The organism is Micromonospora sp. NPDC005553 (assembly GCF_042871765.1).
Lineage (GTDB): Bacteria > Actinomycetota > Actinomycetes > Mycobacteriales > Micromonosporaceae > Micromonospora.
This window is the reverse complement of sequence record NZ_JBIAJD010000007.1, coordinates 172,072-228,106: the sequence shown is the minus strand read 5'-3', so window position 1 is coordinate 228,106 and position 56,035 is coordinate 172,072. Positions and strand designations below refer to the sequence as shown.

Below are 56,035 nucleotides of genomic sequence, written 5' to 3'. Positions count from 1 at the left end.
ACGCCGAGGCGCCGGGCAACCTGACCGCCGAGGCGAAGCGGCTGGGCCTGGTCGACGCCGGGGAGCCGGGCTACATCCGGCTGCCGGACGGCAAGACGATCGGTGTGCCGCAGCCGGCGAACGGCCAGCCGTCGGTGACGAGCCAGGGTGCGGGAGGCTGACCGGTGTCACCAAGGTCGGACGAGCCGCGCCGGGACCCTACGGGGTCCCGGCGCGGTTCTGCACGTGACGCCAGGGCCGCCGACGGCGAGCCACGCACCGGCGAGCCGGGCATCGGGGGCATCTCCGGCGCCCGGGCGTACACCCCGAGGGGCCGGACCGTCCGCGAGGAGCGCGGCACGCCGGCACGCGGTCAGGGCGCCGAGCAGCGGCGTACGCCCCGCAGCACCCGGTCCGGTGACCCGTTCCGGCCTGCGTTGCAGGTGCTCGACGGCGGTCGGGCCGCCGCCCGGGCCGGCCGGCGCGACGCTCCGGCCGCCGGACGCGGCGGGGTGGTGCGCACCGTCGTGCCGCGTACCCCCCGTGGCCCGGGTGGCGACGAGCCGCCGCCGCGTCGCCGGACCACACCACGCGCGCCGCGGCGCACCGACCGACCGGCGGCCCGGCGGCCCGCGCGCAAACCACGACGCCCGCCGAAGCTGGCCGACTCGCGGCTGCGGCTGCGGCTGGGCACAGTGCTCGCCCTGACGCTCTTCGCCACCATCGGGATCCGGCTGATCTTCCTCCAGACGGTCGACGCTCCGGCGTACGCCGGGGGCGGCATCAGCGACCGGCTCCGCACCGTCGAGCTGCCGGCGCCGCGGGGCGCGATCTACGACAGCACCGGCGCGCCGCTGGCCCGCAGTGTCGAGGCACGGTACGTGTACGCCGACCCGACCGAGGTGGAGGATTCGGCCGCCGTCGCCAAGGCGCTCTCCCCGCTGCTCGGCATCGCGGTGTCGAAGCTCGTCGAGCAGATGAAGCCCCGCAAGCTGGAGGACGGCAAGCCGTCCCGATTCGTGTACCTGGCGCGGGGAGTGGAGATCTCCACCGCCAAGCGGGTGCAGGCGCTGGAACTGTCCGGCATCGGGGTGCACCGCGACGAGCGCCGTGAGGTGCCCGGTGGTGACCTGGCGGCCAACCTGATCGGCTTCACCAGTCAGGACATGGTCGGGTTGGAGGGGCTGGAGGCCCGCTACGACGACGTGCTCGCCGGTCAGGACGGCAAACGGGTGTACGAGGCCGGCCTCGGCGACCTCGCCGCGCCGATTCCCGGTGGCTACAGCCGGACCACTCAGGCCAAGCCGGGCAGCTCGCTCGCTCTCACCCTCAACCGCGACCTTCAGTTCCGAACCCAGCAGATCCTCAGCGCGGGCATGGCCAAGGCGCCGGGCGGCACCGGCGCGGCAGTGGTCATGGAGATTCCCTCCGGCGCGGTGCTGGCCCAGGCCAGCAACCCGACGTACAACGCGGCGAAGCCGACGCCCAGCGACCCGGTGGCCCGGGAGGACGCCGCGACCAGCTTCGTGGTCGACCCCGGCTCGGTGCACAAGGCCATCACCTACGGCGCGGCGTTGCAGGAGGGCGTGATCACGCCGGACACCACGTTGCCGATCGCCAACAACATCAAGATGGGCGACACCTGGTTCTCCGACACCCATCCGGCCAACGGCAGGCGGATGAGCGTGCCGGGGATGCTCGCCTACTCGTCGAACGTCGGCACCATCACGATCGCCGAGAAGCTCGGCCGGGACCGGCTGATCGACTACCAGAAGCGGTTCGGGCTGGGCAAGCCCACCGGCGAGGGGATGCCCGGGGAGGCCAGCGGCCGACTGCTGCCGGCCGACGAGTGGAGCGGATCGTCGCGTGGGTCGGTGCCCATCGGGCACAGCGTCGACGCCACGCCGTTGCAGATGGCCGCCGCGTACGCCGCGATCGCCAACAACGGCACGTACGTGCAGCCGCACCTGGTCAAGGAGGTGATCGGCCCGGACGGCAAGCGCACCCCCGCGCCGGCCCCGGTCACCCGGTCGGTGCTCAGCCCGCAGAACGCGGCGGCCCTGCGCACCATGCTGGAGGCGGTCACCACCGTCGACGGCGCCACCGGAGTCACCGCGGCCGTCCCCGGCTACCGGGTCGCCGGCAAGACCGGCACCGGATCGCGGCTGGTCAACGGCAAGATAGAGCCCGACAAGGTGTCCTCCTTCATCGGCATGGCCCCCGCCGAGAACCCCCGCTACGTGATCGCGGTCTTCGTGTACGCGCCCAACGGCGGGGGTGCGGCGATCGCCAATCCAGCGTTCCGCGACATGATGCAGTTCACTCTGCGTCACTACCGCGTGCCACCCTCGACCGGCGGATCCGCGCCCAAGTTCGTGGTCTATCCGCGCTGAGCAGCGGTGGCGGGACATCATCGGTGAGTGCCGACGAACCACCGGGGCGGCTGTGCGGCCGGAACCGGACGACCGGGTAGGGTCTGACGCCGTGCCCGGCAATCCACGTCCACGTACCGTGACCGGAGTCCGGCTCGGTGATCTCGCCGTCCGGCTCGCCGTCGACCTTCCGGCGGACGCCGCCGCGGTGGTCGTCTCCGGGGTCACCCACGCCAGCCAGGAGGTTCGCCCCGGCGACCTGTACGCGGCGCTGCCCGGTGCCCGTCGGCACGGGGCGGAGTTCGCCGCCGGTGCCGTCGAGGCGGGTGCCGTGGCGCTGCTGACCGACCCGGCCGGTGCGGAGTTGGCGGCGGGAACCGGCCTGCCCGCCCTGGTGGTGCCCGACCCGCGCGCCGTGCTCGGCGAGCTGGCCTCGGCCGTGTACGGCGACCCGACCGCCGACCTCACAGTGATCGGGGTGACCGGCACCGCGGGCAAGACGTCCACCGCGTACCTGATCGAGTCGGGGCTGCGGGCCGCCGGGCACACCACCGGGCTGGTCGGGACTGTGGAGACCCGCCTCGGTGATCTGGTGATCGACAGTGTGCGCACCACCCCCGAGGCGACCGACCTGCACGCCATGCTGGCCACCGCCCGCGAGCGTGGGGTCACCGCCGTGGTCATGGAGGTCTCCAGCCACGCGCTGGCCATGGGCCGGGTGGGCGGGGTCCGGTTCGCCGTCGGTGGCTACACAAACTTCGGCTCCGACCACCTGGACTTCCACGCCGACAGCGACGACTACTTCGCCGCGAAGGCCCAGCTCTTCGACGGGCGCTGCGCGGTCGAGGTGCTCAACCACGACGACCCGGCGTTGAAACCGCTGCTCAAGCCGACCACCGTCACCTACTCGGCGGCCGGTGACCAGGGCGCTACCTGGTGGGCCGACGGTGTGGGCGGCGAGGGGTACGCGCAGCGGTTCACCGCGCACGGCCCGGACGGCGTGGCGGTGTCCGCCGGTGTCGCGCTGCCCGGCCGGCACAACGTGGCCAACGCGCTGCTGGCCATTGCCGCACTCGTCGGCGCCGGGGTGGACCCGGTGACCGCTGCGACCGGTGTGGCTGCCTGCGGGGGCGTCCCGGGCCGGCTGGAGCTGGTCGACGTCGCCGCGCCGGTGCGCGGGGTGGTCGACTACGCCCACAAGTCGGACGCGATAGTGGCCGCGCTTGCCGCACTGCGTGAGTTGAGCGCCGGCCGACTGATCTGTGTGATCGGCGCCGGTGGGGACCGGGACCGGGGCAAGCGGCCGGTGATGGGCGCCGCCGCGGCGGAGGGAGCCGACGTGGTGCTGGTGACCGACGACAACCCGCGCACCGAGGATCCGGGGGAGATTCGCGCCGAGGTGCTGGCCGGGGCGTACCGGGCCGGCACGGCCGCCCGGATCATCGAGGTGGCGGGCCGCCGCGCCGCGATCGACGAGGCGGTACGGCTGGCGGAGCCCGGCGACGTGATCGCGCTGCTCGGCAAGGGCCACGAGCGCGGCCAGGAGGTGGCGGGTCAGGTGCTTCCGTTCGACGACAGCATCGAGTTGGCCGAGGCGCTGCGGGCCCGCTTCGGGGACCTGGCGGGTCAGCGGTGATCACGCTGAGCCTGGCCGAGGTGGCCGCGGCGGTCGACGGGCGGCTGGTGGCCGCCGACCCGGCCGCCACAGTGACCGGTTCGGTGGAGTTCGACTCGCGCAAGGTGGGGCCCGGCTCGCTCTTCGTGGCCTTCCCGGGGGAGAAGGTCGACGGACACGACTACGCGGCGACCGCGATCCAGGCCGGCGCGGTGGCGGTCCTCGGCAGCCGAGAGGTGCCCGGGGTGCCGATGGTGCTTGTCGACGACGCCCTGGCCGCGATGGGCCGACTGGCCCGCGCGGCGGTGGACCGGCTGACCGGGCTGACCGGGCTGACCGTGATCGGCGTGACCGGCTCGTCCGGCAAGACCACCACGAAGGACCTGATCGGGCAGCTCACCTCCCGGCTCGGGGCCACTGTGGCGCCACCCGGCTCGTTCAACAACGAGCTGGGGCACCCGTACACCGCCCTGCGGGCCGACCCGGACACCCGTTATCTGGTGATGGAGAAGGGCGCGCGCGGGATCGGGCACGTCCGTTACCTGTGCGAGCTGGTGCCGCCCCGGATCTCCGTGGTGCTCAACGTCGGCACGTCGCACATCGGCGAGTTCGGCTCGCAGGACGCCATCGCCGTGGCCAAGGGCGAGCTGGTCGAGGCGCTGCCGCCGGACGGGCTGGCCGTGCTGAACGCCGACGACCCACTGGTGGACGCGATGGCGGGCCGCACTCAGGCCCGGGTGGTCCGCTACGGCGAGGCGCCCGACGCCGACGTGCGTGCCGAGGACGTCACGCTCGACGAGCGGGGTCACCCGTCGTACACCCTTGTCACCCCGGAGGGGCGCGCGCCGGTGCGGCTCCGACTGGCCGGCCGCCACCAGGTCTGGAACACCCTCGCGGCGGCGGCGGTCGCCCGGGAGCTGGGCATGCCGCTGGCCGAGCTGGCCACGGCCCTCGGCGAGCTGGGGCTGGTCTCGACCCGACGGATGGACGTCTTCGACCGCCCCGACGGGGTGACCGTGATCGACGACTCGTACAACGCGAACCCGGCCTCGATGGCGGTGGCGGTGCGGGCGCTGGCGAGCATGGGCCAGGGGCGGCGTACCGTCGCGGTGCTTGGTTACATGGCCGAGCTGGGCCCGTTCGAGTACGACGGCCACGCCGAGGTCGGCCAACTCGCGGCCGAGCTGGGTGTCGACCGGCTGCTCGTGGTGGGTGAGCCGGCCGCGCCGATCCACGAAGGCGCGACAGCGGTAGCAAACTGGGGAGGAGAGTCGGTGCTGCTCACCGATCAGGCGGCGGCCGTCGAGGTGCTGCGCAGCGAGCTACGACCGGGTGACGTCGTCCTGGTCAAGGGCTCCCGGTACCGGACCTGGGAGGTGGCCGACGCACTGCGCGCCGACGCCGGTGGGGAGCCGACCCGATGAGGGCGGTCATCGTCGCCGTCGGGGTGGCCTTCCTCGTCTCGCTGTTCGGCACCCCGATCGCGATCAAGTTGTTCACCCGGCTCAAGGCCGGTCAGCCGATCCGGTCGGACGGCCCCGCGATGCACCAGGGCAAGAAGGGCACGCCCACGATGGGTGGCGTGGTCTTCATCCTGGCCACTGTGATCGCGTACGTGGCCGGGCACCTCGCCCTGACCAGCCTGCCGGACCAGCAGATCGCCCAGGTGGAGCCAACCATCACCGCGCTGGTGCTGCTGGGGCTGATGGTCTTCTCCGGCGCTGTGGGTTTCCTCGACGACTTCCTCAAGGTGCGCAAGCGCAACAGCGCCGGGCTGAACAAGCGCGGGAAGTTGCTCGGGCAGATCCTGGTCGGTGCGGTCTTCGGGGTGATCGCGCTGTGGTTCCCGAGCACGATGACAAACGGTTCGGGCCTGGCGACAAACACCGAGACGGTGGGCAGCACCACGCTGAGCTTCATCCGGGACATCGACTTCCTGGAGGTCAGCAAGGTCGGCGCGGTGATCATCTTCATCTTCGTGGTGATGGCCGCGACGAACGGCGTCAACCTCACCGACGGCCTGGACGGCCTGGCCACCGGCGCGTCGGTGATGGTGCTCGCCGCGTACGCGCTGATCGCGTTCTGGCAGTACCGGCACTGGTGCGCCGACCCGAACTACACCCAGCCGTACTGCTACGAGGTCCGCGACCCGTTGGAGATCGCGTTGATCGCCGGGGCGGCGGCGGGAGCCTGTGTGGGCTTCCTCTGGTGGAACACCTCCCCGGCGCGGATCTTCATGGGCGACACCGGGGCGCTGGGGCTGGGCGGTCTGATCGCCGGCATGGCGATGTCCACCCGCACCATCCTGCTGCTGCCGATCATCGGCGGGCTCTTCGTGATCATCACGATGTCCGTGGTGATCCAGATCATCTCCTTCAAGACCACCGGTAAACGGGTGTTCCGAATGTCCCCGCTCCAGCACCACTTCGAGTTGGCCGGCTGGAGCGAGGTCAACATCGTGGTGCGCTTCTGGATCATCGCCGGCATCGGTGTGGCCATCGCCCTGGGCCTGTTCTACAGCGAGTTCCTCGCCAACATGACCTGACCCGCAGGACCGGCGCCCCGCGCCCCACCCCCTCATCCCGTCGATCTTGCACTTTCGGCTGGCGGAACGTCCTCTTATGGGCGTTTTGCCGGTGCACAAAGTGCAAGATCGACTCAGGAAGGCGGCGTCGGGGCGGGTTCGACACGCCCGGTGAGGCGTTGTGGGGCGGTGGGGCGTGTTCAGCGGTGATGATGTCGGGGTGGGGGAGGAAATCGGCACCGAGGATGAGACTGTCGGACGACCGCGACGGTCGCCGAGCGCGGCGCGTACACCGGTGGCTGCCGGGGCGCGCGGTTCGGAGCGCGGCGCGGCAGCCCGCGAACCCGGGGCACGGGAGCCCGGGGCGGCGGGACGCGGGCCGGAGGCCGTAGCGCCGACACCGCCGCGCGGCTTCGACGCGGCCGGCGGGCTCGCCGCGCTGCGCGGCCTGCTGGACCGGCCGCTGACCTCCTACTACCTGCTGCTGTCCTGCGCCGGCCTGCTGCTGCTGATCGGGCTGACCATGGTCTTCTCGGCGACCAGCGTGAAGGACTACGCCGAGGACGGCAACGCCTCGGCCTCGGTGACCAAGCAGGCCATCTTCGCGGTGATCGGCATCGGCGCGTTCTGGGTCTGCCAGCGCCTGCCGGCCAGCACCTACCGCTCGCTGGGGCGGCCGCTGCTGTTCGCCTCGGTCGCCCTCCTGGTGGTGCTCAACCTGCTGGTCGCGATCGCCCGCCTGACCAAGCAGGAGTCGGCCAGCTTCGGGCCGGTCGAGGCCCGGCTGAACTGGCTGTTCGTCGGCGGGATCCAGCTACAGCCCTCCGAGTTGGCCAAGTTCGCGATGGTGCTCTGGGGTGCGCACCTCGTCGCCCGCAAGGGCGCCGCGCTCGGGTGGTGGCGCGAACTGGCCACCCCGCTCTTCCCGGTGGTCGGCCTGCTCTTCGTCCTGGTCGGCTACAACGACACGGGCACGATGCTCTGCCTGCTGGCCCTGGTCGTGGGCCTGCTCTGGGCCGCCGGGGTGCGGATGCGGGTCTTCGGGGCCCTGGCCGCGGCCGGGCTGGTCGGGATCGGCCTGCTCGTGGCGGTGGCCTCACTGGGCGCCGGCTCCGGCGAGCGCGGCGCTGACAACTACCGCCTCGCCCGACTGGACATGTTCTTCAATCCACCGGACCCGGAGACCTGCAAACTCAACGACTGCCTCCAGTTCTACCAGGGGCGGCTGGCCATCGAGCACGGTGGCTGGTTCGGTGTCGGGCTGGGCAAGGGCAGCCTGAAGTGGGACTGGCTCCCCGAGGCGCACAACGACTTCATCTTCGCGATCATCGCCGAGGAGCTGGGCGTGATCGGGTGCGTCGTGGTGCTCACCCTCTTCGCGGTCCTCGCGTACACCGGTTTCCGGATCGCCCGGCGGGTCGACGACCCGTTCCGCCGGCTCGCCGCCACCGCCGTGACCACCTGGCTGGTCAGCCAGGCTGTGATCAACATCGGTGGGGTGGTGGGGCTGCTGCCGATCACCGGTCTGCCGTTGCCGTTCATCTCCGACGGTGGAAGTGCCCTGGTGGTGACGTTGGCCGGCATCGGCATGCTGGCGTCCTTCGCCCGCGCCGAACCCGATGCGGCCAGAGCACTGCATGCCCGTCCGCCGGCCCGGTGGGTCCGACTACTCTGGGCCCCGTTGCCGCCGCTTCCCGGCCGGCGTCGCCGACCGGCGACGCCGCCCGCTGGCCGAGGGTCCGTACCCCGGTCCCGCGAGCGGCGCCATGACGATCAGGCCGCGCCGCGCGGGGTCCGACAGGACCGAAGCCGCGGTGGTACGGCGAGCGAGAGGAGACGCTGATGGGTCCGCTGCGTTCGGTGGTGCTCGCGGGAGGTGGCACCGGGGGGCACGTCTACCCGCTGCTCGCCTTCGCCGACTGCCTGCGCCGACACGACCCGGGCGTCCGGATCACCTGCCTCGGCACACCACGGGGCATGGAGAACGATCTGATCCCGCCGCAGGGCTACGACCTGCGGCAGATTCCGGCGTACCAGCTGCCCCGGTCGGTCAACATGAACCTGGTCCGCACCCCGGGTCGGATGTGGACCGCGGCGCGCGCCGCGGGCAAGGTGATCGACGAGGTGCGCGCCGACGTTGTCGTCGGCTTCGGCGGGTACGTCTCGGTGCCGGCCTACCTGGCCGCGTGGCGCCGCGAGCTGCCCATGGTGATCCACGAGGTGAACGTGCCGCCGGGCGTGGCCAACAAGCTGGGCATGAAGTTCACCAAGAACGTGGCCGTCGGCTTCCCCAACCAGCCGAGCCAGGCCGAGTCGCTGCGGGACGCCACAGTCGTCGGTGTGCCGCTGCGCCGCGCCATCGCCGGTCTGGACCGGTACGCGCTGCGTAACGCCGCCCGCGCCCACTTCGGGCTCCGTCCGGACCTGCCGGTGCTCTTCGTGTCCGGCGGCTCGTCCGGCGCCCGCTCCATCAACCTGGCGGTCTCCGGGGCGGCCAAGGAGTTGGCCCGCAACGGCGTGCAGGTGCTGCACGTGATGGGCGCCCGCAATGAGCCGGTGCCGATCCCCACCGACCTGCCGGTGCCGTACGTGACGCTGCCGTACCTGTCCGAGATGGAGCTGGGCTACGCCGCCGCCGACCTGATGCTGGCCCGGGGCGGGGCGATGACCGTCGCCGAGGTGGCCGCGATCGGGCTGCCCACGATCTACGTGCCGTACCCGCACAGCAACCAGGAGCAGCGGCGCAACGCGCTGCCCGTGGTGGAGGCCGGCGGTGGGCTGCTGGTCGACGACGCGGAGCTCACCCCGGACTGGCTGGAGCGGACCGTCATCCCCCTCATCCGTGATCCACAGCGGCTGTACAACATGGGTGCCGCGGCCGGGTCCTACGGCCGGCGCGACGGCGACGAGGCGCTGCGTTCCTTCGTGCTGGCGGCGGTGGCCCGATGACCGCGCAGTTCACCCCGGCCGGCACGCTTACCGCCGAGGACCTGGGCGCCGTCCACCTGATCGGAGTGGGTGGGGTGGGCATGCTCGGCGTGGCCCGGCTGCTGCTCACCCGCGGTATCCGGGTCTCCGGCAGCGACCTGCGGGAGTGGCCCTCGCTGGCCGGCCTGCGGGCGCTCGGCGGCACCATCCACCTCAGTCACGAGGTGAGCAACCTCGACGGCGTGGACACGGTCGTCTACTCGTCGGCCATCCCCCAGGACCACCTGGAGCTGGTCGAGGCGCGTCGGCGCGGCCTGCGGGTGCTGCACCGCTCGGAGGCGCTCGCCGCGGCGATGACCGGCCGTCGCGCGGTGGCTGTCGCCGGCACGCACGGCAAGACCACCACCACCTCGATGGTGACGATGGTGCTCCAGCAGGCCGGTGTGGACCCGTCCTTCGTGATCGGCGGGGAGATCTCCGAGGTCGGTTCGGGCGCCCACCACGGCACCGGCGAGCACTTCGTGGTCGAGGCGGACGAGAGCGACCGCTCGTTCCTCATCTACCGCCCGTACGTCTCGATCATCACGAACGTCGAGGCGGACCACCTGAACACCTACGGCGACTACGCGACGCTGGAGGCGGCGTTCGTGGAGTTCGCCCGCCTCACCGACCCGGACGGGTTCATCATCACCTGCGTCGACGACCCGGGCGGTCGGCGGTTGGCCGAGAGCCTGCGGTCCGAGGGACGACAGGTGTTCACCTACGGCGAGGCCGCCGACGCCGACCTGCGGTTGACCGAGATGGTCTCCTCCGCGCGTGGAGTGCGCTACCTGGCCGCGATCGACGGGCGGTCGCTGGGCGAGTTCCGGCTGCCGGTGCCGGGCCGGCACATGGGGCTGAACAGCGCCGCCGCGGTGCTGGCCGCGTACCTGCTGGAACTGCCGCTGGAGGCGGCGGAGGCCGCGCTGGCGGTCTTTCCCGGGGTGCGGCGGCGCTTCGAGCGCAAGGGTGTCGCGGACGGCGTGCTGGTCTACGACGAGTACGCCTACCACCCGACCTCGATGACGTTGGCGAACCAGACGTTGCGCGAGGTCGCCGGGGACGGCCGGCTGATCGTCGTCTTCCAGCCGTACCGGCTGTACCGCACCCGCGACAACCAGGCGGAGATCGCCGAGGCGCTGGCCATCGCCGACGAGGTGGTGCTCCTGGAGGTCTTCGGGCCGGGTGAGTTGCGTCAGCCCGGCGAGGGCTCGGCGGCACTGATCGCGGCGGTGGATCTGCCCGCCGACCGCAAGGTCTTCGTGGAGTCGTGGGAGCAGGCCCCGATCGAGGTGGCCCGTCGCGCCCGCGCCGGGGACGTGGTGGTCACCATGGGCGCCCCGCCGATCTCGCTGATGGGCGACGAACTGCTGGCCGCCCTGGGTGAGCGTGCGGCCGGCTCGGCACCGACAGCGACCGTCGACCCGGTGGCCACCACCCCGGCGATCGGTGATCCGGTGCCGGGTGGGGCGACGTCCGGCGGCGACGGCGCGGCTCTCGGTGGCACTGCCGTGCCCGGCGGCTCGGCGCCCACGGCCGGATGAGTCCCGGCCCGGCCCGAGGGCGGACCAGCGCCGCCGACGGTGGCGCTCCGCGCCGCGGTCCGGCCCGGCGGTGGCAGTTGGTCCGGGCGGGCCGCGACGCGGTGCCGCCCTCGACCCGCCGGTTCATGGCCCGTGCCCGGCAGCGCCGCATGCGTGCGGCGCTGCCGTGGGCGGTGGCCGCCGGCGTGCTCGCCCTGGCCGGGCTGGTCGCCTGGACGGTGCTCGGCACCGGGCTGTTCGGTGTGCGGGAGGTGCGCGTGGAGGGTGCCGACCTGGTCACCCCGGTGCAGGTGCACGACGCGGCAGGGGTGCCGGACGGCGTGCCGCTGGCCCGGGTGGACCTGGACGCCGTCGCCCGTCGGGTCGGTGCGCTGCCGGCGGTGGAGCGGGCCGCGGTCTCCCGGGACTGGCCCGGCGCGCTGGTGGTGCGGGTGACCGAGCGGACAGCGGTGGCGGTGGTGCCGCAGGGCGAGGTGTTCGCCCTGATCGACCGGAGCGGGGTGGCGTTCCGGACGGTGGAGCGACGCCCGGGCGACCTGCCTCAGGTGACTGTGGCCCGCCCGGCCGCCGACGACCCGGGCACCCGGGCCGCGCTGGAGGTGCTCGTCGCGCTGACGCCGCAGCTGCGCGCGGAGCTGGTGGACGTGAACGTTGCGGGGCTGGCCCGGATCAGCCTGCGGTTGCGCGGCGACCGGACGGTGGTCTGGGGCGACGCGACCCGGGGTACGGACAAGGCTCGGGTGGCCACCGCGCTGCTCGACGAGGACGCCGACCGGATCGACGTGAGCGCGCCGGATGTGGTGACCTTTCGTTGACCAGGGAGCGTGCGCGGCGTGACCCGTGGCGCTCCGCGCGGCGACACGCCGCCCGGGTCCTTGGCTCATGGCGCGGTGGCGCTTACGTTGCCCCGAAGAGCTTCAGTGGTTGACATAACTGTAAGCCTCTAGTAGAGGGTTAGGGTTCACCCCTGATCCTCGTTGGAGACAGCTGTCGTCGGCCGCTGGTCTGGCCACGCCGTAACCGGTCGGCCGAAGCCAATCTCGAAGGAAAGGACCGGAGATGACACCTCCGCACAACTACCTGGCGGTCATCAAGGTCGTCGGCATCGGGGGTGGCGGCGTCAACGCCGTCAACCGGATGATCGAGGTTGGGCTCAAGGGCGTCGAGTTCATCGCGATCAACACCGATGCGCAGGCGCTGCTGATGAGCGACGCCGACGTCAAGCTCGACGTCGGTCGGGAGCTGACCCGCGGCCTGGGGGCCGGGGCCAACCCGGACGTCGGGAAGAACGCCGCCGAGGACCACCGCGACGAGATCGAAGAGGTGCTCAAGGGCGCCGACATGGTCTTCGTGACCTGCGGCGAGGGCGGCGGCACCGGCACCGGCGGCGCGCCCGTGGTGGCCAACATCGCCCGCAAGCTCGGCGCGCTGACCATCGGCGTGGTGACCCGGCCGTTCTCCTTCGAGGGCAAGCGCCGCCAGGTGCAGGCCGAGACGGGGATAGACGAGCTCCGCAACCAGTGCGACACGCTGATCGTCATCCCGAACGACCGGCTGCTGGCCCTGGGCGATCGCAACATCAGCATGATGGACGCGTTCCGTACGGCCGACCAGGTGCTGCTCTCGGGTGTGCAGGGCATCACCGACCTGATCACCACCCCGGGTCTGATCAACCTGGACTTCGCCGACGTCAAGAGCGTGATGAGCGGCGCCGGCAGCGCGTTGATGGGCATCGGCAGCGCCCGCGGCGAGAACCGCGCGGTCGAGGCGGCCGAGGCGGCCATCTCCAGCCCGCTGCTGGAGCAGAGCATGGACGGCGCGCGGGGCGTGCTGCTCTCCATCGCCGGCGGCTCCGACCTGGGCCTGTTCGAGATCAATGACGCCGCCCAGCTGGTCACCGACGCGGCTCACCCGGACGCCAACATCATCTTCGGCGCCGTCATCGACGACGCGCTCGGTGACGAGGTGCGGGTGACTGTCATCGCGGCGGGCTTCGACGGCGGCACGCCCGCGTACAAGGCGGCCGAGCCGACCCGCAAGACCAACACCAACCAGCCGGCACCGCAGAGCACCCCGGCGCCTGCGCCGGCCACCAACCCGGCTCCGGCCCAGTCGCCGCGTCGCGTGCTCTTCGACGACGTGGACGTTCCCGACTTCCTCAAGAACGGGTCCTGAGCACCGCCGATGACCGACAGTTCAGCCACGGTAGGGCCAGATCGGCACGCCGAACTCGCGGCCGGTCTGGCCCAGGTTCGGTCCCGGGTCGATGACGCCTGCGCGCAGGCCGGCCGGGACCGGGCCGAGGTGACCATGATCGCGGTGACGAAGACCTACCCGGCCAGTGACGTGTTGGCGCTGGCCGGGCTCGGGGTGACCGACATGGGGGAGAACCGCGACCAGGAGGCAGCCGGCAAGGCCGCCGAGGTGGCTGCCGCCGGGGTGCGTCCCCGCTGGCACTTCATCGGCCAGTTGCAGCGCAACAAGGCCCGTTCGGTGGTCCGCTACGCCGACGTGGTGCACTCCGTCGACAGTGTCCGGCTGGCCCGGGCGTTGGCAACCGCGACAGCGGACCGGCAGGAGCCGCTCGACGCTCTGATCCAGGTGAGCATCGACGGCGACGCGGCCCGGGGCGGCGCCCTGCCCGGCTCGGCGGATCCGGCCGCCGGTCTGGAGCCGGTGGCCGAGGCGGTCGCCGACGCGCCGGGGTTGCGTCTGGTCGGCCTCATGGCTGTCGCTCCGCTGGGATGGGAGCCGGAGCGGGCGTTCGCCCGGCTCGCGGAGGTCGCCGACGCGTTTCGGTCTGTCCACCCGGGAGCCACCGCGCTGTCCGCCGGTATGAGCGGGGATTTCGAAATAGCGATCCGTTACGGCGCGACACATGTCCGCGTCGGTAGCGCGTTGCTCGGAATGCGTCCCACGCTGCGGTAGCCTGACCGCGAGACAAGCAAATTACATCAGTGTTGTTTCAGGGGCGGGCGTCTCCCGGTCGGGGGTCGTGGCGCGCGACGCGAATCGCGCGCCGGGGGGATTGCTGTTCCGGTCCGATGGGCATGGTTGTCCACTCGCGACGGGCGACATGGCACGGGGGCGCGTGCCGCACGGCGGACGGAAGGGCGCGGGATGGGTGCACTGCGCAAGGCGGGGGTCTGGCTCGGTCTGGTCGAAGAAGACGACGAGCGGGCCTACGACGACGGTGGCTACGACAAGGGTGGCTACCGCGACTCGCGGTACCGGCAGAGCCGGTACGCCGAGGAGTTCGCCGACGACGACGAGGACGACGCCGAGGAGCCGCCGGCTCCCCGGCCGCGCGACAGCGGGCGGGGCCGACTCTCCGAGCGGTCGAGCGCGCGGTTGAGCGAGTCCGAGCGCGGCGACGGTGAGCGGCCGGAGCGGATCGAGCGGTCCAGCGTCCGGTCGATCACCCGGTCGTCGGCGGGCGAGACCTCCGGTGCGCTGACCTACCACACTCGGGACAACCTGGCCCTCGCGCCGCAGGTCACGTCGCGGGAGCGGGCTCTGCCCGAGGAGGAGCAGCGTTACCAGATCACCACGCTGCACCCCACCACCTACCGGGAGGCGCGCACCATCGGTGAGCACTTCCGCGACGGTGTCCCGGTGATCATCAATCTCACCGAGATGGATGAGGCGGATGCCCGCCGTCTGGTGGACTTCGCCGCCGGGCTGGCGTTCGGCCTGCGCGGTACGATCGAGCGCGTGACCAATCGGGTGTTCCTGCTCTCACCGGCTAACGTCCAGGTCACCGCAGAGGACAAAGCCAAGATCGCTGAGGGCGGCTTTTTCAGTCTGAGTTGATCCCGCCCGACCCGAGGGACGTCGCTGACCGTGTTGTCGATCTTACTGCAAGTGCTGTACCTGATCCTTTATGTCTTCCTGCTCCTTCTTCTGTCCCGGTTCGTGTTGAGCGCCGTCCTGCAGTACGGCCGTCGCTGGCAACCGGGGCGTGGAGCATCGGCAGGATTGGAATCCGTGTGGAGCGTCACTGATCCCCCTCTCAACGCGTTGAGGCGTGTGATCCCTCCGCTGCGAATTGGTACCGTGAGCATCGACCTGGCCTCCCTTGTGCTCCTGGTTATCCTGTTCGTGCTGATGGAGTTCGTGTTAGGGCCGTCGATCAGGGCATCTGCCTGATGACCGACGCGCTTTCGCGGCCGCAACTGACCCGAGGAGTTTCGATGCCGCTGACCCCGGCCGACGTCCACAACGTCGCCTTCAAAAAGCCGCCGATCGGCAAACGGGGGTATGACGAGGAGGAGGTCGACGCCTTCCTGGACGAGGTTGAGCGCGAGCTCGCCCGTCTCATCGAGGAGAACAACGAGCTGCGCGCCCAGGTGGAGCGCGGCGGCCGTGGCGGCGCCCCCGCCGGCCCCGGCGGCGACGCCCGACTGGCGGCGGAGCTCAACGATGTCAAGGCCCAACTGGACCGGGTGCAGCGCGACAAGTCGGCGGCCGAGCAGGCTGCCCGCGCGATGCAGGCCGAGCTGGAGCAGGTCCGCTCGACCGGCGGCCCGGCCGGCGGCGTCACCGGTGACGGTGAGCAGCAGGCCCTGCGCGTGCTGATGATGGCCCAGCGCACCGCCGACGACCACGTGTCCGACGCTCGCCGCGAGGCCGACCAGCTGTTGTCCGAGGCTCGCGGCAAGGCCGAGGAGGTGACCCGGGAGGCGCGCGCCAAGGCTGACGCCCTTGAGCGGGACGCCCGCCAGCGGCACCAGGAGGCCATGGGCGGCCTGGACGCCAAGCGCACGGCGCTGCAGAAGCACATCGAGGAGCTCAAGCAGTTCGAGCGCGAGTACCGCACCCGGCTCAAGGCGTACCTGGAGAGCCAGCTGCGTGACCTCGACGGTCGTGGCCAGGGCCTCGAGGCCGAGATGACCCGCTCCGAAGCCGGCCGGGTCGCTGGCGGCAACGGGCTGGCCGCAGCGGGTCTCGCTGGTTCGTACGGCGGCGGCGGGCGCTCCGGCGCCCTCGAAGCCGGACGCTGAGCACCGGCCGGCGATCGCTGTCCGCCAATGGTGACGGTCGCCGGCCCGGCCTGGACGGTTCGACGCGGCGGGGGTGAGCCGTGATAGTCGCAAGTCTTCTGCTCATCCTCGTCGCGGTGGTGCTACTGGTGCTCGGCCTGGCCGGTGGCTCCAGCTTCTTGTTGGTCATCTCCATCGCGGCCAGTCTGCTGGCCGCCGTGGCGTTGGTGGTGGGGGCCCGCCAGGCAGCCGCCAACCGCGCCATGGCGGATCCCGGCCGGACCGACCGGCGGCACCCCGACGCGCCCCGTACGGCCAGCCAGGCCACACCGGGTGTCGCGTACGGGCCGCCGCTGGTCGAGCCGGAGGTGCCGGTCCAGCACGTGCCCACGACGTTTGGTACCGGCGGCACCGGGTGGCGGCAACCACCCGAGCCGCCGGTCGACCATGTGTCGCCGGTCGATGAGGTGCCGCCGGTCGATGAGGTGTCCCCGGTCGACCCGCCGCGCGTCGAGGACGCGTCGCCGATGGTGAGTGCGGCGGACGAGGTGCCCGCGCGGGCCCGGCCGGTCAGCCCGGCGTCGCCCCTCGCGGCGTCGACCGGCGACGTGTTCGACCCGGCGGTCGCGGCGGTCGACGAGCCGGCCGCCCAGCAGATCACGCCCGCCGAGGCGGCCCGGGTGGCCCGACTGCTCGACGCTGTCGAGGTCGTCGACGGCCGTCCCCGTTACCACCTGGACGGCTGCCCCCACCTGATCGGCTGGCAGCCCGAGACGTTGCCGGTCGCCGAGGCCGTGGACCTCGGCTTCACCCCGTGCGCGCACTGCGCGCCGGCGACCGCTCTCCTCGCCGACGCCCGTCCGATCTGAAGCGGCGCCGGTGCCCGCGCAGGACACGCTCACAGTGGCGGTACGGGTGAAGCCCGGAGCCTCCCGGGACCGGGTGGGGGGCCGCTTCGACGGCCCGCACGGGCCCGCCCTCGTGATCGCTGTCCACGACCCGGCCGTCGACGGGCGGGCCACCGAGGCCGCCCGGCGGGCGTTGGCCGGCGCGTTGGGCGTCCGGCCGGCCGTCGTGTCGCTGCGCGCCGGCGCGGCCAGCCGGGACAAGCTCTTCCTCGTCGATCGGCCCGGCCCGGACCTGCCCGAGGTGCTGCGCCGTCTGCGCGACGGATCCGCCGAGTGAGGACAGCCCAGGCAAGGCAGCCGTGACTCCCGGGTTGGACATCGCCCTGCTGCTCGGTGCGGCAGTGCTGCTGGTCGCTGTCGGCGCGGTGCGACTCTCCACCCGGCTCGGCGTGCCCAGCCTTCTGGTCTACCTGGCTCTGGGCGTGGCGATCGGCGAGGGCGGGTTGGGCATCCGTTTCGACGACGTCGAGCTGACCCGGACTCTCGGCTTCTGCGCGCTGATCGTGATCATCGCGGAGGGCGGGCTCACCGCCCGGTGGACCACGCTGCGCCCGGTGCTCGGGCTGGCCTCCGCACTCTCCACCGTCGGCGTGATCGTCAGCATCGTGGTGGTCGGCGTGGCCGTGCACCTGCTGCTGGGGCTGGACTGGCGGTTGGCGCTGCTCTACGGCGCGGTGCTCTCGTCCACCGACGCGGCGGCCGTCTTCGCCACTCTGCGCCGACTGCGGTTGCCGCCCCGGCTGGTGGCGACCCTGGAGGCCGAGTCGGGGATGAACGACGCCCCGGTGGTGCTGCTGGTGGTGCTGCTGTCCCACCGGGGTTTCGCGCACCCGTGGTGGTACGAGGTCGCGCTGGTCTGTTACGAGCTGGGCGTCGGTGCGGCGGTGGGCGTTGCCGCTGGCGTCGCCGGCACCTGGGCGCTGCGCCGGGCCGCGCTGCCCTCGGCCGGGCTCTACCCGATCGCCGCGGTGGGCATCACGGTGCTGGCGTACGCCGCGGGGGCCGTTCTGCACGCCTCGGGCTTCCTCGCCGTCTATGTGGCCGGGGTGTTGCTGGGCAATGCCCGCCTGTCGCACCGGCAGGCGATTCTCGGTTTCGCGGACGGGTTGGCCTGGCTCGCCCAGATCGGGTTGTTCGTGCTGCTCGGGTTGCTGGCCTCGCCGGGCCGGCTGGACGCGGCGGTGCTGCCCGCGGTGGTCGCCGGGCTGGCTCTGGTGCTCCTGGCCCGACCGTTGTCGGTGGCCGTCTCGGCGTTGCCGTTCCGGGTCGGGCTTCGGGAACAGGCGTTCCTGTCCTGGGCCGGGCTGCGCGGGGCGGTGCCGATCGTGCTGGCCACCATTCCGCTCTCCGAGCGGGTGCCCGGTGCGGAGCGGCTCTTCGACGTGGTCTTCGTGCTGGTGGTGATCTTCACGCTGGTGCAGACCGGGACGTTGGGGCCGTTCGCCCGCCGGTTGCGGGTGACCGCGCCGGCCGAGGCCGCCGAGATCCACGTGGAGACCGCGCCGCTGGAGCGGATGCGGGCGGACCTGCTTCAGGTGGAGGTGCCACCGGGCTCACGACTGGCCGGGGTGCACGTCGACGAACTGCGCCTTCCGCTCGGCGCGTCGGTGACCCTGGTGCTGCGCGACGGCGTGGGCTTCGTGCCCGCACCCGACACCCGGTTGAAGACCGGCGACAGTCTGCTGATCGTGGCGACCGCAGGGGTGCGGGACGCGGCGGAACGGCGGTTGCGGGCGGTCAGTCGGCGGGGTCGTCTGGCCCGATGGTTTGGTGAGTACGGAGATGAGGTGCCCAATTGATCTGCTAGCGTTCCCTTTGCCCCAGTTAGGCAGGGCTAGGGGCTGTTAGACGGTGCGACGGTGCGGCACGTTGTCGGACGCCTGTACGTTCCGTATTCTTGCCAACCTCGGGAGTGCGCGGCCATCGTCGCCGTGCGCCCCTTTTCGTCCATAGGGGACGCCTTTGTCGGCGCCCCCTGACCAGGCGCCGCGGACCGCGCGGTTCCCCGGCCTAGGGAGCGACCCATGGCGAAGCCATCCGACACCAGGACCGCCGGGCGCAAGCCGGTGGCGAAGGCCACCCGCAGCACGGCGGAGACCGAGAAGATCCGGGCGGCGCTGGCGGCGCGGCGGGACGAGCTTCGTGCCGAGTACGATCAGACGCTGAGTGAGATCACCGAGCTGCAGCGCGATCGGCTGACCGACTCGGCCGGGGACGACCAGGCCGACACGGGCACCAAGACGCTCGAGCGGGAGCAGGAGATCTCTCTCGCCAACAGCATTCTGGAACGGATCACGCAGGTGGAGCGCGCTCTGGAGCGCCTCGACGAGGGTGGTTACGGCTGGTGCGAACGGTGCGGCAACCCGATCCCGGTCGAGCGCCTCGCCGCATTCCCGTCGGCCACCCTGTGTGTGACGTGCAAGCAGCTGGAGGAGCGGCGCTGAGGTCCGTTCCCCGGCGGCGATGAGACGGTGAGAGATCACCGCCAAGACTGTCGATGGGGAGCGCATGACCGCAGTACCGTCCGCCGAACCCGGCCGCACCGATCCGGGCGGCGGCACCCGCCGGCCCCGGGCCGTCGCGATTCTCGCCGGGGTCGCCCTGGTGGCCCTGCTGGCCGACCTGGTCACCAAGCACCTCGCGCTGGCCGCGCTGACCGACCGGGAGCCGGTCCGGCTGCTCGGCGGGTTCGTCTACCTGAGCCTGACCCGCAACAGCGGTGCGGCCTGGAGCATCGGCGCGGACCACACCTGGGTCTTCCCACTGATCACCATCGGTGTGGTCGGCTGGATTGTCTGGATGGCCCTGCGGCTGCGCTCGCTGCCCTGGGCGGTCTCGCTCGGCCTGGTGCTCGGTGGCGCGTTGGGCAACCTCGTCGACCGGATCTTCCGCGCGCCGTCTCCGTTCCACGGGCACGTGGTCGACATGATCAGCCTCTTCGACCCGTACGGTCAGGTCTGGCCGGTGTTCAACCTGGCGGACAGCTCGCTGGTCTGCGGCGTGCTGCTGGCCGTCCTGTTGGAGCTGACCGGCCGCCAGCGTGACGGCCGGCGGGCGGGGCGCGACGGCGCCCCGGCCACGACGGACGCCGCCGCGCCGGGCACCGAGCAGCGGGAGCGGGCATGACCTCGGCGTTCGCCGCTGGCGGCGACCACCGTTCCCTTCCGGTTCCGGACGGCCTCGACGGCATGCGCCTGGACCAGGCCGTGTCCCGCCTGTTCGGGCTCTCCCGCACCGCCGCCGCGGCCCTGGTCGACGCCGGGGACGCGCTGGTCGACGGCTCCGCCCGGCCCAACTCGCACAAGGTCAAGGCCGGCTCCTGGCTGGACGTCACGCTGCCCGCCCCGGTCGCACCGCCGACCGTGGTGCCGCAGGCGGTGCCCGGCCTGCGGGTCGTCTACGCCGACGACGACATCGTCGTGGTCGACAAGCCGGTCGGGGTGGCCGCCCACCCGAGCCCCGGGTGGACCGGGCCGACGGTGATCGGCGCGCTCGCCGCGATCGGGCACCGCATCTCCACCAGTGGCGCCGCCGAACGCCAGGGCGTGGTGCACCGGCTCGACGTGGGCACCACCGGGATCATGGTGGTGGCCAAGAGCGAGCAGGCGTACACGGCGTTGAAGCGGGCGTTCAAGTACCGCGAGGTCGACAAGGGCTACCACGCGGTGGTGCAGGGTCACCTGGACCCGCTGCGGGGCACCGTCGACGCGCCGATCGACCGGCACCCCACCCACGACTACCGCTGGGCTGTGGTGTCCGGCGGCAAGCCGAGCATCACCCACTACGACACCCTGGAGGCGTTCCCGGCGGCGAGTCTGGTCGACGTCCGGCTGGAGACCGGCCGGACCCACCAGATCCGGGTGCACTTCTCCACCCTGCGGCACCCCTGTGTGGGTGACCTCACCTACGGCGCCGATCCCACCCTCTCGGCCCGTCTCGGCCTGGCCCGACAGTGGCTGCACGCCCGCGAACTGAGCTTTGTGCACCCCCGAACGGGGGACGAGGTCCGGTTCGTCAGCGACTACCCTGACGACCTGGAACGTGCGCTTCAGATCCTGCGTGACTGAGCGGCGACCGCCCGACACCGTTTCACAGAGGGGATCCCGCCCGTGCGCGCCGGCAACCTGCTGCGGCAGCTGGACCAGCGGTTGCTGCCGCCGCTGACCCGGGCGGTGGCCCGGCTGGGCGACCGGTCGGCGCGCTCCGGCGTGCTCAGTTGGGCCGCTGTGCTCTCCGCGGCGGCCGTGTTGGGCACCGCCGTCTGGGCCGTCGACGACAGCCCGGTCGGCGACCGGACTGTCGGCGAGGTCACCCGGGTCGGCGTTGCCGACGGCGACTCCGTCCCCGGCTACCTGCGGTCCGCCGCGGCCGACCTGGCGGCGCTGCCCGCGTCCGCCCCGGCCGCCGAGGGCGGGACGTACGCGCTGGTCACGCTCGACGCGTACCTGCCTCCGCAGCGGTTGGCGACGGTGCTCGGCGACGTGGGGGTCTCCACCGTGTTCGGGCGGGTTCCGCTGCCCGGCCGGCAGACCGAGATCGTCAGGATCCCCGCGCTGCGGGTGCCCGACGACGTGGTCGCCGGCATGGAGCAGGTGGCGGCCCGCAAGGAGACCGAGGCCGCCGACTACCGGGCCAGGGCCGCCGCCGTCGACGGCGACGGGGTTGGCGAGCGGGAGTTGCGGGAGCAGTACGTCAGCGGCGCCGAGGTGGCCGCCGCCGAGGCGGCCGCGTACCGCACCGGCTGCGCCTGCGTCTACGCGGCGGTGGTTCGCGCGACGCCGGTGGCGCTGCGCGGTGTGGCGGCCCGGCCGGACGTACGGGCGGTCGACCCCGCCCCCGAGGTCTACCGGCTGGACCGGACGGTCTTCACGCCACCCCTGCCGGAGCAGCGTGACGTGGTGCGTCCGCCGGCCGACACGGGGCCGAGCCCCGTACCGACCCGGTCCGAACGGCCAGCGCCGATGATCAGCGCCCCGGCGCCGTCGGCCTCCGTGGGCGAATCGTCGGAACCCGCACCAGTCGTGACGATTCCGTCACCCGCACCGTCGACGCCGGAGCCCACCGAGTCGACGCCGCCGAGTGTCACCACCTCGCCGGACGCCAGCCTCACCGAGCCGTTGACGCCATCGCCGTCGTCGTGATCTGCGCCGGCTGGTGTGCGCTCTGAGGTGTGGTCCGAATAGGGTTGGGTTCGTAGCCTGTCAGACAGAGATCGATGGCGCTGGGAGGGCGGGCCGTGGAGGGCAGTGAGACCGGCTGGGGCCGGCCGGCCGAACCAGCGCCGCGGTGGCGTGCGTTGTTGGACCGTGCCCGGCTGGGCGGTCGCGGCGCGGAGCAGACCGAGCCGGAGCCGCGTGGCGAGGAACCGCCGCCGGACCCGCTGCCACGGCGTGCGGCCCCCAACGGCTACGCCGGGCGGGCACCTGCCATCGGGCATCCGGCCGACCTGTCGTACGGCGCGGAGCCTGCTTACCGGGCCGAGGCGACCTACCGGGTCGACCCCGCGTACCGGGCCGAGCCGGACTACCGGGCCGAGCCCGCGTACCGGGCCGAGCCGGGTTATCGGGCCGAGCCGGACTATCGAGCGGAGCCGGCGTACCGGACCGAGCAGCCGGACTACCGCGCTGAGCCGGGTTACCGGGCCGAGCCGGGCTACCGCGCCGAGCCGGACTACCGCGCGACGCCCGGCTACCGGGCCGAGCCGGACTATCGGGCGGACCCGGCGTACCGGGCCGAGCCGGGTTATCGGGCCGAGCCGGACTACCGGGCCGAGCCGGCGTACCGGGCCGAGCCCGAGCCGCCGGCACTCGGCCCCGACCCGGTCCCGTCGCGCTACGCGTTGCTGGACAACGGCTACCGACCGGGCGACCCGCCGGTGGAATCGCGGTACGCCCTGCTGGAGACCGGCTACCAGCCGGAGACCGGCTACCCGGCCGCCCCGCCGGTCGCCCCGCCGCCACCGCCGGTCGCCCCGCCGCCCCCGCCCCCGCCGCCGGTCGCCGTGCCCGTCCCGCCACCACCCGCCCCGGCGGTCGGCTTGGCGGTCACCGAACGTCCCTACCCGGCCCGGGTCGAATGGCGCCCACCGGCCGTCGACCAGGAGCAGGAGCGCGCCAACGCGGTGCTCCAACGGGACCTCGGCACGCCCCGGGTGTTCGCCTTCGCCAACCCCAAGGGTGGAGTGCACAAGACGACCGCCACAGTGCTCGCCGCGGCGACGGTCGGCAGTGTCCGCGGCAAGGGTGTGCTGGCCTGGGACGACAACGAGTTGCGCGGCACCCTCGGCCTGCGCGCCGGCAGCGCCCGGCACGCCCGCACGATCCGGCACCTGATCAGCGACCTGGCCCAGATCGAGATCCTGGAGGGCGCGACCCTGCTGGACCGGCTGGACGACTACCTGCGGCACGCCTCCGACGGCTCGTACGACGTGCTGGCCGGCGAGGAGAGCCCGCGCTTCGCCCAGCGACTGGACCAGTTCACCGTCCGACGGGTGCTGGAGCTGCTGCGGCGCACCCACGACGTGGTCTGCGTCGACACCGGCAACAACGTGGAGAGCCCCAACTGGCGCACCGTGATGCAGGCCGCCGACCAGCTGGTGGTGACCACAGTGCCCCGGGAGGACGCGGCGTTCAGCGCGGACTGGATGCTCGACCTGCTGCACGAGGAGGGCATGGGCGAGTTGGCGGACAACGCGATCACCCTCATCTCCTGCCCGACCCCGGGTCGCTCGACGCTCCAGGACGACCTGGAGCGGCACTTCGCCACCCGTACCAGGGGCGTGGCCGTCGTACCGTACGACCCGGCTCTGGAGACCGGGTCGTCGATCGAGTACCACCAGCTCCAGCCGGAGACCCGGCAGGCGTGGCTGCGGGCCGCCGCGATGATGGTGGAGCCGTTCGCCCGGTGAGCTGGTCTGCCGCCACCGGAGCCCCGGCCGGGCACCGGGCCTGAGAGGATCATCGGGTGAGCCCGGACAACCCCGACCGTGAGCGGCCCGTCGACGAGCCCGACCAACCCACGCCACCCCGTACGCCGGACGCGTCACCGCCGGAGGCCGACCCGTCGTCCGGGACAGCGCCGGGCGAGTTCGGTCCGGGTCACCTGCCGCCCTCGGCGGCGTACGGGAGCTCGCTGGAGCTGCGGTTCGACGAACCGCGTCGTCCGCTGCGTGCCCTGGCGACGGTGCTGGGCGCCGTGCTCGCGCTCGCCGCGCTGGGTGTTCCGCTCGGGCTGCTCTGGGCCGCGCTCGCGCCGGACACCCCGGTGCTCAAGACCGCCGAGGGGGCGATCTACGCCGAGCCGCAACCGGAGCAGCCGATCGCCGCCGACGGCTGGTTCAGCCTGCTCGGGCTCGCCTTCGGGCTGCTCGTGGCCCTCGCCCTGTGGTTCGTGCTGCGACGACGGCGCGGCCCGGTCGGGTTGCTCGCCGCGGTGCTCGGCACCCTGGTCGCCGCGCCGGTGGCCTGGCAGGTGGGACGGCGGATCGGTCTGGCCACCTTCGAACGGCTGCTGGCGACCGCCCCGGCCGGGCAGGCCTTCAGCAAACCCGCCGACCTGCGTGCCGGTGGCGTGGACTGGCTGCTCGGCGTGCTGCCGGTGCCGCACGGCAACCTGCTGCTGCCGGCGTTCGGGGCCGCGGTCATGTACACACTGCTGGCCGGCTGGTCGCGGTGGCCGGGGCTACGCCCCGAACCCGAGCCGGGGGAGTTCAGTTGGGTGTCAGCGGGGACGCCAGCTCCGACAGCGGCACCGGAACCGCCCGCACCTGACGCAGCAGAGCCGCCTCGCGGTTGAGCAACCGCAGCTCGGCGCGGAGCCGGGAGGCGGTGTCGTCGATCGCCAGCAGCCGTTGCCGGTCGTCGACGGTGAGCGCCGCGGTCGCCGCCACCAGGTGCGAGAGCACTGTCGGGTCCTCCGGCAACTGCTCGGAGATCTCCTCCGGGTCGGACCGGATCAGGCCGAGGTACTGCCGGAACACCGCGATCACCCGGGCGGCCAGCAGATCGGCCACCTCGTCCGGGCCGCCCGGGTCGGGCAGCCACTCGACGTCGGCGGTCAGGTAGGGCTCGGCGCTGTCGTCGACCTCGGCGATCCGGAAACGACGCCGACCGACAGTGACGATGTCGAAGCCACCGTCGGTCAACTCGGTCACCTGGCGCAGCTCGGCGGTGCAGCCCACCTCGTGCAGCGTCACCTCGCCGACGCCCGACATGGCCGGGGCACCGGCGGGACCGGCGGGCGCGACCTCCCAGCCGGCCTGGATGGCCACCACGCCGAACTCGCGCGGGGCACCGTCGGGCAGGCCGACCAGGTGTCGGACCAGCGCCCGGTAGCGCTCCTCGAAGATGTGCAGCGGCAGCACCAACCCGGGAAAGAGCACCGTTGCGAGCGGGAACACCGGCAGCCGTGCGGTCACATGGTCGAGCCTAACCAATCTCGCCCGCGGCGGCGTGGCCCGGCTCACCGTCCCGGCGTACGGGCGGCTCGGGTGGGCGTCGGGCGGGCCGCCTAGACTCGCAAGGGTGCTGAATCGGATCGACCTGCGCGACGGTCTCGGTGACCCGCGCCGTCTGCTGCCCCGTGCCCAGCTCGACGTGTCCGTCGCCGTCGAGCGCATCCGTCCTCTGGTGGAGGCGGTCCGTGAGCATGGGTACCCGGCGATCCGGGAAGCGAGCGAACGGTTCGACGGCATCTCCCCGGAGGTGCTGCGGGTGCCGGTCGAGGCGATCACCGAGGCGGAGGGGGTGCTCGACCCGGCGGTGCGTGCCGCGCTGCTGGAGTCCATCGCCCGGGCCCGCCGGGTGCACGCCGACCAGCGGCGCACCGATCACGTCACCCAGGTGGTGCCCGGCGGCACTGTCACCGAGAGGTGGCTGCCGGTCGACCGGGTCGGCCTCTACGTGCCCGGTGGCCTGGCGATGTACCCGTCGACGGTGGTGATGAACGTGGTGCCCGCCCAGGCGGCCGGGGTGCGCTCGCTGGTGGTGGTCAGCCCGCCGCAGAAGGACAACGGCGGCCTGCCCGATCCCCGGGTGCTCGCCGCGTGCGCGCTGCTCGGCGTCGACGAGGTGTACGCCGTGGGCGGGGCCCAGGCGGTGGCGATGCTGGCGTACGGCGCGGCGGTGGACCCGGCCGGTGAGCTGCGGTGCGAGCCCGTCGACCTGATCACCGGCCCCGGCAACATCTGGGTGACCGCCGCCAAGCGGCTGCTGCGCGGCGTGGTCGGCATCGACGCCGAGGCCGGGCCGACCGAGATCGCCATCCTGGCCGACGACACCGCCGACCCGGCGCACGTGGCCGCCGACCTGATCAGTCAGGCCGAGCACGACCCGCTCGCTGCGAGCGTGCTGGTCACCCCGTCGGTGGCGCTGGTCGAGGCGGTCGAGGCGGAGCTGGCCCGGCAGGTGCCGGCGACCAAGCACACCGAGCGGGTCACCACGGCGCTGACCGGTGAGCAGAGCGGCGTGGTCCTGGTCGACGACCTTGAGGCTGGGCTGCGGGTGGTCGACGCGTACGCGGCCGAGCACCTGGAGATCCAGACGGTCGACGCCCGGGAGTGGGCGCTGCGGGTCCGCAACGCCGGGGCGATCTTCGTGGGCGCCTGGTCGCCGGTGTCGCTCGGCGACTACTGCGCCGGCTCCAACCACGTGCTGCCCACCGGCGGCTGCGCCCGACACTCCTCCGGCCTGTCCGTGCAGTCCTTCCTGCGCGGTGTGCACCTGATCGAATACACCGAGGCCGCGCTGCGCGACGTGGCCCCGCACGTGGTCACCCTGGCCAACGTGGAGGACCTGCCCGCGCACGGCCAGGCGGTCCAGGCCCGTTTCCCGGGAGGGTCGGCGTGACCAGTCTGGACGATCTTCCGATCCGCGACGACCTGCGGGGGCTGTCGCCGTACGGGGCGCCTCAGTTGGACGTGCCGGTGCGGCTCAACACCAACGAGAATTCCCACCCGGTTCCGGAGCCGGTGGTCGAGGCGATCGGCAAGGCGCTCGCGGCCGAGCTGCGCGAGCTGAACCGTTACCCGGATCGGGACGCGGTGGCGCTCCGCGCCGACCTGGCCGACTATCTCGGGCACGGGCTCACGGTCGAGCAGGTGTGGGCGGCCAACGGCTCCAACGAGATCCAGCAGCAGCTGCTCCAGGCGTTCGGGGGGCCGGGGCGCACGGCGCTCGGCTTCGTTCCGGCGTACTCGATGCACCCGCTGCTGGCCCTCGGCACCGGCACCCGGTGGGTGCCCGCCGCGCGCGGCGTCGACTTCGGGTTGACCGCCGAGGAGGCGGTCGCCCAGGTCCGGGAGCACCAGCCGGACGTGGTCTTCCTCTGCTCGCCGAACAACCCCACCGGCACCGCACTGGACCCGGCGGTGATCGCCGCGGTGCTCGACGTCGCGCCCGGCATGGTGGTAGTGGACGAGGCGTACGCCGAGTTCGCCAGGCCCGGGACGGTCAGCGCCCTCGCGGTGCTGCCCGGCCACCCGCGACTGGTGGTCACCCGGACGATGAGCAAGGCGTTCGGCTTCGCCGGTGGCCGGCTGGGTTACCTGGCCGCCGACCCGGCGGTGGTGCGGGCGGTGCAGCTCGTCCGTCTGCCGTACCACCTCTCCGCGCTCACCCAGGCCGCCGCACGCGCGGCGGTGGCGCACCGCGACGCCCTTCTCGGTACGGTGAGCGCGATCATGGCGCAGCGGGACCGTATCGTGGCGACGCTGCGCGAGCGGGGGTTGCGGGTCGCCGACAGCGACGCCAACTTCGTGCTCTTCGAGGTGGGCGGCGACCAGACAGTCGTCTGGAACGCCCTGCTGGCACAGGGGGTGCTGGTCCGTGACGTCGGCCTGCCCGGCTGGCTGCGGGTGACCGCCGGCACCGCCGCCGAGACCGACGCCTTCCTTTCTGCAATGGAGACTTCGCAATGAGTCGGACCGCCCGGGTGGAACGGATCACCAAGGAGACCAAGGTCCTCGTCGAGATCGATCTCGACGGCACCGGTGCCGCCGAGATCAGCACCGGCGTCGGCTTCTACGACCACATGCTGCACCAGATCGCCCGGCACGGCGGCTTCGACCTGACCGTGCGCACGGTGGGTGACCTGGAGATCGACGCGCACCACACGATCGAGGACACCGCGCTGGCGCTGGGTGCGGCGTTCGACCAGGCGCTGGGCGACAAGGCCGGCATCCGGCGGTACGGCTCGGCCACGGTGCCGATGGACGAGGTGCTGGTGCGGGCCGCCGTGGACCTCTCCGGTCGGCCGTACGTGGTGCACGACGAGCCGGTGCTCGCCCCGTACATCGGGCCGGTGTACGCGACCAGCATGACCCGGCACATCTGGGAGTCCTTCGGTCAGGCGGCCCGGGTCACGCTGCACGTCGACGTGCTGCGGGCGGCCCGTCCGGGTGGTCACCCGGACGCGCACCACGTGGTGGAGGCGCAGTTCAAGGCGGTCTCCCGCGCGTTGCGCGAGGCCACCTCGATCGACCCGCGTTCCGCCGGAGCGATCCCGAGCACGAAGGGCGCGCTCTGATGAGCGCGAGGAGTGCAGCGCAGCGGAGCCCCGCAGTCGCGAATGGAAGGTGGCTCTGATGAGCGCGAGGAGTGCAGCGCAGCGGAGCCCCGCAGTCGCGAATGGAAGGTGGCTCTGATGGGTGCCGCGTTGCCGACGTTGCTGCTGATCCTGGCCGGGGTGCTGGTGGGCGGCACCTGGTCGCTCTACCGGCAGGGCGCGCCGAAGGCCGCCGTGTTGATCACCGCGGTGCTCGCGGTGCTCGCCACTGTCGCCGGCGTGCTGCGGCTGCTGCCGGAGAACGGGTGATCGGGGTGACGACATGAGTGACGTGGTGGTGCTCGACTACGGCTCGGGCAACCTGCGCTCGGCGGAGCGGGCGCTGGCCGCCGCCGGAGCGGACGTCCGGGTGACCGACGACCTGGCCGCGGCGGCTGCCGCCGACGGTCTGGTGGTGCCGGGTGTGGGCGCGTACGCGGCGTGCATGGCGGGGATCGAGGCGCTGGGCGCCGGTCCGGTGATCGCCGAACGGGTGGCTGCCGGCCGGCCGGTGCTCGGCATCTGCGTGGGCATGCAGGTGCTCTTCGAGCACGGTGACGAGCATGGCGTGGTGACCAAGGGGCTGGGGCTGCTGCCCGGCGGGGTGACCCGGTTGGCCGCCGCCCGGTTGCCGCACATGGGCTGGAACACGGTCCGGGCTCCGCGGGAGTCGGTGCTGTTCGCCGGGTTGACGGAGCAGAGCCGGTTCTACTTCGTCCACTCGTACGCGATGGGCGACCCGGCGGCGTTGGTCGCTGCCGGTGCCACTGTGACCACCGCCCACCACGACACGGATTTCGTCGCGGCGGTGGAGCGTGGCTCGTTGTCGGCGGCCCAGTTCCACCCGGAGAAGTCCGCCGACACCGGTGCCGCGCTGCTGCGCAACTGGCTCGCCACGTTGCCCAGCGGTGACTGAGCGCCGTCGCGCGGTGCCTGAGCAACGGGCGTCGCGGTGAGCCGGGAGCGCGCCCGCCGACGGGCGGAGCGGGAGGCGGAGCAGGCCCGGGAACGGGCGGTCCGGCAGCGTCAGGTCGCCCGCCGGCAACGCCGTCGCGCGGTGGTCCGCAGTTTGACGCCACGGCTGCGGCGGGGTCGCTCCGGCCGGCTGGCCCGGCACACTAGGGGTGAGCGGGCCGCGATCGTGCTGCTCACCGGCGCGGCGTTGCTCCTGATCTGGACGTTTGTCGACAACCTGGCGTTGCGTATCGCGCTGATCGCGCTCTTGCTGCTCGTACTGCCGGCGATCGTGGTGATCGCCCTGGACCGTCGTACCTGATCGAGGAGAAGACCTTGAGCCTCACCCTGTTACCCGCCGTGGATGTTGCTGACGGCCGGGCCGTCCGGCTCGTTCAGGGCGCCCTCGGAAGCGAGAGCATCTACGGCGACCCGTTGGACGCGGCGCTGGCCTGGCAGCAGGACGGCGCGGAGTGGATCCACCTGGTCGACCTGGACGCGGCGTTCGGTCGGGGCACCAACGCGCACCTGCTCGCGGAGGTGGTGCGCCAGCTGGACGTGAAGGTGGAGCTCTCCGGGGGCATCCGTGATGACGAGTCGCTGCGCGCGGCGCTGGGCACCGGAGCGGCCCGGGTGAACATCGGGACCGCCGCCCTGGAGGACCCGGTCTGGTGTGACCGGGTGGTCGCGGAATACGGCGACCGGGTGGCCATCGGGCTGGACGTGCGGGGTAACACCCTGTCGGCGCGGGGTTGGACCCGCGACGGTGGTGACCTGTACGAGGTGCTGGAGCGGTTGGACAAGGCGGGCGCGAGTCGGTACGTAGTGACCGACATCACCAAGGACGGCACGATGCGCGGGCCGAACCTGGATCTGCTGCGCGAGGTGTGTGCCCGTACGGACCGGCCGGTGATCGCCTCGGGTGGGGTGTCCACCCTGGACGACCTGCGGGCGTTGGCGAGCCTGGAGTCGGCCGGGGTGGAGGGCGTGATCGCCGGTAAGGCGCTCTACGCGGGTGCCTTCACGGTGGCCGAGGCGCTGCGAACGCTGGCCGAGGCGTGACGACGACCCGGCTGGGGTCGGGCGGCCCGTGGGAGCAGCGCTACGGGTACTCCCGGGTGGTCCGGGCCGGTGAGCGGGCCTGGACGGCCGGTTGCACGGCGACGGTGGACGGCCGGGTGGTGCACGTCGGTGACGCGGCCGCGCAGACCGCGCAGGCGCTGCGGATCGGGTTGGCCGCGCTCGCCGAGGTGGGTGCGGAGCCCGGCGATGTGGTCCGGACCCGGATGTACGTGACGGACCGGTTGCACGCCGACGAGGTGGGCCGGGCGCACAATGCTGTCTTCGGTGCGGTGCGGCCGGCGGCCACCCTGGTGGTGGTGGCCGGTCTGCTGGACCCGAAGCACCTGGTCGAGGTGGAGTTGGAGGCGTACCTCGGCGATCGCTGAGGTGACCGCCCTCGCGGCCCGCCGGGTGGTCCCGCAGCCCGATAAGTTGTGCACAACTTAATTTTGGACTACGGTTCAGTGGTGACGGATGACCTGGTGCTGCGCCGGCAGGTGTGCTTCGCGCTCTACGCCGCGTCGCGCGCACTGACCGACGTCTACCGGCCGATCCTCGACGAGGTCGGGTTGACCTACCCGCAGTACCTGGTGCTGCTGGTGCTCTGGGAGCGTCCCGACGACGCCCCCACGGTGTCCGAGTTGGGCTCCGAGCTGCGGCTGGACTCCGGCACGCTCTCCCCGCTGCTCAAGCGGCTGGAGGGGGCGGGCCTGGTAGTGCGGCGGCGGTCGGCCCGCGACGAGCGGCGGGTCGAGGTGGGCCTCACCGAGCAGGGCCGGGCGCTGCGCGAGCGGGTCTGCGATGTCCCGCTGCGGATCGCGCAGGCCACCGGGCTGGGCTTCGGCGAACTCGTCGCGCTGCGCGACACCCTCACCCGGGTCACCGACACCATCCACCGACAGAAGGAGCAGTGACCACCATGCAGGTTGTCTACACCGCATCCGCGACCGCCACCGGCGACGGCCGGGACGGCCACGTCGAGACCTCCGACGGCACGTTCGCACTCGACCTGGCAGTGCCGAAGGAGATGGGTGGCGCGGGTGGCGCGGCCAACCCCGAGCAGCTCTTCGCCGCCGGTTACGCGGCCTGCTTCCACAGCGCGCTGCGGCTGGTGGCCCGCCGGGCCAAGGCCGACGTGACCGGTTCCGTGGTCGGCGCCGAGGTGGGCATCGGCCCGAACGGCAGCGGCGGCTTCGGGCTCACCGTGCAGCTCGTCGTCGACCTGCCCGCCGCGCCCCGCGAGGTCGCCGAGCAGATCGTCGAGCAGGCCCACCAGGTCTGCCCGTACTCCAACGCCACCCGTGGCAACGTCGACGTCACCCTCACCGTCCGCGAGACCCTGGCCGCGTGACCTCGCGGCCCCAGGCCCCCATCCGCGGACGAGAGGACGACCACCCTGTGACCAGCAACCGCGAGATCCACCTGGCCAGCCGCCCCCAGGGCTGGCCCACCGAAGACACCTTCCGGCTCGTCGAGACCGAGGTGCCGACGCCCGGACCGGGCCAGATCGTGGTCCGCAACCAGTACATGTCCGTCGACCCGTACATGCGCGGACGGATGAACGACGTCAAGTCGTACGTGCCGCCGTTCGCGCTCGACGCGCCGCTCGACGGTGCCGCGATCGGTGAGGTGGTGGCCAGCGAGGCGGCGGACGTCGCCGTCGGGACCACAGTCCTGCACGGGCTGGGCTGGCGGGAGTACGCGCTGCTCGACGCCGCCGCGGCCCGCCCCGTCGACCCGAGCATCGCCCCGGCCAGCGCGTACCTGAGCGTGCTCGGCATGATCGGTTTGACCGCGTACGCCGGGCTGCTGGAGGTGGCCGCGATGAAGCCCGGCGAGACGGTCTTCGTCTCCGCCGCGGCCGGCGCGGTGGGCAGCCTGGTCGGCCAGATCGCCAAACTCAAGGGCGCCGGCCGGGTGATCGGCAGTGCCGGCTCGCCGGCCAAGGTCGAGCGGCTGCGGGCGCTGGGCTTCGACGCCGCCTTCGACTACCACGACGGGGTCCGCGAGTCGCTGCGGGCGGCCGCCCCGGACGGCGTCGACGTCTACTTCGACAACGTCGGCGGCGACCACCTGGAGGCCGCCATCTCGGTCATGAACCTGCACGGTCGGGCCGCCATCTGCGGCATGATCTCGCAGTACAACGCCACCGAACCGTCGGCCGCGCCGCGCAACCTGGCGCTGGTCATCGGCAAGCGGCTCACCCTGCGCGGCTTCCTGGTCAACGACCACAACGACGTGCGGGCGGCGTTCGTGCGCGACGTCTCGGGCTGGCTGCGCGACGGCACGCTGTCCTACGACGAGACGATCGTGGACGGCATCGAGAACGCACCGAGCGCGTTCCTCGGCCTGCTGCGCGGCGACAACCTCGGCAAGATGCTCGTCCGCGTGTGACGCAGACCTCTCTCGCGGCGGTCGACCCGATCGGGTCGACCGCCGTGCCGCGTCCGGAGGATAGGCTCGCGGCATGACGGTGGCGGTACGGGTGATCCCGTGTCTGGACGTGGACGCCGGGCGGGTGGTCAAGGGGGTCAACTTCCTCGACCTGCGTGACGCTGGCGATCCGGTGGAGCTGGCCGCCGCGTACGACCGGGCCGGCGCGGACGAGTTGACCTTCCTCGACGTCACGGCGTCCTCCAGCGACCGGGGCACCATGCTCGACGTGGTGCGCCGCACCGCCGAGTCGGTGTTCATCCCGCTGACCGTCGGCGGTGGGGTCCGGCAGGTCGGCGACGTGGACACGCTGCTGCGCGCCGGTGCGGACAAGGTCGGCGTGAACACCGCCGCCATCGCCCGTCCGGAGCTGATCGCCGAGATCGCCGACCGGTTCGGCAGGCAGGTGCTCGTGCTCTCCCTCGACGTGCGGCGCTCGCCGAACGGCGGCACGCCCAGCGGCTTCGAGGTCACCACCCACGGGGGCCGGCGTGGCACCGGCATCGACGCCGTGTGGTGGGCGCACCGGAGCGCCGAGTTGGGCGCGGGGGAGATCCTGCTCAACTCGATGGACGCCGACGGCACCAAGGCGGGTTTCGATCTGGAGCTGATCGCCGCGGTGCGCGCGGTGGTGGACGTGCCGGTCGTGGCCAGCGGGGGCGCCGGTGAGGTGGCCCACTTTCCGCCAGCGATCGGCGCCGGCGCGGACGCGGTGCTCGCCGCCAGCGTCTTCCACTTCGGAGAGCTGACCGTCGCCGAGGTCAAGGACGCGCTGCGCCTCGGCGGCCACCCGGTGCGCTGAGCAGCTCAGCGCTCGCCGGACTGCCCCTCCGGTGACCGACGCGGGGTCGGAATCGAACGGACCGCGTACTCCTGGACGGCGGCCGCGTGGTCGGCCTCGTCCAGGATCCAGTCCGCGCTGCCGGGCGCGTGCCGGCGGGTCAACACACCCTGCACGGTGTCCACTGTGGTCGCGACACCCGCACGCGGGCGGGTACGCCACAGCTGCTCACCCTCGGCGGTGATCCGGAACCAACCGTCGGCGACGCTGACCAGCCCGGCGCCGACCAGCCGCTGCACCGCGGCCTCCACCTCGTGTCGTTGCGGAATCGCATGGTTGAGGTGGTCGGCTGTGGAGAGCACGTCGGTCAGGCGGACGCCCTCCGGCCGGCGGCTTGTCGCCGACCGACGGTGCCGTCCGGCGCCGCTCGCGATGACGAGCGACACGAAGATCCAGGCGTCGTTCCAGCGCCAACCGTTCTCCCCCATGCACAGATGATGACGGCGCGCGTCGCGGAAGGGAACACCCACCCACGAACCGGTGCGCGGGACCACCCCCACGTACCGGTTCGCGAACGGTCGGTGAGGTTCAGCCGGCCGGGGCGGCCGGCGCGGAGTTGCCCGGCGGGGGCGCGGCAGTGTCCGGTGCGGCAGCCTCCGGCACGGCGAACAGCGGAATGAAGAACTGGGCCAACGGACCGATGGCCAGTGCGTACGCGACGGTCCCCAGACCGACGGTGCCGCCGAGCAGCCAGCCCAGCGCCAGCACGGTGACCTCGATGACGGTGCGCACCAGTCGGATCGACAGGCCGGGTCGGCGGGCCACGTACCCGGTCATCAGACCGTCGCGGGGGCCGGGTCCCAACCGGGCGCCGAGGTAGAGAGCGGTGGCGGCGCCGTTGGCGACGATCCCGCTGACCAGCATCGCGATCCGGACGCCGAGCGGCCCGCCCGCGGGCAGCAGGACCAGTGTGGCGTCCACGACCAGGCCGATCACCACGACGTTGCTGACCGTGCCGAGGCCGGGGCGCTGCCGCAGCGGGATCCAGAGCAGCAGGACCAGCGCACCGACGGCGATGGTGACAGTGCCGAAGGAGAGCCCGGTCCGCTCGGAGAGCCCCTGGTGGAACACGTCCCACGGGTCGAGGCCCAGGTCGGAGCGGATCATCAGGGCCATGCTGACGCCGTAGACAGCGAGTCCGAGGTAGAGCTGGACCAACCGTCGAACCGGCCGGTGCCGCAGATTGCCAAGCAGTGCCATGCGTGCCACCCTAGGTGCCAATCCTCGTCGAGGAAGAAGCCAATATTCGAGGAGTGGCTATGACCGGGCAGGTGCGCGGCGTCCAATTGGCCCGTCTGCTCGGGCAGTGGCATGCCCTGCCGGGCCGCCGCCGCAGCCCCGACTACGCCGCGCTGGCCGGCTCGGTGCGCGGGCTCCTCGCCGACGGCCGGCTGCCGCTGGGCGTCCGCCTCCCGGCCGAACGGGAGCTGGCCGAGGCGCTGCGGATCAGCCGGACCACGGTGACCGCCGCCTACCGGCAGCTACGCGAGACCGGGCACCTGGCCAGCCGGCGGGGCGCCGGCAGTTGGACGATGCTGCCCGGCAACCACCGGGTGGCCAGCACCGGCCTGTGGACCCCGCTGGACGACCGGGAGATGCTCGACCTCGGTGTCGCCGCGCTGGCCGCACCGCCGCAACTGCTCTCGGCCGCGCGAGCCGCAGCCGAGGACCTGCCCCGCTACCTGAGCGGGGCCGGTTACCACCCGACCGGCGTCATCGAGCTGCGCGAGGCGGTGGCCGACGCGTACACCGCGCGAGGTCTGCCCACCTCGGCCGACCAGATCATGGTCACCAGCGGCACCCAGCACGCACTGGATCTGGTGCTGCGGCTCGCCCTGACCCCGGGCGGCACCGTGCTGGTCGAGTCCCCGACCTACCCCAACGCCCTCGCCGCCCTGGCCGGCCGTCGGGCTCGGATCAGCACCCACGGGCTGGCCGCCGACGCCGGCTGGGAACCCGACCTGCTGCTGGGCAGTCTCCGACAGACCCGGCCCAAGCTGGCCTACCTGATTCCCGAGTTCCAGAACCCGACGGGTCACCTGATGCCCGCCTCACTGCGCGAGCGCGTGGTGGCCGCCGCGCACGCGGTCGGCACCGATTTGATCATCGACGAGTCCTTCGTGGACCTGTCGATGGACGGCACCGAGGTGCCACCCCCGGTCGCCACCTACGACCGGCACAGCCGGGTGATCAGCATCGGCGGGATGAGCAAGCCCTACTGGGGTGGCCTGCGGATCGGCTGGGTGCGCGCGTCCGCGCCGCAGGTGCAGCGGCTGGCCGCCGTGCGGGTCGGGGTCGACATGGCCAGCCCGGTGTTGGACCAACTGGTCGCGGTGCACCTGCTCGCTCACGCCGAGGCCATCGTCGCCGACCGTCGCGTCCAGTTGGCCGTCCAGCGGGACGCCCTGCTCGGCGCGCTGGCGCAGCAACTGCCGGAGTGGCGGGTCACAGTGCCGCGGGGTGGCGTGACGCTGTGGGCCGAGTTGGATGGCCCGGTCTCGAGCGCGTTGGCCCGGGCCGCGGAGGAGGTCGGCGTACGGCTGGCCCCCGGCCCCCGGTTCGGCCTGGACGGCACCATGGAGCGGTTCCTGCGGCTGCCGTTCACCCTGCCCGCGGCGGACCTGGTGGAGGCCGTGGGGCGGATCGCGGCGGTGCGTTACGACCTGGACCGTACCGGCCGCCAGCGGTGGCGGGAGCCCGCCGTCATCGCCTGAGCCAGCGCCGAACCGCCAGCGGCATCCGCCGGCACCATTATGCCGGGAATGCGTCATCCGCCCCAGCTCGGCTGTCAGACTCCCCTGGTGGGCCAGGACAGCGGGACACGCGGGGTCCGCCGCAGTGCGCCGGGCTCGCGGGCGACCCCGCTGGAACTCTTCTACGACCTGGTCTTCGTCTTCGCGTTCCTGCACGTCACCACGGTGGCCTCCGCCAATCCGACCGCCCGTGGCCTGGTCCAGTGCCTGGTGCTGCTGGCCCTGCTCTGGTGGTGCTGGTCCGGGTTCGCCCTGCTGGGCAACCTGATCCGTACCGACCAGGGGATCGTCCCGGCGGTCGGTTTCGTCACCATCGCCGCCGCCTTCGTGCTGGCGCTGAGTCTGCCGAAGGCGTTCGTCGACCGTCCCGGTGGGCTGTTCGGTCCGCTGGTCTTCGCGACCTGCTACTTCCTCGTCCGGGTGAGCGAGAGTGTGATCTTCCTGTGGATCGGCCGCCGGAACCGCGACGTGCGTCGACGCTGGCAGCTGCTCGCCCTGCCGGCGGTGGTGGCCACGGCCCTCATCGTGGCCGCCGGGCTGCTGCCGCAGCGGCTCTTCGACGGAACAGCCGAGTCGGTGGCCCGCCTGCTGTGCTGGCTCGCGGCCCTCGGCGTGGAGTACGGGGCCGGCCTCGCGCTGCGGGGCACCGGGTGGACAGTGCTCTCCGCCGGGCACTGGGCGGAGCGGCACGGTCAGATCGTCCTGGTCGCCCTCGGCGAGGCCATCATCGCGCTCGGGTTCAGCCCCGGCGAGATCCCCGGTCTGCCGCTGACCTGGCCGGTGCTGTTCGCCGCGGTGCTCGGCATCGCGGTGGCCGCGGCGATGTGGTGGGCGTACTTCGACACCCTGGCGCTCGGGATGGAACAGACCCTGCACCGCACCCGCGACCCGGACGCGCGCGCCATCCTGGCCCGGAACGCCTACAGCTACCTGCACCTGCCGGTCATCGCCGGCGTCATCCTGTTCGCGCTCGGGCTCAAGGGGCTGATCCACGAAGGCGCCGATCCCACCACACCGAGCTGGGGCGTTCCGCTGCCGAGCTTCGACCTGCTGGCGCTCTACGGTGGGGTCGCGCTCTACCTGCTCGCGCTCATCGTGCTCGGCCGGCGGATGCTCGGCGCCCCCCGCTGGCCCACGATCGGCGGGATCCTGCTGCTGATTGTGCTGGTGCCGGCTGCCGGGTCGCTACCCGAGCTGATCGCCTTGGCCATGGTGGCCCTCGCCACGGCGGTGGCGGTCGCGGCGCAGACGGTTGTCGACTCCCGGCGCCGGGCCGGGGTTCGGCAGACGGCGTTCGAGGAGCAGCTCGCCGCGGAGGAGGAGCACACGAGGTGGCGGGGCCACCACCTGTGAGGGCCCCGTGCCGGCGGGCAGCCGGGCACGGGACCCTCGGTCGGCTCACAGCTCGGCGAGCGTGCCCGCGTACATCTTGTCGATCTCGGTGGCGAAGTTGCTCTCCACCCCACGCCGCTTGATCTTCAACGACGGGGTGATCTCGCCGTCCTCGATCGTCAGGTCGCGCGGGAGGATGGCCACCTTCTTGATCGTCTCCCAGCGGTTGAGCTTGGAGTTCAGCTGGGCGACGTACTCCTCGACCATCGTCTGGGCCTCAGCCGACGTGACGATCTCGGTGTAGCTGCGCCCCTCCAGCGGGCCGCCGGCGACCCAGCCCCGGATGGCGTCCGGGTCCAAGGTGACGAGCATCGTGCAGAAGTTGCGGGCCTGACCCACGACGACCGCCTGCGAGGTGTACGGGCAGATGGCCTTGAACATGCCCTCAATGTGCGACGGTGCGATGTACTTGCCGCCCGAGGTCTTGACCAGGTCCTTCTTGCGGTCGGTGATGCGGAGGTAGCCCTGCTCGTCCAGGGTGCCGATGTCACCGGTACGGAAGAAGCCGTCCTCGGTGAACGAGGCGGCGGTCTCCTCCGGCAGGTTGTGGTAGCCGCGCATCACCGGCCGACCCCGCACCAGGATCTCCCCGTCGGTGTCGATCTTGCACTCCAGGTCGCCCATGGCCCGGCCCACGGTGCCGATCCGCAGCCCGGCCGGCGGGTTGACGAAGTTGCCCGCGCTGGTCTCGGTCAGGCCGTAGCCCTCGGAGATCGGCAGGTTCGCGGCGGCGAAGAAGGTGGCGATCTCCGGGCTGAGCGGCGCGGCACCGGACACCAGCACCCGCATCCGGCCGCCCAGACGGGCCTGGAGCTTGCTGAACACCAGCTTCTCGGCCAGCCCGTATCGCACCTTCAACCCGGCCGGCACCGGCTTGCCGGCCTGCTCCAGGGCGATCTTCTCCTTGCCGACGCCGACGGCCCAGCCGAAGATCTTCGCCTTCGCGCCGCCGGCGCCCTGCGCGGTGGTCACTGCCTTGTTGTAGACCTTCTCGAACACCCGGGGAGCGCCGCACATCAGCGTCGGGCGGATGACCGAGAGAAGCTCGACCAGCTTGTCCACCCGCCCGTCGACGTAGGTGGGCAGGCCGACGTGGATGGCGCCGCAGAGCAGGGTCTTGCCGAACGAGTGGGCCAGCGGCAGCCACAGGTACTGCAGGTCGTCGTCGCGCAGCAGCCCGACCTCCGCCTGCGCCACCGCCTCCCAGCACCAGCCGCCGTGCAGCAGCTCGACGCCCTTGGGCTGGCCGGTGGTGCCGGAGGTGTAGATCAAGGTGGCCAGGTGGTCCGGGCCGATGCCGGCCACCAGCATGTCGATCAGCTCCGGCTCGGCGGCCAGCGCCTGGGTGCCGCGCTCCTCCAGGTCGGCGAGCGTCAGCTGCGCGACAGCGGCGTCCGGGTCGACGGCGCCGTCGAGAAGCACCACGTGGGTGAGCGCGGGCAGGGTCGCCCCGGCGATCTTCGCCGCCTGGGCCGGGTTCTCCGCGAACAGCACCTTCGAACCGGAGTCGGCGATGATGTACGTCGCGTCGGCCGGCTCGGTGGTCGGGTAGACGGTGGTGGTCGCGCCGCCGGCACACATGATGCCGAGGTCGGCGATCACCCACTCCAGCCGGGTGTTGGCGAGGATCGCGACCGGGTCCTCCTGGCCGACGCCCAGGCCGTGCAGGCCGGCGGCGACCGCCTTGGCGCGCTGACCGACCTGAGCCCAGGTCAGCCAGACAGGCCCCGAGTCGTCGGGGTTCGGGGACGCGAACGCGTGCCGGTCGGGGGTGGCCGCCACACGCTTGAGGAACATGTCCGGGATGGAGCGGTACGGTACATCGAGAGCCATCGCTGTAGCCGCCTTCGGGGGTGGTGGCGTGACGGTCGTCACGTCATGATGGTTACCGAACAGTATTGCCTGTCACCGTGCATCGGCTAGCCCTGGTGATCGTCCGGCCGGCCCATCTCACCAACCGGTACGGCCGATCAGGCGTACCGGGCAGCCACCACTGACCAGTCGTAGGTGGCCCGGACCCAGTTGCGCCGGGCGGCCAGGGCGTCGCGGATCCCGTCGTCGTCGGTGGTCCGCAGCGCCTCCTCCGCGTCCAGGTACGTCGCCAAGCCCTGGTTGAACCGGTCTGCCGCACTCCGGAGCGCCGTCACCTCGTCCGCGTCGCTGTCCTGGGCGAGCACCGTGACGAGGTTGTGCGCGTCCGGGTCGGCCTGGCTCTCCTTGCCGTAGGAGAAGAGGTCGTTGCACCAGCAGACCAGGTCCACCGCCAGCAGGTCCAGGGCAACCAGCCCCGGGTTGGCGCGCTGGGTCGGCCCGGTGGGCCGCGTCGACGCCAGGTCGGTCAGGGTGAGGCAGGGATGCACGCCCCCGATGTGCCGGCGTAGCTGCACGTACTCCGCCACCTCGGGTACCCGCCGACGCTCCCGGTTGCCAGCCTCCCAGAGCAGCGCCAACAGGTACTCGCGCATCTGGCTGACGAACCGCAGCAGCAGCCCGGCGTGATCGTGCAGTCGGGTCCGGCGGCAGAGGTCGTGCAGCGCGTCACCCAGTGGCCCGACGGCGGGCGGTGCGACATACGGGTCACCGCACCGGTCCAGCACGTCGAGCAGTGTGCTGATCGCCGGGCCCAGTCGGACCGGGTCGGCACCGAGGCCGTCCTCGTCGCAGGCGTCGTCCATGACGAAGAGCCAACTGATCAGGTCAGTGAGCAGCCGCAGGCCCTCCACCGAGCCGTCCAGGCAGGCGCGGCCGGCAAGTCCCGCGGCGTCGGCCCGTTCCAGGCGGTGCGCCCGTTGGCTGGAATCGACCAGCCCGAACGTGCGCGCCCAGTCGATACTCTCGCCCGCTACCTGGTCGGTGGCCTCGTGGCGTCCCGTGGGAAACGGGGGTTCCCGCAGCGCCGAGATCGCGAAGTCCCGCACAGTGAGCCCCCACTCCGTGCCGCCCGGCGCGGAGCGGCGCGGTGAAGCGTACGGGAGGAGGTATCTGCATGTATCGCTGGGTGTGGGAAATTCCACAGCCGTTTGGTGACCGTTTACGTACAGGCAGTCACATTCCCAGGTCGGCGGCCCGCAGTCGCCGAGCCGCCTCCGCCGAACCGTTCAGCTGGACCCGGGCCACCCGTTGCCGGCCGGAGAAGAACAGCACCAGTTCGGCCGGGGGGCCGACCAGGCGCAGTGGCTCCCCACCGCGACCGAGGGAGACCTCGCCGTGGCCGGGCGCCTGCACGTAGAGGTCCGCCGGAAAGCGCCGCAGTGCCAGCCGGGCCATCGGGGCCGCGCGTTTCCAGAGGGCGCCCTGCAGGCCGGTGGACAGATCGCGCGGCTGCCACCCGGAGCCGGCACGCCGGACGTCCTCGTGATGGATGAAGAACTCCATCGTGTTGGCCACCTCGTCGGTCAGCGGGTTGCTGACCGGGCTCCACAGCGGCGGTCGGCGCACCTGTGCCACCAGTTCGGGGTAGGGCCGTGCGGCGAGTCGCCGACGGACCCGCTCGGAATAGCCCCGTAGCGGCGGCAGCACGATCCCACCCGCCGCGTCCGGACGGCGCTCCCGCAGCACCAGATGCGCGGCGAGGTCGCGGGTCGCCCAGCCCTCGTTGACAGTAGGGGCGTCCGGCCCGAGGGCCAGTAGAAGATCGGCCAGCGCCTCGCGCTCGGCTCGGGCGTACCGCGGCATGGCCCGATCGTAGGCCCGGTGGTCCGTCGGCGCGCGGCGGCCGACGCCGGTCGGCACCTGCGGCACGCCGCCGCCCGGTACGTGATGGTCGACATATGCAGTCAGGGTCGGCGGCACTGGCCCCGAGCGGTAAGGATGAGGGAGATAATTGCGGCTTACGGCGGGGGAGAGCGTGGCGAGCAAGACAAGTCGGGACGTTCTCAGTCGAGGGCTGGGCGTCCTGCGGCAGGCGATCCGTGAGCAGCCGCGGATCTTTTCGGTGGCGGTCGTCGGCAGCGTGCTCTTCGGCGGGATGATCATTGTCAGCGCCCGGGTCGTCGGGTCGGTCATCGGTGAGGTGGCGCTTCCGGCCATCGAACGTGGCGAGGTGGGCGCCGGCACCCTGGCGCTGGCCGCGGCCGCGTTGTTCGGGATCAGCGTGCTGCGGGTGGCGGGCATCGTCGGCCGCCGGCTCGGCGCCGGCTACATGCAGTACCGCCTCCAGGCCTCCTACCGCCGCAGGGTGACCCGTCGGTACCTGGAGCTGCCGCTGTCCTGGCACCACCGCAACTCCACCGGCACCCTGCTGTCCAACGCCAACTCCGACGTGGAGGCGGCCTGGTACCCGATCGCGCCGCTGCCGTTCGCCGTCGGCACGTTGGTGATGCTGGTCGGCGCGATCGTGTCGCTCTTCGCCACCGACTGGGCGCTCGCCCTGGTCGGGCTCGCGGTCTTCCCCGCCCTGTTCGCGCTCAACGTCGTCTACTCCCGTCGGATGGCCCCCCGGCAGGCCCGGGCGCAGCGCCTGCGCGCCGAGGTCAGCGGCATCGCCCACGAGAGCTTCGACGGTGCCCTGGTGGTCAAGACGATGGGCCGCGAGGCCCAGGAGACCGCCCGGTTCGCGGGCCGCGCCGGCGAGCTGCGCGACTCGCTGATCGCGGTCGGTCGGCTGCGCGGCATCTTCGACCCGCTGCTGGAGACGCTGCCCAGCCTCGGCACCCTGGCCGTACTGGTGGTCGGGGCGTTCCGGTTGCGCCAGGGCGCGATCAGCGTGACCGAGCTGGTCAGCGTGGCTTTCCTCTTCACCGTGCTGGCCTTCCCGGTGCGGGCCATCGGTTGGGTGCTGGCCGAGCTGCCGCGCAGCGTCGCCGGCTGGGACCGGGTGCGCCGGGTGCTCGACGCCACCGGCGAGATGCCGTACGGGCAGCGGGTGCTCGACCCGGACGGCGCCGGCCCGGCCACCCTCACCTTCACCGACGTGCACTACTCCTACCCGCCGGCCGAAGCGCACCCGCCCGGCGCGCAGGTCCTCGGCGAGGTCGGCTTCACGGTGCCGTCCGGTCGGACGGTGGCCCTGGTGGGGCCGACCGGCGCCGGCAAGTCCACCATCACCTCGCTGGCGGTGCGCCTCGTCGACCCGGACTCCGGCACGGTGAGCCTGGACGGCGTGGACGTGCGCGAGCTGACCTCCGCGTCGTTGGCCGGCACTGTGGCCCTGGTCGCCCAGGTGCCCTTCATCTTCGACGACACGGTCCGCGCCAACATCGCCCTCGACCGGCCCGGTGTCGACGACGAGGTGGTCTGGGCGGCGCTGCGGCTGGCCGAGGCGGACGGTTTCGTCGCCGCGCTGCCCGACGGTCTGGACACCATGGTCGGCGAGCGGGGCACCTCGCTTTCCGGCGGTCAGCGGCAGCGGCTCACCCTGGCCCGCGCGCTGGCCGGTCGACCGCGCCTGCTGGTGCTCGACGACGCGACGAGCGCTGTCGACCCCCGAGTGGAGGCGGCCATCCTGGCGGGGCTGCGGTCCTCGACCACGCAGACAGGCGTTCCCGCCGCGTCGATCCTGGTGGTGGCGTACCGCCGGGCCACCATTGCGCTCGCCGACGAGGTCATCTACGTGGAGCAGGGACGGGTGGTCGCCCGGGGCACCCACAGCGACTTATTGGCCACCGTGCCCGGCTACGTCGACCTGGTCACCGCCTACGAGCAGGCCGAGGTGGAGCGGGCACAGGAGAGTTCCTACGGCGACGACGTGGCGCCGCTGCCGTCGGGCCTGGAGATCGAGGTGGACCGGTGAGCGCGAGGAGTGCAGCGAAGCGGAGCCCCGCAGTCGCGAACGGAAGGCGTGCCCGGTGAGCGCGAGGAGTGCAGCGAAGCGGAGCCCCGCAGTCGCGAACGAAAGGCGTGCCCGGTGACGGCGAAAGGCGAGATGGACGACGCCCGGCAGGAGACGACCTGGCAGACGCTGCGTCGGGGCCTGGCGCTCTCCCCGGAGCTACGGATCGGTCTGGCCGGCACGTTGGCCCTGGCGTTGGTCTACATGGTGGGTCGGGTCGCCGTGCCGGTCGCCGTGCAGCAGGGCATCGACCGGGGCCTGGTCGGTGGTCTGAATCTGAACGTGGTGTGGACGGTGGTGGCCGTCACCGCGGCGATCCTGACGGTCACCACGATCTGCGGCTACCTGATGATGCGCCGGCTGTTCACCGTCAGCGAGACGGCGCTGGCCAACGTCCGGACGCGCGCGTTCCGCCACGTGCACGACCTGTCGATGTTGCACCAGCAGTCGGAGCGACGCGGTTCGCTGGTCTCGCGGGTCACCAGCGACGTGGACCAGATCACCCAGTTCCTCCAGTGGGGCGGGGTGATCCTGCTGGTCAACCTCGGTCAGCTGGTGGTCACCACAGCCGTCATGCTGGCGTACTCCTGGCAGTTGACACTTGTGGTGCTGGCCGCGTTCCTGCCGGCGGTGTTCGTCATCCGGCAGTTGCAACGTCGCCTCGGCGGCGCGTACGCGACGGTGCGTCAACGCACCGGGACGTTGCTCGGCGCGATCGGCGAGAGCGTGGTGGGCGCGCCGGTGATCCGGGCGTACGGGATCGCCGGGCGCACCGAGCGGCGGCTGGACGAGGCGATCGACAGCCAGCGGCTGGCCCAGCAGCGGGCGATCCGGATCAGCATCGTGGGCAGCTCGGTCGGGGAGTTGGCGGCAGGGTTGGCGCTGGCCGGCGTGGTGGTGCTCGGCGTGCTGTTGGGGGTGGACGGCACGCTGTCGATCGGCCAGCTGACGGCGTTCCTCTTCCTGGTGACGCTCTTCATCCAGCCGGTGCAGATCGCCACCGAGGTGCTCAACGAGGCGCAGAACGCGATCGCCGGGTGGCGTCGGGTGCTGGACGTGCTGGATGTCGCGCCGGACGTGGCCGACCCGGGGGAGCAGGGGCGGGAGCTGCCGGGCGGGCCGTTGGACATCCGGTTCGCCGGTGTGCGGTTCGCCTATCCGGGTGGTCCGCCGGTGCTGCACGACATCGATTTGGAGATCCCGGCGAAGAGTCGGGTGGCGGTGGTCGGTGAGACGGGCAGCGGCAAGACCACGTTCGCCAAGTTGCTGACCCGGCTGATGGACCCGTCGGCCGGGGCGGTGCTGCTGTCCGGGGTGCCGCTGACCGACGTCCGGTTCGGCTCGCTGCGCTCCCGCGTGGTGATGGTGCCGCAGGACGGGTTCCTCTTCGACGCGACGGTGGGGAACAATGTCCGGTTCGCCCGTCCGGAGTTGACCGACGAGCAGTTGAGCGCCGCCTTCACCGAGCTGGGCCTGTCGGACTGGCTGGAGGGTCTGCCGGCGGGCCTGGACACCCCGGTCGGGGAGCGCGGCGAGGCGCTCAGCGTCGGGGAGCGGCAGCTTGTCGCGTTGGCCCGTGCGTACGTGGCCGACCCGGACCTGCTGGTGCTCGACGAGGCGACCAGCGCGGTGGACCCGGCGACCGAGGTGCGGTTGCAACGCACGCTGGACGCGGTCACCCGGGGTCGGACCACTCTCGCCATCGCGCACCGGCTCTCCACGGCGCAGGCCGCCGACGAGGTGATCGTGGTGGACCGGGGTCGGGTGGTGCAGCGCGGCCCGCACGACGAGCTTGTTCGCGACGCCGACTCGGTGTACGGCCTGCTCTACGCCTCCTGGCTGGAGCAGACCCGGTGAGGTGCGGCGGTGTGGTGGACGCGGGCGGGCGGGTGCTCTAGGCTCCGGGTTAGGTAAGCCTAACCTTCGAAGGAGGTCGCCCCCATGCGGCCCAACTCCGCCGAGATCGTCCGTACCCTCGTCGCCGGCCGCCTGCCCGGCCTCGTGCACCTGGCCCACCGGCCGGGCCCGCACCACGCCCGGCACGTCACCGACTCGGACGGGCGGGTGCTGCTGCTGGTGCCGGTGACCAGCCACCTGGCCGCCGCCCTGCAACCGGCCGCCGGGGGCAGCGACGTCGCTGTCGTGCTCGACGTGCTCGACCTGCCGCCCGCCGCCGGTGCGCCCGGCCTGGGTCGCGCCTGGGTGTCCGGCTGGGCGGCCGAGCTGCGCGGCGACGAGGCCCGCCACGCGGCGGTCGAGTTCGCCGCGGTCGAGCCGACCGGCGACCTGCTCGACCTGGGCACCCGGTTCCGGCTGTTCCGCTTCGAGGTGGTCGAGGTCCGCTGGGAGCGGGCCGGCGTCGTGCACCGGATCGACCCGGTGGAGTACGCCGAGGCCGAGCCGGATCCGGTGCATCCGGTCGAGGCCCGGCTGCTCGCCGACCTCGCCGAGTGCCACGGCGCCCAGGTGACGGAGTACCTGCGCCAGCAGCTCGGGTTGACCGAGCAGACCCCGGACGGGCCGCCCCGGGTGGTGCGCATCGACCGCTACGGGCTGGTGGTGGCCCTCGGCCGACCCGGCGCCCGGCGTCGGGTCCGGCTGGCCTTCCCGGGCCCGGTGACCGACCCGGCCGACCTGCCACAGCTGCTGCCACCGCTACAACCAACCGCCGACGCCCGCCCCCCGCACTAACCGCCCCGCGCCCCGCCCAAGCCCCGCCGCGCCCCCGCCCCGCCCCAGGCCCGCGTCGATCTTGCAATTCTGGTTGCTGTTACGCGTGGTGTGTCCCTTTGGTCGGGGCAGAAAGTGCAAGATCGCGCGGGGCGTTCGAGGTTGAGCGGGGCGTTGGCGGGTCAGGTTGGCAGCGGGCCGGTGAGGTAGCGCTGGATCGTGGGGCCGATCGCGGCCACCAGGGTTTCCGGGTCCGCGGAGGCGACCGGCTCAAGGCGCACCACGTGCCGCATCATGGCCAGGCCGATCATCTGGGTGGCCACCAGGGAACTCCGCAGCGGTAGCTCGACCGGGTCGACGTCGAGGTTTTCCAGCACCCGGCGCAGCACCTGGGTGGTGACGAACTCGCGCAGCAGCCGAGCGGTCCACTCGTTGCTCACCGCGGAGCGCAGCAGCGCCTGTGCGGCGCTGCCGGCCGGGGAGTCCCAGACGCCGAGGAAGATGCGCACCATCCGCTCACCGACGCCGTCCCGGTCGCCGGCGAGCACCCTCGGCACCAGTTGACCGGGGTCGACCGGAAAGTTCATCGCGGCAAGGAAAAGCTGGTCCTTGCTGCCGAAGTAGTGGTGCACGAGCGCCGGGTCGACCTGCGCCGTGCCGGCGATGCCCCGGATCGAGGCGGCGTCGTAACCACGTTCGGCGAACGCCGTCCGCGCCGCGTCGAGAATCGCCTCCCGGGTGCCCGGGTTGCCGGGTCGCCGGCCGGTCCGCCGCGTCATCGCCGCCCTTCGTTCGTCCGCCTCGGCCCGTCGTGCCGGCCCGGCCCACGCCGGGGTCGGCTGCCGCGCCGGCCGCCGCCCCCCGGCGCTGGCGGTCAGCCGCTGCGTCGGCGCAGGGTGGCCGCCGCGAGCACCAGCGCCAGCACCACCGCGCCGAGAACCACGGCGACGTCGCGCCACATCCGGCCGGTCGGTTCGGCGTGGGCGCCGACCTCCTGCAACGCCTCGATGGCGTACGACAGGGGGAAGGCGTCGCTGAGCGCCTGGAGCCAGCCGGCCATCTGGTCACGGGCCACGAACAGCCCGCAGAGCAGCAGTTGGGGGACCACCACGACTGGCAGGAACTGTACTGCTTGGAACTCGGTGCGCGCGAAGGCACTGCACAGCAGCCCGAGGGCGACGCCGAGCACGGCGTCGAGCACGGCGATCCCGATCACCAGCCCGATGCTGCCGGCGGTCTCCAGATCGAAGATCCAGTACGCCACCGCAGCGGCGACGGCGGCCTGCACGGCGGCGGCCAGCCCGAACGCGATGCCGTACCCGAAGAGCAGATCGAGCTTGCCCAGCGGCGTGGTGAGCAGCCGCTCCAGCGTGCCCGAGGTGCGTTCCCGCAACATCGCGATGCTGGTCACCAGAAACATGATCACGAAGGGGAAGATGCCGAGCATCACCAGCGCGATCCGGTCGAAGGTGGTGGGTTGGCCGGGCGGGGTCGGTTGGTCGGCGTACATGAAGTAGACCAGGGTGAGCAGGACGGCCGGCACCACCACGAGCAGCGCGATGGTCCGCCGGTCGTGCCGGAGCTGACGGAGGATGCGCCCGGTGGTGGCGGCGAGAATTCGCGCGTTCATGCTGTCTCCCGTGCGGCTGTCGCGTCGGTGCTGGTGGAGGCGGTCTCGCCGGCCCGGATGAGCCGCAGGAACGCCTCGTCGAGGTCGTCCACACCGGCGGCGGCGCGGATCGCGGCGGGGCTGTCGTCGGCGATCAACCGCCCCTGGCGGATCAGCAGCAGTTGGTCGCAGCGTGCCGCCTCGTCCATCACGTGGCTGGACACCAGCAGGGTGGTGCCGGCGGCGGCCATCGCGTGAAACCGGGCCCACAGATCGGCCCGCAGCACCGGGTCCTGGCCGACGGTCGGCTCGTCGAGGATGACCAGCTCCGGCTCCCCGACCAGGGCACACGCCAGCGAGGCTCGGCTGCGTTGACCACCGGAGAGGGTGGCGACCAGTTGACCGGCGGCCTCGGTCAGCCCGACGTCGCTGATCGCCCGGTCGGCCTCGGCGCGCCCCCGCCCGTACAGGGCCGCGAAGTAGCGGGCGTTCTCCCGGACGGTCAGGTCGGCGTAGACGCTGGGCGCCTGGGTCAGGTAGCCCACCCGGTGCCGCAGCGCGGGGGTGCCCGCCGGTTGACCGAGCACGGTGACCGTCCCGCCACCGACCAGCTGCACCCCGACCACCGCGCGCATGAACGTGGTCTTGCCACTGCCGCTGGGGCCGAGCAGTCCGGTGACCGCGCCGCGCGGGACCCGGCAGCTGATGCCGTCCAGCACCCGCCGCCCACCCCGGTCCACGACCAGGTCTCGGACGGCTATCGCATCGTCCATCGCACACCTCCGCAGAAACTCATCACCTGTTGAACTCAACGCTAGATGAAATACCGTGCCGGGCGCAACGCCCGCAGTGGTGTCGGGCGGGGCGACCGTCGCGCGGAGCGCGAGAACGGGCAGTAGGCTCCGGACCGGACACGAAGTCCGCCAACGGGCATTGCGCGCCGATCGGACGTACGGCACGATGGCGCGGTGGGTCACGCTCCGTTACCGGATAGCGGTTTTCTTGAGGATTGGGCCGCGCGGTTGCGGCAGGCCGCCGAGCGGCCGGTGGTCGGCATCCTGTTGCGCGGCAGCCACGCCCGCCGCGCCGCCACCGCGCACAGCGACGTCGACCTCGACGTCTTGGTCGGCGGTGCCCCGTACGCGGCCCGCCGGGCCTACCTGGACGAGTCCGCAGGCCAGGTCACTCACGTATCGGTGGCCGCCCGGGACATCCGGTCCTGGGTGCACCGTCTGGGCGAACCGGCCGACTGGGCCTTCGGGCTGCCGGTCACCGCGCCGGCGCGGCTGCTCTGGGCCGACCCGCACTGGCGGCCCCGGATCGACCTGCCGGTGCTCTGCCAGCCCGCCGAGCCGCCCCGACTGGAAGAGATGATCGCCACGCTGGGTAAGGCCGCCGCCGCCCGCGCGGCCAGCGACCGTCTCGGGGTCCGGCTCGCCGTCGCCGACCTGGCGCGGCTCTGCCCCTCGGTGCTGCGGCCGGCCAACCCGTCCGTGCGGGTCCACTCCCGCCGGGCGGCCTTCGCGGCGGCCCTGGAACTGCCGGTGGCACCACCCGGCTACCGGACGGACATGGTGCTCTGCCTCGGGCTGCGCCCGGGCGCGACCGGGCAGCTCTGGGCCGCCGCCGTACGGCTGGTCGCCGGCACGCTGCCGTTGATCAGGCCGTACGCCGAGGAGATCGCCGACACGGCCGGCGCGGACCTGGCCGCCGCCCTGGTCGACGGCCGGCTGGACCGCTACGTCGCCCAGCTGGCCCGGCCAGCCGGGCCCTCGTCGCAGTCCGGACCCCTGTCGCAGTCCGGGCTCTCGTCGCAGTCCGGGCTCTCGTCGGAGCCTCGGCCCTCGTCGCAGCCATGGCTCTCGGGGCCTCCGCCGCAGCCGTGGCGGGAGTGGTCGGCGGTGCCCGCGCCGCGTGCGGGAGAATTGGTGACTGTGCCCGTACCTGATCCGCCGGTGACCGGCGTTCCCAGCGATCCGAACGAGCTGGCCGCGCCCGCGACGGCGCGCCCGTCCCGGCTCGACCCGGCCATCGCCGCCCAGTTGCGCCGCACCGCCGACGGTCTGGTCGCCGCCGTGGTGCGCGCGCACGACTCCGGTGAGGTGCTGATGGTCGCCTGGATGGACGACGAGGCGTTGCATCGCACCCTCACCACCGGCCGGGCCACCTACTGGTCGCGCAGCCGCCGCGAATACTGGGTCAAGGGCGCCACCTCCGGGCACCACCAGTACGTGCGGTCGGTCGCCCTGGACTGCGACGGGGACGCGCTGCTGGTGAGCGTGGACCAGGTCGGCGCGGCCTGCCACACCGGCCACCGGACCTGCTTCTTCACCGAGCTGCCCGTCGCTACTCCGGAGGCACTGCCATGACCGACGGCACCGTCAGCCCCGACCTGGCCACCTTCACCGAGCTGGCCGCCGACTGGCGGGTGGTGCCGGTCACCCGGCGGCTGCTGGCCGACGCGGAGACCCCGGTCGGGGTCTACCGGAAGTTGGCCGGTGGACCGGGAACGTTCCTGTTGGAATCGGCCGAGCAGGGTGTCGGCTCGGCCGGCATGGCCTGGTCGCGGTACTCGTTCATCGGCGTACGCAGCAGCGCGACCCTGATCGCGCGCGACGGCGTGGCGACCTGGCTGGGCCAGCCGCCGGCCGGCCTGAGCACCGAGGGTGACCCGGTGCGGATGCTGCGCGAGACGGTGGCGGCGCTGGCCGGCCCGGTCGGGGACCCGTCCGACGGTCTGCCGCCGCTGACCGGGGGCATGGTCGGCTACCTCGGCTACGACCTGATCCGGCGCTTCGAGCGGTTGCCCGAGCTGACCGAGGACGACCTGGGCGTCCCGGAGCTGGGCATGATGCTCGCCACCGACCTGGTGGTGCTCGACCACTACGACGGCTCCGCGATCCTGGTCGCCAACGCGGTGCTGCCGCCGTTGGACGCACCGGACCGCGCCCCGCAGGTCGCCGCCGCCTATCACCACGCGGTGGGCCGGTTGGATGCGATGACCACGGCGCTGTCCCGGCCCATTCCGCCGATGATCTCCACGGTCGAGCGTCCGCCGGCCGGCGAGGTGCTCTGTCGTACGCCCGACGGCGGCTACCCGAAGGCGGTGGACGCGGCCAAGGAGGCGATCAGGGCCGGTGAGTGCTTCCAGATCGTGCTCTCCCAGCGCTTCGAGCGGACGACCCACGCCGACCCGCTGGACGTCTACCGGGTGCTGCGCACCAGCAACCCCAGCCCGTACATGTACCTGCTGCGCTTCGACGGGTTCGACATCGTCGGCTCGTCCCCGGAGGCGCACCTGAAGGTCACCGGGGCCGCGGACGGGCAACGCCGGGCGTTGTTGCACCCGATCGCCGGCACCAGGCCGCGGGGCGGCACCCCCGCCGCCGACGCCGCCCTCGCCGCCGAGCTGCTCGCCGACCCGAAGGAACGAGCCGAGCACGTGATGCTTGTCGACCTCGGCCGCAACGACCTGGGTCGGGTCTGTCAGCCCGGCAGCGTGGAGGTGCCCGAGTTCGCCACCATCGAGCGTTACAGCCACGTGATGCACATCGTCTCCACCGTCACCGGCACGCTGCGTGACGACCAGAGCGCCTTCGACGCGTTGGCCGCGACCTTCCCGGCCGGCACGCTCTCCGGGGCGCCCAAGGTGCGCGCCATGGAGATCATCGAGGAGTTGGAGCCGGTCCGTCGTGGCCTCTACGGCGGCACCGTCGGCTACTTCGGCTTCGGCGGCGACCTGGACATGGCGATCGCCATCCGGACCGCGCTCATCCGCGACGGCCGCGCCTACGTCCAGGCCGGGGCGGGGGTGGTCGCCGACTCGGACCCGGCCGCCGAGGACCAGGAGACGCGGAACAAGGCGGCGGCCGTGCTGGCCGCGATCGCAGCCGCCGAAACCCTCCGGCCGGCTCGGTGAGCGCGAGGAGTTCGGCGCAGCGTTGCCCCGCAGTCGCTGACGAAGGACCAGCACGGTGAGCGCGAGGAGCGCGGCGGCGCAGCGGTGCCTGGCGGTCGCGGACGATGGGATGAGCTCGTGAGCGGCGGGGAGCGGTCCGTCGTGGGCCGGCGCGCGTTGACGTACGCCGTGCTGCTCTGCCTGGCCGGCGCGGGCCTGGCGCTGTGGGCCGCGACGCGCGGTTGGTCGGTCGAGCTGACGGTACGTCCGGCGCCGCTGCCGCCGGTGCGTGACACCCGCAGCGGTGCGAGCCTGCTGCCCTGGCTACCGGCGTTGGCCCTGGTGACCCTGGCCGGGGGTGGCGCGGTGCTGGCCACCAGGGGTCGCCTGCGTCGGGTGCTCGGGGCGCTGCTCGGCGTACTCGGTCTGGCTGTGGCGGCCGGCGGCGGGTACGGGCTGGTGGCCGACGTGAGCGGCGCTGTGAGCCGGCAGTGGCCGGCGCTGTGCCTGCTCGGCGGCCTGTTGGCCGCCGGCGGAGGCTGGTGGACGGCGGTGCGTGGCGGTGACTGGCCGGCGATGGGCGCCCGGTACGAGCGTCCGGCGCGGAGCGCGCCGCAGGACGCGCCGGCGCAGAGCGACCCGACCGGGCCGCCGACGCCGTTGGCGGGGCGTCGGACCACCGAGGCGTGGGACGCGCTGGACCGGGGCGAGGATCCGACGGCCGACTGACGCGGTGCGCCCGCTGATCGCGGTGGCCCGCTGCTCGACTGGCCCGGTGGTCGCGACGCGCGGCTGACGCGCAGGCCGGAGGGTTGTCAGCCGACCGGCTGGCGCTCCCACTGGGTGCGGCTACTGGCGACGCGGGCGGCGGTCAGCTCTTCGACCAGGCGGTTGAGTTCGGCACGCTGGTCGGCGCGGGCCCGGTCGGCGCAGACCGCCTCCCAGGCGTTGCCCCGTGCTGTCCGCATCCGTCCCTCGCCCACCACGGCCCGTTCCACGGTGTGCACCACGCCGACGGCGAGCGATGCCACCGTCCGCGAGATCGTGGTCAGTCCGATGGTCGGGTGCGGCTCGGAAATGCTCATGATCACCTCGCGCGAGGAGTTGCGACGGTCGGGGCAGGCGCGCCATCGAGTCTGCCTGAGGGCGATGCTCGCCCGTCGACGTTTCGCCGCGGTGACCACCCGGTCAACTGTCTCGCCTCGGCCGTGACCAGGGCCGTCCGGCAAACCTTGAGCTTGCTCACAACATCGACGGGCGTCGTTGCTGTCGCGCGCCGAGCGGTAACTGATGGCATGATCGATGGACCGGCCCGGTCTGACCGCGGCCGCCAGGCTCCATACCGCGTGGCGGTGATCGATACCGGAGGTGGCGCTGCGTGACAACCCCTTCACGGCAAGTCGGCCATTATGCCGCAGCCCTTTTCGTGAGCAGCGCCATACCCCCGGCATTCGGCGTCGGTCGGCTGCCCCTAGCATCGGCCCATGACGCCCGGAGAGGGGAGTCCGTTCGTGACTGCTGAGCATGCGCACGCGGAGGGGGACGAGGCCGGCCAGGCAGCGTCCGTAAGCGTGCTCGACGAGATTCTGGCCGGCGTGCGTGAAGACGTCGCCCGACGCCAGGAGCAGGTTCCGCTGGAGCGGATCCGTGAACTGGCAGCGGCGGCGCCGCCGCCCATGGACGCGTACGCGGCGCTGCGCAAGCCCGGCGTGGCCGTGATCGCCGAGGTGAAGCGTTCGTCGCCGTCCAAGGGCCGGCTGGCCGAGATCGCCGATCCGGCCGACCTCGCCGTCGACTACGCGGCCGGTGGGGCGCGGGCGATCAGCGTGCTGACCGAGGGGCGCTGGTTCGGCGGTTCGCTGGACGACCTGGCGGCCGTCCGTGCGGCGGTCACCGTGCCGGTGCTGCGTAAGGACTTCGTGGTCTCCAGCTATCAGATCCACGAGGCCCGCGCGCACGGCGCCGACCTGGTTCTGCTGATCGTCGCCGCACTCGAGCAGAACGTCCTGATGGGCCTGCTGGAGCGGATCGAGTCGCTGGGCATGACCGCTCTGGTCGAGGTGCACGACGAGGAAGAGGCCGACCGCGCGTTGGAGGCCGGCGCGCAGGTGATCGGGGTCAACGCCCGTGACCTGCGTACCCTGGAGGTCGACAGGTCGGTGTTCGAGCGGATCGCGCCCGGCCTGCCCAGCAGCGTCGTCAAGATCGCCGAATCCGGCGTTCGTGGCCCGCACGACCTGATCCGGTACGCCTCCGCGGGCGCCGACGCGGTCCTCGTGGGCGAGGGCCTGGTCACCCAGAAGAGCCCCCGCGAGGCGGTCGCCGAGTTGGTCAACGCCGGCAACCACCCGGCAACGCCCCGGCCGGTGCGCTGACCCCGCGCCGGGCTGACGTCCCACCGAGAGGATTCCCGATGAGCGCCGACGCGCTGGCCCCGGTGGCCGGCCCGCAGCCCGACTCCGCCGGCCACTTCGGCCGCTTCGGCGGTCGGTTCGTTCCCGAGGCCCTGGTGGCCGCGTTGGACGAGCTCGACGGGGCGTGGCGTACGGCGATGGAGGACGAGTCCTTCCGGGCGGAGTTCGGCGCGCTGTTGCGCGACTACGCCGGCACGCCTTCGCTGCTCTACGAAGCCCGGCGGTTCTCCGCGAAGGTCGGCGCGCGGGTGCTGCTCAAGCGCGAGGACCTCAACCACACGGGTGCGCACAAGGTGCGCAACGTGCTCGGCCAGGCGCTGCTCACCAAGCGGATGGGCAAGACCCGGGTGATCGCGGAGACCGGCGCCGGTCAGCACGGTGTCGCCACCGCGACCGCCGCCGCCCTGTTCGACCTCGAGTGTGTGGTCTACATGGGCGAGGTCGACACCGAGCGGCAGGCGCTCAACGTGGCCCGGATGCGGATGCTCGGCGCGACAGTCGTCCCGGTCACCAACGGCTCGCGCACCCTCAAGGACGCGATGAACGAGGCGATGCGCGACTGGGTGGCGAACGTCGACGAGACGCACTACCTGATCGGCACCGCCGCGGGCCCGCACCCGTTCCCGGCGATGGTGCGCGACTTCGTCCGGGGCATCGGAGACGAGGCCCGTCAGCAGTGCCTGGACCTCACCGGCGGGTTGCCGGACGCCGTCACCGCCTGCGTCGGCGGCGGCTCCAACGCGCTGGGCATCTTCCACGCGTTCGTGGGCGACGAGGCCGTTCGGCTGTACGGCTTCGAAGCCGGTGGCGACGGGGTGGCCACCGGCCGGCATGCGGCGAGCATCACCGGCGGGTCGGCCGGGGTGCTGCACGGCACCCGTACCTTCGTGCTCCAGGACGCCGACGGGCAGACCCTGGAGTCGCACTCGATCTCCGCCGGCCTGGACTACCCGGGCGTCGGCCCCGAGCACGCGTGGCTGCACGACACCGGCCGGGCGAACTACCTGCCGGTCACCGACGACGAGGCGATGGCCGCGTTCGAGCTGCTCTGCCGTACCGAGGGCATCATCCCGGCGATCGAGAGCGCGCACGCGCTCGCCGGCACCGTCGCGCTGGCTCCGAAGCTCGCCGCGGAGCTGGGCCGGGAGCCCACCATCGTGGTCAACCTCTCCGGGCGGGGCGACAAGGACGTGCACACCGCCGGCGACTACTTCGGCATCCTCGACAAGGAGCGGTGAGATGAGCCGGATCGGGGTGGCCTTCGACAAGGCCCGCGCCGACGGACGGGCACTGCTGGTCGGCTGCATGCCGGCCGGTTTCCCCACCGTCGAGGGCAGCATCGCCGCGATGACCGCCATGGTCGAGGCCGGCGTCGACGTGATCGAGGTGGAGATCCCCTACTCGGACCCGGTGATGGACGGGCCGGTGATCCAGCGGGCCAGCGACATCGCGCTGGCCGGTGGCGTACGCACCGCGGACACGATGCGCATCATCGAGGCGGTGGCGGCCACCGGCGCCCCAGTGGTCACCATGACCTACTGGAACCCGGTCGAGCGGTACGGCGTGGACGTCTTCGCCCGTGACCTGGCCTCCGCCGGCGGCACCGGCCTGATCACCCCGGACCTCATCCCTGACGAGGCCGACGAGTGGCTGGCCGCCTCGGACGCCCACGGGCTGGACCGCACGTTCCTGGTCTCGCCGTCGTCCACCGACGCTCGGCTGGCGATGACGGTGCAGCACTGCCGCGGCTTCGTCTACGCGACCGCCGTGATGGGGGTGACCGGCGCCCGGGCGCGTACCTCCGACG

Annotated in this window: 56 protein-coding genes and 1 pseudogene (2 of these 57 running past the window's edge); 47 read left to right on the top strand and 10 right to left on the bottom strand. The window is 72.6% G+C overall.

The features are described from left to right. From ACFYPG_RS27770 to ACFYPG_RS27660, 23 genes are all read left to right on the top strand, one after another. A protein-coding gene (locus ACFYPG_RS27770) for a hypothetical protein (protein ID WP_355007677.1) crosses the window boundary here: on the top strand, positions 1-161 show its 3' end. The gene continues 445 nt to the left of window position 1, outside the view; only the last 161 of its 606 coding nucleotides appear in the window; its start codon lies beyond the left edge, outside the window; it ends in the stop codon at positions 159-161. A gap of 3 nt (positions 162-164) precedes the next feature. Beyond that, entirely contained in the window at positions 165-2,372 is a 2,208-nt protein-coding gene (locus ACFYPG_RS27765; RefSeq protein WP_387354343.1) for a peptidoglycan D,D-transpeptidase FtsI family protein, read from the top strand. A gap of 52 nt (positions 2,373-2,424) precedes the next feature. Next, positions 2,425-3,987 carry a UDP-N-acetylmuramoyl-L-alanyl-D-glutamate--2,6-diaminopimelate ligase gene (locus ACFYPG_RS27760; RefSeq protein ID WP_387354342.1) on the top strand — a complete coding sequence of 521 codons (1,563 nt, stop codon included), beginning with the start codon at positions 2,425-2,427 and terminating at the stop codon, positions 3,985-3,987. Next, on the top strand, positions 3,984-5,390 hold the full coding sequence (gene murF, locus ACFYPG_RS27755) for a UDP-N-acetylmuramoyl-tripeptide--D-alanyl-D-alanine ligase (RefSeq protein WP_387354341.1): 1,407 nt from the start codon (positions 3,984-3,986) through the stop codon (positions 5,388-5,390). The genes ACFYPG_RS27760 and murF overlap by 4 nt, the downstream gene beginning before the upstream one ends. Continuing rightward, positions 5,387-6,511 (top strand): phospho-N-acetylmuramoyl-pentapeptide-transferase, encoded by a 1,125-nt coding sequence (gene mraY, locus ACFYPG_RS27750; RefSeq protein WP_124815347.1) that lies wholly within the window; start codon positions 5,387-5,389, stop codon positions 6,509-6,511. Before murF ends, mraY begins: the two co-directional genes overlap by 4 nt. Positions 6,512-6,710: 199 nt before the next feature. Continuing rightward, positions 6,711-8,333: an FtsW/RodA/SpoVE family cell cycle protein gene (locus tag ACFYPG_RS27745; protein ID WP_387354340.1), complete on the top strand. Its 1,623-nt coding sequence runs from the start codon at positions 6,711-6,713 to the stop codon at positions 8,331-8,333. Next, entirely contained in the window at positions 8,333-9,439 is a 1,107-nt protein-coding gene (murG, locus tag ACFYPG_RS27740; protein ID WP_355007673.1) for an undecaprenyldiphospho-muramoylpentapeptide beta-N-acetylglucosaminyltransferase, read from the top strand. Before ACFYPG_RS27745 ends, murG begins: the two co-directional genes overlap by 1 nt. Continuing rightward, complete coding sequence (gene murC / locus ACFYPG_RS27735) at positions 9,436-11,001, top strand: UDP-N-acetylmuramate--L-alanine ligase (RefSeq protein ID WP_355007672.1); 1,566 nt, start codon at positions 9,436-9,438, stop codon at positions 10,999-11,001. The genes murG and murC overlap by 4 nt, the downstream gene beginning before the upstream one ends. Further along, positions 10,998-11,816, top strand: coding sequence for an FtsQ-type POTRA domain-containing protein (locus tag ACFYPG_RS27730; protein ID WP_355007671.1), 819 nt, complete (start codon positions 10,998-11,000; stop codon positions 11,814-11,816). The genes murC and ACFYPG_RS27730 overlap by 4 nt, the downstream gene beginning before the upstream one ends. 244 nt (positions 11,817-12,060) lie before the next feature. Then, entirely contained in the window at positions 12,061-13,176 is a 1,116-nt protein-coding gene (ftsZ, locus tag ACFYPG_RS27725; protein ID WP_091407710.1) for a cell division protein FtsZ, read from the top strand. Between the two features lie 9 nt (positions 13,177-13,185). Further along, a complete protein-coding gene (locus ACFYPG_RS27720; RefSeq protein WP_387354339.1) occupies positions 13,186-13,929 on the top strand; it encodes a YggS family pyridoxal phosphate-dependent enzyme in 744 nt (247 codons plus the stop codon). A gap of 192 nt (positions 13,930-14,121) precedes the next feature. Beyond that, complete coding sequence (locus tag ACFYPG_RS27715) at positions 14,122-14,814, top strand: cell division protein SepF (RefSeq protein WP_355007669.1); 693 nt, start codon at positions 14,122-14,124, stop codon at positions 14,812-14,814. Positions 14,815-14,844: 30 nt separating this feature from the next. Beyond that, on the top strand, positions 14,845-15,150 hold the full coding sequence (locus ACFYPG_RS27710) for a YggT family protein (RefSeq protein WP_030334503.1): 306 nt from the start codon (positions 14,845-14,847) through the stop codon (positions 15,148-15,150). A 44-nt stretch (positions 15,151-15,194) separates the two neighbouring features. Further along, the gene (locus ACFYPG_RS27705; protein ID WP_355007668.1) at positions 15,195-16,004 is read left to right on the top strand and encodes a DivIVA domain-containing protein; all 810 of its coding nucleotides are present in this window, start codon (positions 15,195-15,197) and stop codon (positions 16,002-16,004) included. Positions 16,005-16,120: 116 nt separating this feature from the next. Further along, positions 16,121-16,852: a hypothetical protein gene (locus ACFYPG_RS27700; RefSeq protein ID WP_387354416.1), complete on the top strand. Its 732-nt coding sequence runs from the start codon at positions 16,121-16,123 to the stop codon at positions 16,850-16,852. Positions 16,853-16,862: 10 nt separating this feature from the next. Then, on the top strand, positions 16,863-17,168 hold the full coding sequence (locus ACFYPG_RS27695) for a DUF167 domain-containing protein (RefSeq protein WP_355007667.1): 306 nt from the start codon (positions 16,863-16,865) through the stop codon (positions 17,166-17,168). Positions 17,169-17,190: 22 nt separating this feature from the next. Then, entirely contained in the window at positions 17,191-18,690 is a 1,500-nt protein-coding gene (locus tag ACFYPG_RS27690) for a potassium/proton antiporter (RefSeq protein ID WP_387354338.1), read from the top strand. A 225-nt stretch (positions 18,691-18,915) separates the two neighbouring features. Next, positions 18,916-19,335, top strand: a complete 420-nt coding sequence (locus ACFYPG_RS27685; RefSeq protein ID WP_091407724.1) for a TraR/DksA C4-type zinc finger protein — start codon at positions 18,916-18,918, stop codon at positions 19,333-19,335. A 64-nt stretch (positions 19,336-19,399) separates the two neighbouring features. Then, positions 19,400-20,017, top strand: a complete 618-nt coding sequence (gene lspA / locus ACFYPG_RS27680; RefSeq protein WP_355007665.1) for a signal peptidase II — start codon at positions 19,400-19,402, stop codon at positions 20,015-20,017. Continuing rightward, entirely contained in the window at positions 20,014-20,958 is a 945-nt protein-coding gene (locus ACFYPG_RS27675) for an RluA family pseudouridine synthase (protein ID WP_357202546.1), read from the top strand. The genes lspA and ACFYPG_RS27675 overlap by 4 nt, the downstream gene beginning before the upstream one ends. Before the next feature lie 42 nt (positions 20,959-21,000). Next, entirely contained in the window at positions 21,001-22,032 is a 1,032-nt protein-coding gene (locus ACFYPG_RS27670; RefSeq protein WP_387354337.1) for a hypothetical protein, read from the top strand. Positions 22,033-22,106: 74 nt separating this feature from the next. Then, positions 22,107-23,798, top strand: a complete 1,692-nt coding sequence (locus ACFYPG_RS27665) for an AAA family ATPase (RefSeq protein WP_387354336.1) — start codon at positions 22,107-22,109, stop codon at positions 23,796-23,798. A 56-nt stretch (positions 23,799-23,854) separates the two neighbouring features. After that, positions 23,855-24,685, top strand: a complete 831-nt coding sequence (locus ACFYPG_RS27660; RefSeq protein WP_387354335.1) for a DUF2567 domain-containing protein — start codon at positions 23,855-23,857, stop codon at positions 24,683-24,685. Here ACFYPG_RS27660 and ACFYPG_RS27655 read toward each other — a convergent pair. Continuing rightward, positions 24,600-25,307 (bottom strand): LON peptidase substrate-binding domain-containing protein, encoded by a 708-nt coding sequence (locus ACFYPG_RS27655; protein ID WP_387354334.1) that lies wholly within the window; start codon positions 25,305-25,307, stop codon positions 24,600-24,602. The genes ACFYPG_RS27660 and ACFYPG_RS27655 overlap by 86 nt on opposite strands. A 106-nt stretch (positions 25,308-25,413) precedes the next feature. On the opposite strand from ACFYPG_RS27655, the gene hisD reads away from it, so the two are divergent. The 12 genes from hisD to hisF all read left to right on the top strand — a co-directional run bounded on the left by hisD (position 25,414) and on the right by hisF (position 33,683). Further along, on the top strand, positions 25,414-26,736 hold the full coding sequence (gene hisD / locus ACFYPG_RS27650) for a histidinol dehydrogenase (protein WP_387354333.1): 1,323 nt from the start codon (positions 25,414-25,416) through the stop codon (positions 26,734-26,736). Next, the gene (locus tag ACFYPG_RS27645; protein ID WP_355007658.1) at positions 26,733-27,806 is read left to right on the top strand and encodes a histidinol-phosphate transaminase; all 1,074 of its coding nucleotides are present in this window, start codon (positions 26,733-26,735) and stop codon (positions 27,804-27,806) included. Before hisD ends, ACFYPG_RS27645 begins: the two co-directional genes overlap by 4 nt. Then, positions 27,803-28,414, top strand: coding sequence for an imidazoleglycerol-phosphate dehydratase HisB (gene hisB, locus ACFYPG_RS27640; RefSeq protein ID WP_030334475.1), 612 nt, complete (start codon positions 27,803-27,805; stop codon positions 28,412-28,414). Before ACFYPG_RS27645 ends, hisB begins: the two co-directional genes overlap by 4 nt. Before the next feature lie 117 nt (positions 28,415-28,531). Continuing rightward, on the top strand, positions 28,532-28,702 hold the full coding sequence (locus ACFYPG_RS27635) for a hypothetical protein (RefSeq protein WP_357259611.1): 171 nt from the start codon (positions 28,532-28,534) through the stop codon (positions 28,700-28,702). A gap of 13 nt (positions 28,703-28,715) precedes the next feature. Beyond that, positions 28,716-29,348, top strand: coding sequence for an imidazole glycerol phosphate synthase subunit HisH (hisH, locus tag ACFYPG_RS27630; RefSeq protein ID WP_355007657.1), 633 nt, complete (start codon positions 28,716-28,718; stop codon positions 29,346-29,348). A 36-nt stretch (positions 29,349-29,384) separates the two neighbouring features. After that, positions 29,385-29,708 (top strand): hypothetical protein, encoded by a 324-nt coding sequence (locus ACFYPG_RS27625; protein ID WP_355007656.1) that lies wholly within the window; start codon positions 29,385-29,387, stop codon positions 29,706-29,708. A gap of 14 nt (positions 29,709-29,722) precedes the next feature. Continuing rightward, positions 29,723-30,448 carry a bifunctional 1-(5-phosphoribosyl)-5-((5-phosphoribosylamino)methylideneamino)imidazole-4-carboxamide isomerase/phosphoribosylanthranilate isomerase PriA gene (gene priA, locus ACFYPG_RS27620; RefSeq protein ID WP_355007655.1) on the top strand — a complete coding sequence of 242 codons (726 nt, stop codon included), beginning with the start codon at positions 29,723-29,725 and terminating at the stop codon, positions 30,446-30,448. Beyond that, complete coding sequence (locus tag ACFYPG_RS27615) at positions 30,445-30,834, top strand: RidA family protein (RefSeq protein ID WP_387354332.1); 390 nt, start codon at positions 30,445-30,447, stop codon at positions 30,832-30,834. The genes priA and ACFYPG_RS27615 overlap by 4 nt, the downstream gene beginning before the upstream one ends. 81 nt (positions 30,835-30,915) lie before the next feature. Further along, positions 30,916-31,362, top strand: coding sequence for a MarR family transcriptional regulator (locus ACFYPG_RS27610; RefSeq protein WP_355007654.1), 447 nt, complete (start codon positions 30,916-30,918; stop codon positions 31,360-31,362). Between the two features lie 5 nt (positions 31,363-31,367). Beyond that, positions 31,368-31,799 (top strand): organic hydroperoxide resistance protein, encoded by a 432-nt coding sequence (locus ACFYPG_RS27605; protein WP_355007798.1) that lies wholly within the window; start codon positions 31,368-31,370, stop codon positions 31,797-31,799. A 47-nt stretch (positions 31,800-31,846) separates the two neighbouring features. After that, on the top strand, positions 31,847-32,842 hold the full coding sequence (locus tag ACFYPG_RS27600) for an NADP-dependent oxidoreductase (protein ID WP_355007653.1): 996 nt from the start codon (positions 31,847-31,849) through the stop codon (positions 32,840-32,842). A 73-nt stretch (positions 32,843-32,915) separates the two neighbouring features. After that, entirely contained in the window at positions 32,916-33,683 is a 768-nt protein-coding gene (gene hisF / locus ACFYPG_RS27595) for an imidazole glycerol phosphate synthase subunit HisF (protein ID WP_355007652.1), read from the top strand. Positions 33,684-33,688: 5 nt separating this feature from the next. Here the strand turns inward: hisF and ACFYPG_RS27590 are convergent, their stop codons facing one another. Both ACFYPG_RS27590 and ACFYPG_RS27585 read right to left on the bottom strand, forming a co-directional pair. Continuing rightward, positions 33,689-34,150 carry a hypothetical protein gene (locus ACFYPG_RS27590; protein WP_355007651.1) on the bottom strand — a complete coding sequence of 154 codons (462 nt, stop codon included), beginning with the start codon at positions 34,148-34,150 and terminating at the stop codon, positions 33,689-33,691. Positions 34,151-34,250: 100 nt separating this feature from the next. Then, positions 34,251-34,922 carry a YitT family protein gene (locus tag ACFYPG_RS27585; RefSeq protein WP_387354331.1) on the bottom strand — a complete coding sequence of 224 codons (672 nt, stop codon included), beginning with the start codon at positions 34,920-34,922 and terminating at the stop codon, positions 34,251-34,253. A gap of 59 nt (positions 34,923-34,981) precedes the next feature. Between ACFYPG_RS27585 and ACFYPG_RS27580 the strand changes: the two genes are divergently transcribed. Next, positions 34,982-36,436: a PLP-dependent aminotransferase family protein gene (locus ACFYPG_RS27580; RefSeq protein WP_387354330.1), complete on the top strand. Its 1,455-nt coding sequence runs from the start codon at positions 34,982-34,984 to the stop codon at positions 36,434-36,436. 48 nt (positions 36,437-36,484) lie between these two features. Beyond that, a complete protein-coding gene (locus ACFYPG_RS27575) occupies positions 36,485-37,828 on the top strand; it encodes a low temperature requirement protein A (protein ID WP_387354329.1) in 1,344 nt (447 codons plus the stop codon). Between the two features lie 45 nt (positions 37,829-37,873). On the opposite strand, the gene ACFYPG_RS27570 is transcribed toward ACFYPG_RS27575, so the two are convergent. The 3 genes from ACFYPG_RS27570 to ACFYPG_RS27560 all read right to left on the bottom strand — a co-directional run bounded on the left by ACFYPG_RS27570 (position 37,874) and on the right by ACFYPG_RS27560 (position 41,542). After that, the gene (locus ACFYPG_RS27570) at positions 37,874-39,700 is read right to left on the bottom strand and encodes an AMP-dependent synthetase/ligase (RefSeq protein WP_387354328.1); all 1,827 of its coding nucleotides are present in this window, start codon (positions 39,698-39,700) and stop codon (positions 37,874-37,876) included. A 137-nt stretch (positions 39,701-39,837) separates the two neighbouring features. Beyond that, complete coding sequence (locus tag ACFYPG_RS27565) at positions 39,838-40,785, bottom strand: terpene synthase (RefSeq protein WP_387354327.1); 948 nt, start codon at positions 40,783-40,785, stop codon at positions 39,838-39,840. A gap of 127 nt (positions 40,786-40,912) precedes the next feature. Next, a complete protein-coding gene (locus ACFYPG_RS27560; protein WP_355007645.1) occupies positions 40,913-41,542 on the bottom strand; it encodes a TIGR03085 family metal-binding protein in 630 nt (209 codons plus the stop codon). A 172-nt stretch (positions 41,543-41,714) separates the two neighbouring features. Between ACFYPG_RS27560 and ACFYPG_RS27555 the strand changes: the two genes are divergently transcribed. The 3 genes from ACFYPG_RS27555 to ACFYPG_RS27545 all read left to right on the top strand — a co-directional run bounded on the left by ACFYPG_RS27555 (position 41,715) and on the right by ACFYPG_RS27545 (position 46,328). After that, positions 41,715-43,598: an ABC transporter ATP-binding protein gene (locus ACFYPG_RS27555; protein ID WP_387354326.1), complete on the top strand. Its 1,884-nt coding sequence runs from the start codon at positions 41,715-41,717 to the stop codon at positions 43,596-43,598. Positions 43,599-43,730: 132 nt separating this feature from the next. Continuing rightward, positions 43,731-45,494 (top strand): ABC transporter ATP-binding protein, encoded by a 1,764-nt coding sequence (locus ACFYPG_RS27550; protein WP_387354415.1) that lies wholly within the window; start codon positions 43,731-43,733, stop codon positions 45,492-45,494. An 84-nt stretch (positions 45,495-45,578) separates the two neighbouring features. Continuing rightward, positions 45,579-46,328 (top strand): DUF2470 domain-containing protein, encoded by a 750-nt coding sequence (locus ACFYPG_RS27545; RefSeq protein WP_355007643.1) that lies wholly within the window; start codon positions 45,579-45,581, stop codon positions 46,326-46,328. A gap of 161 nt (positions 46,329-46,489) precedes the next feature. Here the strand turns inward: ACFYPG_RS27545 and ACFYPG_RS27540 are convergent, their stop codons facing one another. From ACFYPG_RS27540 to ACFYPG_RS27530, 3 genes are all read right to left on the bottom strand, one after another. Next, positions 46,490-47,086, bottom strand: a complete 597-nt coding sequence (locus ACFYPG_RS27540; RefSeq protein WP_387354325.1) for a TetR family transcriptional regulator — start codon at positions 47,084-47,086, stop codon at positions 46,490-46,492. 95 nt (positions 47,087-47,181) lie between these two features. Continuing rightward, positions 47,182-47,937, bottom strand: coding sequence for an ABC transporter permease (locus tag ACFYPG_RS27535; protein ID WP_355007641.1), 756 nt, complete (start codon positions 47,935-47,937; stop codon positions 47,182-47,184). Next, the gene (locus tag ACFYPG_RS27530; protein ID WP_355007640.1) at positions 47,934-48,689 is read right to left on the bottom strand and encodes an ABC transporter ATP-binding protein; all 756 of its coding nucleotides are present in this window, start codon (positions 48,687-48,689) and stop codon (positions 47,934-47,936) included. Before ACFYPG_RS27530 ends, ACFYPG_RS27535 begins: the two co-directional genes overlap by 4 nt. A 597-nt stretch (positions 48,690-49,286) precedes the next feature. Here ACFYPG_RS27530 and ACFYPG_RS27525 point away from each other — a divergent pair. The 4 genes and pseudogenes from ACFYPG_RS27525 to ACFYPG_RS27510 all read left to right on the top strand — a co-directional run. Further along, positions 49,287-49,571: pseudogene (locus ACFYPG_RS27525) on the top strand (phosphoribosyl-AMP cyclohydrolase); the annotation flags it as partial. Positions 49,572-49,850: 279 nt separating this feature from the next. Beyond that, on the top strand, positions 49,851-50,285 hold the full coding sequence (gene hisI, locus ACFYPG_RS27520; RefSeq protein ID WP_387354414.1) for a phosphoribosyl-AMP cyclohydrolase: 435 nt from the start codon (positions 49,851-49,853) through the stop codon (positions 50,283-50,285). Then, positions 50,282-51,835: an anthranilate synthase component I gene (locus ACFYPG_RS27515; RefSeq protein WP_387354324.1), complete on the top strand. Its 1,554-nt coding sequence runs from the start codon at positions 50,282-50,284 to the stop codon at positions 51,833-51,835. Before hisI ends, ACFYPG_RS27515 begins: the two co-directional genes overlap by 4 nt. Before the next feature lie 84 nt (positions 51,836-51,919). After that, a complete protein-coding gene (locus ACFYPG_RS27510) occupies positions 51,920-52,543 on the top strand; it encodes a Trp biosynthesis-associated membrane protein (RefSeq protein ID WP_387354323.1) in 624 nt (207 codons plus the stop codon). 86 nt (positions 52,544-52,629) lie between these two features. Here ACFYPG_RS27510 and ACFYPG_RS27505 read toward each other — a convergent pair whose 3' ends face one another. Further along, the gene (locus ACFYPG_RS27505) at positions 52,630-52,899 is read right to left on the bottom strand and encodes a hypothetical protein (RefSeq protein ID WP_355007637.1); all 270 of its coding nucleotides are present in this window, start codon (positions 52,897-52,899) and stop codon (positions 52,630-52,632) included. 486 nt (positions 52,900-53,385) lie between these two features. On the opposite strand from ACFYPG_RS27505, the gene trpC reads away from it, so the two are divergent. The 3 genes in view from trpC to trpA are tightly spaced (at most 38 nt apart) and all read left to right on the top strand, a layout consistent with a single transcriptional unit that may run on beyond the window. Further along, positions 53,386-54,189: an indole-3-glycerol phosphate synthase TrpC gene (gene trpC / locus ACFYPG_RS27500; RefSeq protein ID WP_030334428.1), complete on the top strand. Its 804-nt coding sequence runs from the start codon at positions 53,386-53,388 to the stop codon at positions 54,187-54,189. A gap of 38 nt (positions 54,190-54,227) precedes the next feature. Continuing rightward, positions 54,228-55,466 (top strand): tryptophan synthase subunit beta, encoded by a 1,239-nt coding sequence (gene trpB, locus ACFYPG_RS27495; protein ID WP_357196983.1) that lies wholly within the window; start codon positions 54,228-54,230, stop codon positions 55,464-55,466. 1 nt (position 55,467) lies between these two features. After that, positions 55,468-56,035 carry the 5' portion of a tryptophan synthase subunit alpha gene (gene trpA / locus ACFYPG_RS27490; RefSeq protein ID WP_091407799.1) on the top strand. It continues 236 nt past the right edge of the window, so 568 of the gene's 804 nt are visible here — the first part of the coding sequence; the start codon lies at positions 55,468-55,470; its stop codon lies off the right edge, out of view.

Excerpts from the sequence above, each read along its gene's own strand:
- mraY (WP_124815347.1), top strand. The coding sequence starts at position 5,387 with ATGAGGGCGGTCATCGTCGCCGTCGGGGTGGCCTTCCTCGTCTCGCTG.
- murG (WP_355007673.1), top strand. The coding sequence starts at position 8,333 with ATGGGTCCGCTGCGTTCGGTGGTGCTCGCGGGAGGTGGCACCGGGGGG.
- murC (WP_355007672.1), top strand. The coding sequence starts at position 9,436 with ATGACCGCGCAGTTCACCCCGGCCGGCACGCTTACCGCCGAGGACCTG.
- ACFYPG_RS27730 (WP_355007671.1), top strand. The coding sequence starts at position 10,998 with ATGAGTCCCGGCCCGGCCCGAGGGCGGACCAGCGCCGCCGACGGTGGC.
- ftsZ (WP_091407710.1), top strand. The coding sequence starts at position 12,061 with ATGACACCTCCGCACAACTACCTGGCGGTCATCAAGGTCGTCGGCATC.
- ACFYPG_RS27720 (WP_387354339.1), top strand. The coding sequence starts at position 13,186 with ATGACCGACAGTTCAGCCACGGTAGGGCCAGATCGGCACGCCGAACTC.
- ACFYPG_RS27715 (WP_355007669.1), top strand. The coding sequence starts at position 14,122 with ATGGGTGCACTGCGCAAGGCGGGGGTCTGGCTCGGTCTGGTCGAAGAA.
- ACFYPG_RS27705 (WP_355007668.1), top strand. The coding sequence starts at position 15,195 with ATGCCGCTGACCCCGGCCGACGTCCACAACGTCGCCTTCAAAAAGCCG.
- ACFYPG_RS27685 (WP_091407724.1), top strand. The coding sequence starts at position 18,916 with ATGGCGAAGCCATCCGACACCAGGACCGCCGGGCGCAAGCCGGTGGCG.
- lspA (WP_355007665.1), top strand. The coding sequence starts at position 19,400 with ATGACCGCAGTACCGTCCGCCGAACCCGGCCGCACCGATCCGGGCGGC.
- ACFYPG_RS27675 (WP_357202546.1), top strand. The coding sequence starts at position 20,014 with ATGACCTCGGCGTTCGCCGCTGGCGGCGACCACCGTTCCCTTCCGGTT.
- ACFYPG_RS27665 (WP_387354336.1), top strand. The coding sequence starts at position 22,107 with ATGGCGCTGGGAGGGCGGGCCGTGGAGGGCAGTGAGACCGGCTGGGGC.
- hisB (WP_030334475.1), top strand. The coding sequence starts at position 27,803 with ATGAGTCGGACCGCCCGGGTGGAACGGATCACCAAGGAGACCAAGGTC.
- ACFYPG_RS27635 (WP_357259611.1), top strand. The coding sequence starts at position 28,532 with ATGGGTGCCGCGTTGCCGACGTTGCTGCTGATCCTGGCCGGGGTGCTG.
- hisH (WP_355007657.1), top strand. The coding sequence starts at position 28,716 with ATGAGTGACGTGGTGGTGCTCGACTACGGCTCGGGCAACCTGCGCTCG.
- ACFYPG_RS27605 (WP_355007798.1), top strand. The coding sequence starts at position 31,368 with ATGCAGGTTGTCTACACCGCATCCGCGACCGCCACCGGCGACGGCCGG.
- hisF (WP_355007652.1), top strand. The coding sequence starts at position 32,916 with ATGACGGTGGCGGTACGGGTGATCCCGTGTCTGGACGTGGACGCCGGG.
- ACFYPG_RS27590 (WP_355007651.1), bottom strand. The coding sequence starts at position 34,150 with ATGGGGGAGAACGGTTGGCGCTGGAACGACGCCTGGATCTTCGTGTCG.
- ACFYPG_RS27585 (WP_387354331.1), bottom strand. The coding sequence starts at position 34,922 with ATGGCACTGCTTGGCAATCTGCGGCACCGGCCGGTTCGACGGTTGGTC.
- ACFYPG_RS27580 (WP_387354330.1), top strand. The coding sequence starts at position 34,982 with ATGACCGGGCAGGTGCGCGGCGTCCAATTGGCCCGTCTGCTCGGGCAG.
- ACFYPG_RS27575 (WP_387354329.1), top strand. The coding sequence starts at position 36,485 with ATGCGTCATCCGCCCCAGCTCGGCTGTCAGACTCCCCTGGTGGGCCAG.
- ACFYPG_RS27570 (WP_387354328.1), bottom strand. The coding sequence starts at position 39,700 with ATGGCTCTCGATGTACCGTACCGCTCCATCCCGGACATGTTCCTCAAG.
- ACFYPG_RS27560 (WP_355007645.1), bottom strand. The coding sequence starts at position 41,542 with ATGCCGCGGTACGCCCGAGCCGAGCGCGAGGCGCTGGCCGATCTTCTA.
- ACFYPG_RS27550 (WP_387354415.1), top strand. The coding sequence starts at position 43,731 with ATGGACGACGCCCGGCAGGAGACGACCTGGCAGACGCTGCGTCGGGGC.
- ACFYPG_RS27545 (WP_355007643.1), top strand. The coding sequence starts at position 45,579 with ATGCGGCCCAACTCCGCCGAGATCGTCCGTACCCTCGTCGCCGGCCGC.
- ACFYPG_RS27540 (WP_387354325.1), bottom strand. The coding sequence starts at position 47,086 with ATGACGCGGCGGACCGGCCGGCGACCCGGCAACCCGGGCACCCGGGAG.
- ACFYPG_RS27535 (WP_355007641.1), bottom strand. The coding sequence starts at position 47,937 with ATGAACGCGCGAATTCTCGCCGCCACCACCGGGCGCATCCTCCGTCAG.
- ACFYPG_RS27530 (WP_355007640.1), bottom strand. The coding sequence starts at position 48,689 with ATGGACGATGCGATAGCCGTCCGAGACCTGGTCGTGGACCGGGGTGGG.
- ACFYPG_RS27515 (WP_387354324.1), top strand. The coding sequence starts at position 50,282 with ATGACCGACGGCACCGTCAGCCCCGACCTGGCCACCTTCACCGAGCTG.
- ACFYPG_RS27505 (WP_355007637.1), bottom strand. The coding sequence starts at position 52,899 with ATGAGCATTTCCGAGCCGCACCCGACCATCGGACTGACCACGATCTCG.
- trpB (WP_357196983.1), top strand. The coding sequence starts at position 54,228 with ATGAGCGCCGACGCGCTGGCCCCGGTGGCCGGCCCGCAGCCCGACTCC.